Origin of the sequence: Ramlibacter sp. MMS24-I3-19 (assembly GCF_050320135.1) — a bacterium.
Taxonomy (GTDB): domain Bacteria; phylum Pseudomonadota; class Gammaproteobacteria; order Burkholderiales; family Burkholderiaceae_C; genus Ramlibacter.
Genome location: NZ_CP190017.1, coordinates 2,114,523 through 2,166,697 on the forward strand (window position 1 = coordinate 2,114,523; position 52,175 = coordinate 2,166,697).

The 52,175-nt window shown below is 69.9% G+C and carries 58 protein-coding genes and 2 pseudogenes (2 of these 60 cut by a window edge); 31 read left to right on the forward strand and 29 right to left on the reverse strand.

Going from position 1 to position 52,175, the window contains the following annotated elements:
• From sdhA to ACPWT1_RS10590, 4 genes are all read right to left on the reverse strand, one after another.
• A protein-coding gene (sdhA, locus tag ACPWT1_RS10575) for a succinate dehydrogenase flavoprotein subunit (protein ID WP_427915319.1) crosses the window boundary here: on the reverse strand, window positions 1-82 show its start. Its footprint begins 1,727 nt before the window's first position; only the first 82 of its 1,809 coding nucleotides appear in the window; its start codon is at window positions 80-82; the stop codon falls past the left edge of the window.
• Between the two features lie 5 nt (window positions 83-87).
• Window positions 88-474: a succinate dehydrogenase, hydrophobic membrane anchor protein gene (gene sdhD / locus ACPWT1_RS10580; protein WP_427915320.1), complete on the reverse strand. Its 387-nt coding sequence runs from the start codon at window positions 472-474 to the stop codon at window positions 88-90.
• A gap of 18 nt (window positions 475-492) precedes the next feature.
• Entirely contained in the window at window positions 493-924 is a 432-nt protein-coding gene (gene sdhC / locus ACPWT1_RS10585; RefSeq protein ID WP_427915321.1) for a succinate dehydrogenase, cytochrome b556 subunit, read from the reverse strand.
• 121 nt (window positions 925-1,045) lie between these two features.
• Window positions 1,046-1,822 carry a GntR family transcriptional regulator gene (locus ACPWT1_RS10590; protein WP_427915322.1) on the reverse strand — a complete coding sequence of 259 codons (777 nt, stop codon included), beginning with the start codon at window positions 1,820-1,822 and terminating at the stop codon, window positions 1,046-1,048.
• A gap of 178 nt (window positions 1,823-2,000) precedes the next feature.
• Here ACPWT1_RS10590 and ACPWT1_RS10595 point away from each other — a divergent pair, with 178 nt between their 5' ends.
• Both ACPWT1_RS10595 and ACPWT1_RS10600 read left to right on the forward strand, forming a co-directional pair.
• Window positions 2,001-2,987: a malate dehydrogenase gene (locus tag ACPWT1_RS10595; RefSeq protein WP_427915323.1), complete on the forward strand. Its 987-nt coding sequence runs from the start codon at window positions 2,001-2,003 to the stop codon at window positions 2,985-2,987.
• 16 nt (window positions 2,988-3,003) lie between these two features.
• Window positions 3,004-3,993, forward strand: a complete 990-nt coding sequence (locus tag ACPWT1_RS10600) for an HpcH/HpaI aldolase/citrate lyase family protein (RefSeq protein ID WP_427915324.1) — start codon at window positions 3,004-3,006, stop codon at window positions 3,991-3,993.
• On the opposite strand, the gene ACPWT1_RS10605 is transcribed toward ACPWT1_RS10600, so the two are convergent.
• Window positions 3,900-4,502 (reverse strand): hypothetical protein, encoded by a 603-nt coding sequence (locus ACPWT1_RS10605; protein WP_427915325.1) that lies wholly within the window; start codon window positions 4,500-4,502, stop codon window positions 3,900-3,902. The genes ACPWT1_RS10600 and ACPWT1_RS10605 overlap by 94 nt on opposite strands.
• A 181-nt stretch (window positions 4,503-4,683) precedes the next feature.
• Here ACPWT1_RS10605 and acnB point away from each other — a divergent pair, with 181 nt between their 5' ends.
• Window positions 4,684-7,269, forward strand: a complete 2,586-nt coding sequence (gene acnB, locus ACPWT1_RS10610) for a bifunctional aconitate hydratase 2/2-methylisocitrate dehydratase (RefSeq protein ID WP_427915326.1) — start codon at window positions 4,684-4,686, stop codon at window positions 7,267-7,269.
• A 62-nt stretch (window positions 7,270-7,331) separates the two neighbouring features.
• On the opposite strand, the gene ACPWT1_RS10615 is transcribed toward acnB, so the two are convergent.
• Together ACPWT1_RS10615 and ACPWT1_RS10620 are read right to left on the reverse strand one after the other, a co-directional pair.
• Window positions 7,332-7,829: a pyridoxamine 5'-phosphate oxidase family protein gene (locus ACPWT1_RS10615; RefSeq protein ID WP_427915327.1), complete on the reverse strand. Its 498-nt coding sequence runs from the start codon at window positions 7,827-7,829 to the stop codon at window positions 7,332-7,334.
• A 112-nt stretch (window positions 7,830-7,941) separates the two neighbouring features.
• The gene (locus ACPWT1_RS10620) at window positions 7,942-8,769 is read right to left on the reverse strand and encodes a helix-turn-helix domain-containing protein (protein ID WP_427915328.1); all 828 of its coding nucleotides are present in this window, start codon (window positions 8,767-8,769) and stop codon (window positions 7,942-7,944) included.
• A 101-nt stretch (window positions 8,770-8,870) separates the two neighbouring features.
• Here ACPWT1_RS10620 and serC point away from each other — a divergent pair, with 101 nt between their 5' ends.
• From serC to ACPWT1_RS10635, 3 genes are all read left to right on the forward strand, one after another.
• Complete coding sequence (gene serC / locus ACPWT1_RS10625) at window positions 8,871-9,953, forward strand: 3-phosphoserine/phosphohydroxythreonine transaminase (RefSeq protein ID WP_427915329.1); 1,083 nt, start codon at window positions 8,871-8,873, stop codon at window positions 9,951-9,953.
• Between the two features lie 84 nt (window positions 9,954-10,037).
• Window positions 10,038-12,908, forward strand: a complete 2,871-nt coding sequence (locus tag ACPWT1_RS10630) for an aconitate hydratase (RefSeq protein WP_427915330.1) — start codon at window positions 10,038-10,040, stop codon at window positions 12,906-12,908.
• Between the two features lie 24 nt (window positions 12,909-12,932).
• The gene (locus ACPWT1_RS10635) at window positions 12,933-14,108 is read left to right on the forward strand and encodes an FAD-dependent monooxygenase (protein ID WP_427915331.1); all 1,176 of its coding nucleotides are present in this window, start codon (window positions 12,933-12,935) and stop codon (window positions 14,106-14,108) included.
• Window positions 14,109-14,161: 53 nt separating this feature from the next.
• Here ACPWT1_RS10635 and ACPWT1_RS10640 read toward each other — a convergent pair whose 3' ends face one another.
• The 5 genes from ACPWT1_RS10640 to ACPWT1_RS10660 all read right to left on the reverse strand — a co-directional run bounded on the left by ACPWT1_RS10640 (window position 14,162) and on the right by ACPWT1_RS10660 (window position 18,076).
• Complete coding sequence (locus ACPWT1_RS10640; RefSeq protein ID WP_427915332.1) at window positions 14,162-14,803, reverse strand: hypothetical protein; 642 nt, start codon at window positions 14,801-14,803, stop codon at window positions 14,162-14,164.
• Window positions 14,804-14,948: 145 nt separating this feature from the next.
• Window positions 14,949-15,797 (reverse strand): tryptophan 2,3-dioxygenase, encoded by an 849-nt coding sequence (kynA, locus tag ACPWT1_RS10645; protein WP_427915333.1) that lies wholly within the window; start codon window positions 15,795-15,797, stop codon window positions 14,949-14,951.
• Window position 15,798: 1 nt separating this feature from the next.
• Window positions 15,799-17,058: a kynureninase gene (kynU, locus tag ACPWT1_RS10650; protein WP_427915334.1), complete on the reverse strand. Its 1,260-nt coding sequence runs from the start codon at window positions 17,056-17,058 to the stop codon at window positions 15,799-15,801.
• Entirely contained in the window at window positions 17,055-17,681 is a 627-nt protein-coding gene (gene kynB, locus ACPWT1_RS10655; RefSeq protein WP_427915335.1) for an arylformamidase, read from the reverse strand. Before kynB ends, kynU begins: the two co-directional genes overlap by 4 nt.
• A gap of 71 nt (window positions 17,682-17,752) precedes the next feature.
• Entirely contained in the window at window positions 17,753-18,076 is a 324-nt protein-coding gene (locus tag ACPWT1_RS10660; protein ID WP_427915336.1) for a YkgJ family cysteine cluster protein, read from the reverse strand.
• 79 nt (window positions 18,077-18,155) lie between these two features.
• On the opposite strand from ACPWT1_RS10660, the gene ACPWT1_RS10665 reads away from it, so the two are divergent.
• Window positions 18,156-18,533 carry a hypothetical protein gene (locus tag ACPWT1_RS10665; RefSeq protein ID WP_427915337.1) on the forward strand — a complete coding sequence of 126 codons (378 nt, stop codon included), beginning with the start codon at window positions 18,156-18,158 and terminating at the stop codon, window positions 18,531-18,533.
• Window positions 18,534-18,564: 31 nt separating this feature from the next.
• Here the strand turns inward: ACPWT1_RS10665 and argF are convergent, their stop codons facing one another.
• On the reverse strand, window positions 18,565-19,515 hold the full coding sequence (gene argF, locus ACPWT1_RS10670; protein ID WP_427915338.1) for an ornithine carbamoyltransferase: 951 nt from the start codon (window positions 19,513-19,515) through the stop codon (window positions 18,565-18,567).
• Between the two features lie 2 nt (window positions 19,516-19,517).
• Window positions 19,518-20,711 (reverse strand): aspartate aminotransferase family protein, encoded by a 1,194-nt coding sequence (locus ACPWT1_RS10675; protein WP_427915339.1) that lies wholly within the window; start codon window positions 20,709-20,711, stop codon window positions 19,518-19,520.
• A 255-nt stretch (window positions 20,712-20,966) separates the two neighbouring features.
• Between ACPWT1_RS10675 and ACPWT1_RS10680 the strand changes: the two genes are divergently transcribed.
• Window positions 20,967-21,287, forward strand: a complete 321-nt coding sequence (locus ACPWT1_RS10680) for a DUF3579 domain-containing protein (RefSeq protein WP_427915340.1) — start codon at window positions 20,967-20,969, stop codon at window positions 21,285-21,287.
• 141 nt (window positions 21,288-21,428) lie between these two features.
• On the opposite strand, the gene rpsT is transcribed toward ACPWT1_RS10680, so the two are convergent.
• Complete coding sequence (rpsT, locus tag ACPWT1_RS10685; RefSeq protein WP_427915341.1) at window positions 21,429-21,737, reverse strand: 30S ribosomal protein S20; 309 nt, start codon at window positions 21,735-21,737, stop codon at window positions 21,429-21,431.
• A 151-nt stretch (window positions 21,738-21,888) separates the two neighbouring features.
• Between rpsT and murJ the strand changes: the two genes are divergently transcribed.
• Window positions 21,889-23,457 carry a murein biosynthesis integral membrane protein MurJ gene (gene murJ, locus ACPWT1_RS10690; RefSeq protein ID WP_427915342.1) on the forward strand — a complete coding sequence of 523 codons (1,569 nt, stop codon included), beginning with the start codon at window positions 21,889-21,891 and terminating at the stop codon, window positions 23,455-23,457.
• A gap of 53 nt (window positions 23,458-23,510) precedes the next feature.
• Window positions 23,511-24,365 carry a SirB1 family protein gene (locus ACPWT1_RS10695; RefSeq protein ID WP_427915343.1) on the forward strand — a complete coding sequence of 285 codons (855 nt, stop codon included), beginning with the start codon at window positions 23,511-23,513 and terminating at the stop codon, window positions 24,363-24,365.
• 9 nt (window positions 24,366-24,374) lie between these two features.
• Here ACPWT1_RS10695 and ACPWT1_RS10700 read toward each other — a convergent pair whose 3' ends face one another.
• The 3 genes from ACPWT1_RS10700 to purM form a co-directional block, all read right to left on the reverse strand.
• The gene (locus ACPWT1_RS10700; protein ID WP_427915344.1) at window positions 24,375-25,226 is read right to left on the reverse strand and encodes a division plane positioning ATPase MipZ; all 852 of its coding nucleotides are present in this window, start codon (window positions 25,224-25,226) and stop codon (window positions 24,375-24,377) included.
• Between the two features lie 161 nt (window positions 25,227-25,387).
• A complete protein-coding gene (locus tag ACPWT1_RS10705) occupies window positions 25,388-26,581 on the reverse strand; it encodes an MFS transporter (RefSeq protein ID WP_427915345.1) in 1,194 nt (397 codons plus the stop codon).
• A gap of 5 nt (window positions 26,582-26,586) precedes the next feature.
• Window positions 26,587-27,618: a phosphoribosylformylglycinamidine cyclo-ligase gene (gene purM, locus ACPWT1_RS10710; RefSeq protein ID WP_427915346.1), complete on the reverse strand. Its 1,032-nt coding sequence runs from the start codon at window positions 27,616-27,618 to the stop codon at window positions 26,587-26,589.
• 96 nt (window positions 27,619-27,714) lie between these two features.
• On the opposite strand from purM, the pseudogene ACPWT1_RS10715 reads away from it, so the two are divergent.
• From ACPWT1_RS10715 to atpE, 6 genes and pseudogenes are all read left to right on the forward strand, one after another.
• Window positions 27,715-28,787 (forward strand): annotated as a pseudogene (locus ACPWT1_RS10715) (AI-2E family transporter).
• Between the two features lies 1 nt (window position 28,788).
• Window positions 28,789-29,463, forward strand: coding sequence for a DnaA regulatory inactivator Hda (gene hda, locus ACPWT1_RS10720; protein ID WP_427915347.1), 675 nt, complete (start codon window positions 28,789-28,791; stop codon window positions 29,461-29,463).
• The gene (locus tag ACPWT1_RS10725; RefSeq protein ID WP_427915348.1) at window positions 29,460-30,146 is read left to right on the forward strand and encodes an HAD family hydrolase; all 687 of its coding nucleotides are present in this window, start codon (window positions 29,460-29,462) and stop codon (window positions 30,144-30,146) included. Before hda ends, ACPWT1_RS10725 begins: the two co-directional genes overlap by 4 nt.
• The gene (pcnB, locus tag ACPWT1_RS10730; RefSeq protein ID WP_427915349.1) at window positions 30,143-31,738 is read left to right on the forward strand and encodes a polynucleotide adenylyltransferase PcnB; all 1,596 of its coding nucleotides are present in this window, start codon (window positions 30,143-30,145) and stop codon (window positions 31,736-31,738) included. The genes ACPWT1_RS10725 and pcnB overlap by 4 nt, the downstream gene beginning before the upstream one ends.
• 7 nt (window positions 31,739-31,745) lie before the next feature.
• Window positions 31,746-32,213 carry a 2-amino-4-hydroxy-6-hydroxymethyldihydropteridine diphosphokinase gene (folK, locus tag ACPWT1_RS10735; protein ID WP_427915350.1) on the forward strand — a complete coding sequence of 156 codons (468 nt, stop codon included), beginning with the start codon at window positions 31,746-31,748 and terminating at the stop codon, window positions 32,211-32,213.
• 38 nt (window positions 32,214-32,251) lie between these two features.
• A complete protein-coding gene (atpE, locus tag ACPWT1_RS10740; protein WP_427915351.1) occupies window positions 32,252-32,494 on the forward strand; it encodes a F0F1 ATP synthase subunit C in 243 nt (80 codons plus the stop codon).
• Window positions 32,495-32,500: 6 nt separating this feature from the next.
• Here atpE and ACPWT1_RS10745 read toward each other — a convergent pair whose 3' ends face one another.
• Together ACPWT1_RS10745 and ACPWT1_RS10750 are read right to left on the reverse strand one after the other, a co-directional pair.
• Window positions 32,501-33,775, reverse strand: coding sequence for a c-type cytochrome (locus ACPWT1_RS10745; RefSeq protein ID WP_427915352.1), 1,275 nt, complete (start codon window positions 33,773-33,775; stop codon window positions 32,501-32,503).
• On the reverse strand, window positions 33,772-34,404 hold the full coding sequence (locus ACPWT1_RS10750) for a c-type cytochrome (protein ID WP_427915542.1): 633 nt from the start codon (window positions 34,402-34,404) through the stop codon (window positions 33,772-33,774). Before ACPWT1_RS10750 ends, ACPWT1_RS10745 begins: the two co-directional genes overlap by 4 nt.
• Before the next feature lie 199 nt (window positions 34,405-34,603).
• Between ACPWT1_RS10750 and ACPWT1_RS10755 the strand changes: the two genes are divergently transcribed.
• On the forward strand, window positions 34,604-34,783 hold the full coding sequence (locus ACPWT1_RS10755) for a hypothetical protein (RefSeq protein WP_427915353.1): 180 nt from the start codon (window positions 34,604-34,606) through the stop codon (window positions 34,781-34,783).
• Here ACPWT1_RS10755 and ACPWT1_RS10760 read toward each other — a convergent pair.
• Window positions 34,762-35,076: a 2Fe-2S iron-sulfur cluster-binding protein gene (locus ACPWT1_RS10760; protein ID WP_427915354.1), complete on the reverse strand. Its 315-nt coding sequence runs from the start codon at window positions 35,074-35,076 to the stop codon at window positions 34,762-34,764. The genes ACPWT1_RS10755 and ACPWT1_RS10760 overlap by 22 nt on opposite strands.
• Window positions 35,077-35,110: 34 nt before the next feature.
• Here ACPWT1_RS10760 and ACPWT1_RS10765 point away from each other — a divergent pair, with 34 nt between their 5' ends.
• Together ACPWT1_RS10765 and ACPWT1_RS10770 are read left to right on the forward strand one after the other, a co-directional pair.
• Window positions 35,111-36,025: a DUF808 domain-containing protein gene (locus ACPWT1_RS10765; protein ID WP_427915355.1), complete on the forward strand. Its 915-nt coding sequence runs from the start codon at window positions 35,111-35,113 to the stop codon at window positions 36,023-36,025.
• Between the two features lie 72 nt (window positions 36,026-36,097).
• Window positions 36,098-36,664 carry a hypothetical protein gene (locus ACPWT1_RS10770; protein WP_427915356.1) on the forward strand — a complete coding sequence of 189 codons (567 nt, stop codon included), beginning with the start codon at window positions 36,098-36,100 and terminating at the stop codon, window positions 36,662-36,664.
• A gap of 74 nt (window positions 36,665-36,738) precedes the next feature.
• On the opposite strand, the gene ACPWT1_RS10775 is transcribed toward ACPWT1_RS10770, so the two are convergent.
• A complete protein-coding gene (locus tag ACPWT1_RS10775; protein ID WP_427915357.1) occupies window positions 36,739-37,314 on the reverse strand; it encodes a hypothetical protein in 576 nt (191 codons plus the stop codon).
• Window positions 37,315-37,484: 170 nt separating this feature from the next.
• Between ACPWT1_RS10775 and ACPWT1_RS10780 the strand changes: the two genes are divergently transcribed.
• The 3 genes from ACPWT1_RS10780 (at window position 37,485) to chrA (ending at window position 40,328) form a co-directional block, all read left to right on the forward strand.
• Window positions 37,485-38,285 (forward strand): hypothetical protein, encoded by an 801-nt coding sequence (locus ACPWT1_RS10780; protein ID WP_427915358.1) that lies wholly within the window; start codon window positions 37,485-37,487, stop codon window positions 38,283-38,285.
• Window positions 38,286-38,435: 150 nt separating this feature from the next.
• Window positions 38,436-39,065 (forward strand): L,D-transpeptidase, encoded by a 630-nt coding sequence (locus ACPWT1_RS10785; RefSeq protein ID WP_427915359.1) that lies wholly within the window; start codon window positions 38,436-38,438, stop codon window positions 39,063-39,065.
• A gap of 33 nt (window positions 39,066-39,098) precedes the next feature.
• Entirely contained in the window at window positions 39,099-40,328 is a 1,230-nt protein-coding gene (chrA, locus tag ACPWT1_RS10790) for a chromate efflux transporter (RefSeq protein ID WP_427915360.1), read from the forward strand.
• Between the two features lie 18 nt (window positions 40,329-40,346).
• Here the strand turns inward: chrA and ACPWT1_RS10795 are convergent, their stop codons facing one another.
• The 3 genes from ACPWT1_RS10795 to ACPWT1_RS10805 form a co-directional block, all read right to left on the reverse strand.
• Complete coding sequence (locus tag ACPWT1_RS10795) at window positions 40,347-40,790, reverse strand: DUF4864 domain-containing protein (protein WP_427915361.1); 444 nt, start codon at window positions 40,788-40,790, stop codon at window positions 40,347-40,349.
• Between the two features lie 359 nt (window positions 40,791-41,149).
• Window positions 41,150-42,127, reverse strand: coding sequence for a PA2778 family cysteine peptidase (locus ACPWT1_RS10800; RefSeq protein WP_427915362.1), 978 nt, complete (start codon window positions 42,125-42,127; stop codon window positions 41,150-41,152).
• Between the two features lie 18 nt (window positions 42,128-42,145).
• A complete protein-coding gene (locus ACPWT1_RS10805; RefSeq protein WP_427915363.1) occupies window positions 42,146-42,496 on the reverse strand; it encodes a PA2779 family protein in 351 nt (116 codons plus the stop codon).
• Window positions 42,497-42,695: 199 nt separating this feature from the next.
• On the opposite strand from ACPWT1_RS10805, the gene ACPWT1_RS10810 reads away from it, so the two are divergent.
• Window positions 42,696-42,869, forward strand: a complete 174-nt coding sequence (locus ACPWT1_RS10810; protein ID WP_427915364.1) for a hypothetical protein — start codon at window positions 42,696-42,698, stop codon at window positions 42,867-42,869.
• A gap of 7 nt (window positions 42,870-42,876) precedes the next feature.
• Here the strand turns inward: ACPWT1_RS10810 and ACPWT1_RS10815 are convergent, their stop codons facing one another.
• Both ACPWT1_RS10815 and ACPWT1_RS10820 read right to left on the reverse strand, forming a co-directional pair.
• Complete coding sequence (locus ACPWT1_RS10815; RefSeq protein ID WP_427915365.1) at window positions 42,877-43,689, reverse strand: TIGR00266 family protein; 813 nt, start codon at window positions 43,687-43,689, stop codon at window positions 42,877-42,879.
• A gap of 73 nt (window positions 43,690-43,762) precedes the next feature.
• Window positions 43,763-44,143, reverse strand: a complete 381-nt coding sequence (locus ACPWT1_RS10820) for an HPF/RaiA family ribosome-associated protein (RefSeq protein ID WP_427915366.1) — start codon at window positions 44,141-44,143, stop codon at window positions 43,763-43,765.
• Window positions 44,144-44,251: 108 nt separating this feature from the next.
• Here ACPWT1_RS10820 and ACPWT1_RS10825 point away from each other — a divergent pair, with 108 nt between their 5' ends.
• From ACPWT1_RS10825 to ACPWT1_RS10840, 4 genes and pseudogenes are all read left to right on the forward strand, one after another.
• A complete protein-coding gene (locus ACPWT1_RS10825) occupies window positions 44,252-44,923 on the forward strand; it encodes an alpha/beta hydrolase (protein WP_427915543.1) in 672 nt (223 codons plus the stop codon).
• Between the two features lie 105 nt (window positions 44,924-45,028).
• A pseudogene (gene gshA, locus ACPWT1_RS10830) lies at window positions 45,029-46,581 on the forward strand (glutamate--cysteine ligase).
• Between the two features lie 116 nt (window positions 46,582-46,697).
• Window positions 46,698-47,195 carry an RcnB family protein gene (locus ACPWT1_RS10835; protein WP_427915367.1) on the forward strand — a complete coding sequence of 166 codons (498 nt, stop codon included), beginning with the start codon at window positions 46,698-46,700 and terminating at the stop codon, window positions 47,193-47,195.
• Between the two features lie 156 nt (window positions 47,196-47,351).
• Window positions 47,352-48,257, forward strand: a complete 906-nt coding sequence (locus ACPWT1_RS10840) for an SDR family NAD(P)-dependent oxidoreductase (protein ID WP_427915368.1) — start codon at window positions 47,352-47,354, stop codon at window positions 48,255-48,257.
• Between the two features lie 6 nt (window positions 48,258-48,263).
• On the opposite strand, the gene ACPWT1_RS10845 is transcribed toward ACPWT1_RS10840, so the two are convergent.
• Window positions 48,264-48,587 (reverse strand): hypothetical protein, encoded by a 324-nt coding sequence (locus tag ACPWT1_RS10845; RefSeq protein WP_427915369.1) that lies wholly within the window; start codon window positions 48,585-48,587, stop codon window positions 48,264-48,266.
• Between the two features lie 122 nt (window positions 48,588-48,709).
• Entirely contained in the window at window positions 48,710-49,189 is a 480-nt protein-coding gene (locus ACPWT1_RS10850) for a hypothetical protein (RefSeq protein WP_427915370.1), read from the reverse strand.
• Between the two features lie 276 nt (window positions 49,190-49,465).
• Here ACPWT1_RS10850 and ACPWT1_RS10855 point away from each other — a divergent pair, with 276 nt between their 5' ends.
• From ACPWT1_RS10855 to ACPWT1_RS10870, 4 genes are all read left to right on the forward strand, one after another.
• Window positions 49,466-49,663, forward strand: a complete 198-nt coding sequence (locus ACPWT1_RS10855; protein WP_427915371.1) for a hypothetical protein — start codon at window positions 49,466-49,468, stop codon at window positions 49,661-49,663.
• Window positions 49,664-49,807: 144 nt separating this feature from the next.
• Window positions 49,808-50,539, forward strand: a complete 732-nt coding sequence (locus tag ACPWT1_RS10860; protein WP_427915372.1) for a tyrosine-protein phosphatase — start codon at window positions 49,808-49,810, stop codon at window positions 50,537-50,539.
• A gap of 217 nt (window positions 50,540-50,756) precedes the next feature.
• The gene (locus ACPWT1_RS10865; RefSeq protein WP_427915373.1) at window positions 50,757-51,644 is read left to right on the forward strand and encodes an alpha/beta hydrolase; all 888 of its coding nucleotides are present in this window, start codon (window positions 50,757-50,759) and stop codon (window positions 51,642-51,644) included.
• A 69-nt stretch (window positions 51,645-51,713) separates the two neighbouring features.
• Window positions 51,714-52,175, forward strand: the 5' portion of a protein-coding gene (locus ACPWT1_RS10870) for a hypothetical protein (RefSeq protein ID WP_427915374.1). 18 nt of this gene lie beyond the right edge of the window; 462 of the gene's 480 nt are visible here — the first part of the coding sequence; its start codon is at window positions 51,714-51,716; the stop codon falls past the right edge of the window.

A 52,175-nucleotide genomic window follows, 5' to 3' on the forward strand; every position in this document is an offset into this window, starting at 1 on the left:
ACGCACGCATGCCGGAGCCGCCCGCGCCGACGATGACGACGTCGAAGCGGCGGCGGGTGATGTTCTTGCTGCTGTATGCCATTGAGTTCAAACCCTCCAGAGCACCTGGATCGCCCACCCGGCACAGCCGGTGAGCCAGACGATGACGAACACCTGCAGCACGAGGCGCAGGAAGACCGGCTTGACGTAGTCCATCAGCACGTCGCGCATGCCCACCCACACGTGCCACAGCAGTCCAGCGATGACGGAGAACGTCAGCACCTTCATCCACTGGGCGGCGAAGATGCCGGCCCACTTGTCGTAGCCGATCGGGCCGCGCGTGAACAGCACCTGCACCAGCACGACCAGGGTGAACAGCGCCATCAGCACGGCGGTGACGCGCTGGCTGAGCCAGTCGCGCATGCCGTAGTGCGCGCCGACGACGGTGCGGTGGGACCCGTAGTTGACCGGGCCCTGTCTCTTGGGAACGCTCATCTTCTTGCCTTCAGGGAATCAGTACAGGCCGAACAGCTTGGCGCCGAGCAGCACGGTCAGCACGACGGCCGCGACCAGCGTGATGCGCGCCGAGTTGTTGCCGAACTGCTTGTTGGTGGCCGTGTGGCTCACGTCCATCCACAGGTGGCGCACGCCGGCGATGAAGTGGTGCAGGAAGGCCCAGATCAAGGCCAGCGCCACCAGCTTCACGAACCACCCCGGAACAAAACCAAGGCCGCTGTTGAAAGCGGCCCTGAAGCGTGCAAACGACAGTTCGGAGGAGACGGAGGTGTCGAACAGCCAGATGATGAACGGCATCAGCACGAACATCAGCACGCCGCTCACGCGGTGGAGGATCGAGACCCAGCCCGGCGCCGGCAGGCGGTAGGTGGGAAGGTCCCTGAAGGCATTGATGTTGCGGAATTCCGGCCGCTTCTGGGCTACAGGCATGACGGGGCTTTCTGGAAGGTCGCGATGCGCCCGTTGCGGGCGCGGACAGCCTGCGATTCTATTTCAGTGCAACAACCTGACACGTGGGTTGCAAGGTACCCGACAGCCGCGACCACCCATCTCAGCTGAGCTCGTTGCGGTAGTGGCGGCTGTCGGTGCGGTACAGGCCGCGCCGCAATTCCATCGGCACGCCGTTGTAGGTGTAGGCCACGCGCTCGACGCTGAGCAGCGGGCTGCCTGCAGGCACCTCCAGCAGCGCGGCCTGCTGCGCATCGGCGGCCACTGCGCGGATCTTCTCCTCGGCGCGCACCATGCGCACGCCGAACTCGACCTCGAACATCGCGTAGGTCGGGCCAGGGTAGTCCGCCATCTGCTCGGCGGTCAGGCCCTTGAACGCCGTGCCCGGCAGCCAGAGATCCTCGAGGATGGTCGGCGTGCCCTCGAACGAGAGCACGCGACGCACCTGGATGGCCGCATCGCCGGAGCGCAGGCCGAGCAGCCGCGCAATGTCGCCGGTCGCGCGCGAGCGCCGGCAGTCGAGGATGCGCCGTTGCGCAGGCCCCTCCGCGACATTGGCGCCGCTGTCGGGCACAAGCTTCAGGAACCGGTACTGCACGTGCTGCTCGGCATGCGTGGCCACGAACGTGCCCTTGCCTTGCCGCCGGACGAGCAGGTTGTCGGCCGCGAGTTCGTCGATCGCCTTGCGCACCGTGCCCTGGCTGACACGGAACCGCGCAGCCAGCTCCATCTCGCTGGGGATCGTCTCGCCCGGCTTCCACTCGCCGGCCTGGAGGCTCTGCAGGAGCAGGCCCTTGATCTGCCGGTACAACGGGCTGAACGCCGGCGTGCCCTGGGCGGCGTGGTCGGTGCTGTCGTCCGGCAGGGAGGAGGTGGCCATGGGTGCGCGGTGTTGCTCGATGATATCTCTTATATAAGACATAAGACAAATTGACCGGCTCGCGAGGCGCGGGTACACTCGCGGGCTGTCCGCGTGGGCCTCGCCCTGCCGTGCCACCGCTGCCGGCCCGATCCCAGGCTTCGCGCCCGATTCGCAACCTTCCTTCGGAGAACTTCCCATGTCCAAGAAGCCCGTCCGCGTCGCCGTCACCGGTGCCGCCGGCCAGATCGGTTATGCCCTGCTGTTCCGTATCGCCTCGGGCGAGATGCTGGGCAAGGACCAGCCGGTGATCCTGCAGCTGCTGGAGATCCCCGACGAGAAGGCGCAGAAGGCGCTCAAGGGCGTGATGATGGAGCTCGAGGACTGCGCGTTCCCGCTGCTGGCCGGCATGGAAGCCCACGCCGACCCGATGACCGCCTTCAAGGACACCGACTACGCGCTGCTGGTCGGTGCCCGTCCGCGTGGCCCCGGCATGGAGCGCGCCGACCTGCTGGCCGCCAACGCGCAGATCTTCACCGCGCAGGGCAAGGCCCTCGACAAGGTGGCCAGCCGCAACGTCAAGGTGCTGGTGGTCGGCAACCCCGCCAACACCAACGCCTACATCGCGATGAAGAGCGCGCCCAGCCTGCCGCGCGAGAACTTCACCGCCATGCTCCGCCTGGACCACAACCGCGCCCTGTCGCAGGTCGCGGCCAAGACCGGCACGAAGGTCGGCGACATCGAGAAGCTCACCGTGTGGGGCAACCACTCGCCCACCATGTATGCCGACTACCGCTTCGCCACCGTCGGCGGCAAGAACGTCAAGGACCTGATCAACGACCAGGTCTGGAACGCCGACACGTTCCTGCCCACGGTGGGCAAGCGCGGCGCCGCGATCATCGAGGCGCGCGGCCTGTCGTCCGCCGCTTCCGCCGCCAACGCCGCCATCGACCACATGCGCGACTGGGCGCTGGGCACCAACGGCAAGTGGGTCACCATGGGCGTGCCCTCGAACGGCGACTACGGCATCCCGAAGGACGTGATGTTCGGCTTCCCGGTCACCACGGCCAACGGCAAGTACGAGATCGTCAAGGGCCTGCCGATCGATGCCTTCAGCCAGGAGCGCATCAACAAGACCCTGAAGGAACTGCAGGACGAGCAGGCCGGCGTGGCCCACCTGCTCTGATCCGGCGCATCCCGTAGTGAAGCCGCACCCGCGCGACATCCTCCTTGGCGCCCAGGCGCGCACCGGTGGCATCCCGGTGTGCGACCACTACAGCGGCGTGGAGGCGCGGATGCGCAAGAGCCTGCAGTTACAGGCCGAGATGGCGCAGGAGTACGGCGCCTGCGTGTTCGACGTCACGCTCGATTGCGAGGATGGCGCGCCGGTCGGCGGCGAAGCGGAGCATGCCGCGCTGGTCACCGAGCTCGCGCTTGGTGCCGCGCCCGGCGCCCGTGTCGCTGTCCGCGTGCACGCCGTCGACCATCCCGCGTTCGCCCAGGACGTGCAGGTGATCGTCGGCCGCGCCGGCGCACGTCTCGCGCACGTGATGCTGCCCAAGGTCGAGACGGTGCAGGACGTCGACATCGCGGCGCGAGCGCTCGATGCCGCCGGCGCGCCGCAGTTGCCGCTGCATGCGCTGATCGAATCGCCCGCTGCGGTGCATCGCGCGTTCGACATCGCCGCGCATCCGCGCATCCAGTCGCTCAGTTTCGGCCTGATGGATTTCGTGTCGGCCCACGACGGCGCGATCCCCGAGGCCGGCATGGGCGTGCAGGGCCAGTTCACGCACCCGCTGGTGGTGCGCGCCAAGCTGGCCATCTCGTCCGCCTGCCATGCCCATGGCAAGGTGCCGTCGCACTGCGTGGTCACCGAATTCAAGGACCGCGCCGCGATGGCAGCCGCTGCGCACCGCGCCGCCGCGGACTTCGGCTACACGCGGATGTGGAGCATCCATCCCGACCAGATCCGGCCGATCCTGGAGGCGATGTCGCCCAGCGCCGGCGAGATCGGCGAGGCGGTGCGCATCCTTCTCGCCGCGCAGGCCGCGGACTGGGCCCCCATCAGCGTGGACGGCAAGCTGCACGACCGTGCAAGTTACCGCTTCCACTGGCAGGTGCTGGAGCGGGCGCACCGCACCGGCAGGACACTGCCGCCCGAGGCCGCCGAATGGTTCGGCGCCACCCCATGACACCAGGAGATTCCATGCAAGTGCGCTTCGTCGTTTCCGCCTGCCTCGCCGCCCTCGTCGCTGCCAGCCCGGCGGCTTTCGCGCAGGCGGAAAAGCCGGCCGCGAAGAAGGCGGCCGCCAAGCCCAAGCTGAAGCGCTCGGCGCAGAAGGCGGTCGAGGAGGTCACGCCCGTCGACGACGACCCGAAGGTCCAGCTCACCGACGCCGACCTGGAGACCGCCAAGCAGGTCTACGTCGGCAACATCTCGTGCGAGCTCGGCGCCTCCGTCAAGGTGACGCCAGCGCGCCGCACCGGACTGTTCGTGGTGACGACCAAGGGCTACAAGTTCCTGATGCACCCGGTCGAGAGCCGCACGGGCGCGATCCGGCTCGAAGACGGTCGCCGTGGCGCGATGTGGCTGCAGCTGGGCAACAAGTCGATGCTCATGAGCCAGAAGCTCGGCCAGCGCCTGGCCGACGAATGCCAGAGCCCGCAGCAGGTCACCTTCGCCGAGGAACTGAAGAAGCATCCACGCCCCAGCATCCTCGAGGCGCCCAACACCACGATGCAGGAAGCCACCGCGCCCGGCAGTGCCGCCTCCGCAGCCGCAGCGACGGCAACGCCCGCCAAGGGACCGCAGCGCCCGGGGCGGCCGCGACCGGCGCCACCGACAACTGACCAACACCAACACGAACCGCACGGAGAACCCCATGTTGCAAGAGTATGTGAAGCACGTCGCCGAGCGCGCGTCGCTCGGCATCCCGCCGCTGCCGCTGACCGCGCAGCAGACCGCCGCCCTGATCGAGCTGCTCAAGACGCCCTCGACCGCGGAAGCCGACTTCCTGCTGGACCTGATCACCAACCGCGTGCCCGCCGGCGTCGACGAGGCCGCCAAGGTCAAGGCCAGCTACCTCGCCGCCGTGGCCCATGGCACCGAGAAGTGCATGATCATCAGCCGTGCCAAGGCCACGGAGCTGCTGGGCACCATGCTGGGCGGCTACAACATCAGTCCGCTGGTCGACCTGCTCGATGACGCCGAAGTCGGCGCCGCGGCGGCCGACGCGCTGAAGAAGACGCTGCTGATGTTCGACCAGTTCCACGACGTCAAGGAAAAGGCTGACAAGGGCAACGCTAACGCGAAGGCCGTGCTGCAAAGCTGGGCCGACGCCGAGTGGTTCACCAGCCGCCCCGAGGTTCCGAAAAGCATGACGCTCACGGTCTTCAAGGTCACCGGCGAGACCAACACCGACGACCTGTCGCCCGCGCCCGATGCGTGGAGCCGTCCCGACATTCCGCTGCACGCGTTGGCCATGCTGAAGAACCCGCGCCCCGGCATCGTGCCGGAGGAAGAAGGCAAGCGCGGTCCGATCAAGCTGCTGCAGGAACTCAAGGCCAAGGGCCACCTGGTCGCCTACGTCGGTGACGTGGTGGGCACGGGCTCGTCGCGCAAGTCGGCCACCAACAGCGTGCTGTGGTGGACCGGCGAGGACATCCCGTTCGTGCCGAACAAGAAGTTCGGCGGCGTCTGCCTGGGCGGCAAGATCGCCCCGATCTTCTACAACACGATGGAAGACGCCGGCGCGCTGCCGATCGAGCTGGACGTGTCGAAGATGGCGATGGGCGACACCATCGAGCTGCGTCCCTACGAGGGCAAGGCGCTGAAGAACGGCGAGGTGATCGCGACCTTCCAGGTCAAGAGCGAAGTGCTGTTCGACGAGGTGCGCGCCGGCGGCCGCATTCCGCTGATCGTGGGTCGCGGCCTCACGGCGAAAGCCCGCGAGGCGCTGGGCCTGCCGGCCTCGACGCTGTTCCGCCTGCCCAAGGCGCCGAAGGACACCGGCAAGGGCTTCACGCTCGCGCAGAAGATGGTCGGCCGCGCGTGCGGCCTGCCGGAAGGCCAGGGCATCCGCCCGGGCACATACTGCGAGCCGCGCATGACCTCGGTGGGGTCGCAGGACACCACCGGCCCGATGACGCGCGACGAGTTGAAGGACCTGGCCTGCCTGGGCTTCTCCGCCGACCTCGTCATGCAGTCGTTCTGCCACACGGCCGCCTACCCGAAGCCGGTGGACGTGAAGATGCACCACGAGCTGCCCGAGTTCATCTCCACCCGCGGTGGCGTGTCGCTGCGTCCTGGTGACGGCGTGATCCACTCGTGGCTCAACCGCCTGCTGCTGCCCGACACCGTCGGCACCGGCGGCGACTCGCACACCCGCTTCCCGATCGGCATCAGCTTCCCGGCAGGCTCCGGCCTGGTGGCGTTCGCCGCCGCCACCGGCGTCATGCCGCTGGACATGCCCGAGTCGGTGCTGGTGCGCTTCAAGGGCAAGATGCAGCCCGGTGTCACGCTGCGCGACCTGGTGAACGCGATCCCGCTGTACGCCATCAAGCAGGGCCTGCTGACGGTGGCCAAGGCCGGCAAGAAGAACATCTTCTCCGGCCGCATCCTCGAGATCGAGGGCCTGCCGGACCTGAAGGTGGAGCAGGCGTTCGAGCTGTCCGATGCGTCGGCCGAGCGCTCCGCCGCCGCCTGCACGGTGCACCTGAACAAGGAGCCGATCATCGAGTACATCAAGAGCAACATCACGCTCATGCGCTGGATGATCGCCAACGGCTATGCCGACGCCCGCACGCTGGGCCGCCGCATCGCGGCGCAGGAAGCCTGGCTGAAGAACCCGCAGCTGCTGGCGCGCGATGCCGACGCCGAGTACGCGGCCGTCATCGAGATCGACCTGGCCGACGTGCACGAGCCGATCGTGGCCTGCCCGAACGATCCGGACGACGTGAAGACGCTCTCCGAGGTCGCCGGCGCCAAGATCGACGAGGTGTTCATCGGCTCGTGCATGACCAACATCGGCCACTTCCGCGCGGCTTCGAAGCTGCTGGAAGGCAAGCGCGACATCCCGGTGAAGCTGTGGGTGGCCCCGCCGACGAAGATGGACCAGAAGCAGCTGACCGAGGAAGGCCACTACGGCGTGCTCGGCACCGCGGGCGCGCGCATGGAGATGCCCGGCTGCTCGCTGTGCATGGGCAACCAGGCGCAGGTGCGCGAGGGCGCGACGGTGATGTCCACCAGCACGCGCAACTTCCCCAACCGCCTGGGCAAGAACACCAACGTGTATCTCGGCTCCGCGGAACTGGCGGCGATCTGCTCGCGCCTGGGCAAGATCCCGTCGAAGGAGGAGTACATGGCCGACATCGGCGTGATCAACGCCAATGGCGACCAGATCTACCAGTACATGAACTTCGACAAGATCGAGGACTTCAGCAAGGTCGCCGACACCGTGCCGGCCTGAGCCTGCGCGACACGGAAAAAGCGGCCCCGCGGGGCCGCTTTTTCATTGGAGGGAGCTCGCGCTCACACCGTCACTTCGCGGTGCTCGCCCATGGTGGGGCGCTGGCCGCTCACGGCCGCCGCGGCCATCTTGAACAGCTGCGTCGGCTTGCTCTCCTTGACGTCCCAGTACTCGGCGCTGGTGATCTGGATTTCCACCAGTTCCAGGTCGGGGTCGGTCGCACCGCCGGGGAACCAGGCCTTGGCCATCGGGTTGAACAGGCGCTTCTTGGCGTCCATGTCCTCGCTGATGCGCGCCACGCCCGAGATGGAAACGTAGTGGTCCTTGTGCGGATCGGAGTACGAGACGTTCACGTTGCCATCCGCGCGCAGGCGCTGGCCGACTTCGGTCGTGCGGCTGACGAAGAAGTACAGAACGCCCTTCTCGCCGAGCTCCTTGTTCTGCGTCGTCAGCGGGTGCGCATGCAGCCCACCTTCCGGGTGGCGGTGGGTCAGCATCCCGAAGCGGATGTCCTTGATCATGTCCCACAGGTGCTGGTGGGGCGTCTTGTCCTTGCTCATGGCGGTCCTTTGCTCGATGGTCTGGTGCTCATCGTGGAAGGTCGCCGGGCTGCGCGGGGTCGGAAGGGTCCATCGATGCCTGTGCGCGGCCACTGACAGCCCCGAGGGACGCTCAGCCTGGCAGGGCGGCCAGCCGCTGCAGTGCCTGCGCCGTGGCGGCATCGGCGGGGAAGAAGCTCTCCAGCGTGAGTTCCTGGACCGTGACGTCCACGGCCGTGCCGAACACCGTCGTCGTGCTGATGAAGCTCAGCACCGTGCCGTCGGCCATGCGCAGCTGCAGCGGCACTGCGATGCCGAGATGTTCGCCGGGCAACCGCATGGCCTCGTGCTGCGGCGGCATCGGGATGGCGCGCAATTCCTCCAGCAGCGCCACCAGCACCGGATCGGCTGTCGCGCGCACCTGCTGCTCCAGGCGTTCGAACAGGTGCTCGCGCCATTGGCCGAGATTGGCGATCCGCGGGGCCAGGCCGCGCGGATCCAGGCTGAGGCGCAGCACGTTCAAGGGCGGCGCCAGCAGCGCGGGATCGATGCCCGCGAGAAGGTGCGGCAGCATCCGGTTGGCGGCCAGCAGGGTCCAGTGCCGGTCGACGGCCAGTGCCGGTGCCGGCTCGTGAGCCCGCAGGATCAGCTCGACCGCCTCGCGTGCAGGCACCAGCGCCGGATCGTCCAGCGGCCGCTCGCGGTACATCGGCGCGTAGCCCGCCGCGACCAGCATCGCATTGCGTTCCCGCAGGGGCACCTGCAGCCGGTCGGCAAGGCGCAGCACCATCTCGCGGCTGGGCAGCGCACGTCCGGTTTCGACGAAGCTGAGATGGCGCGTCGAGATCGCGGCCTCGTCGGCCAGGCCCTGCTGGCTCAGGCGCCGGTGCTGGCGCCAGTGGCGCAGGTGGGTGCCGAAGTGCGCCGGCACGGAGCGCTGCGGGGAGGCGGTGGTGGACATGCGCGAATGCTAGGGCAGGGGCTGCGGCGGTTCCATGACGCGGCAGGTCATGGAGCACCATCCGGTATGCTGTCCAGTCCCCATCCGAGAGCCGTTTTCCCATGACCCGCGTGTTCAATTTCAGTGCCGGCCCCGCCGTGCTGCCCGAAGCCGTCCTGCGGCGCGCCGCCGACGAGATGCTCGACTGGCAGGGCAGCGGGATGTCGGTGATGGAGATGAGCCACCGCGGCCCGGAGTTCATGGGCATTCATGCCCGGACCGAGGACCTGCTGCGCGAGCTGCTGGACATCCCGTCCAGCTACAAGGTGTTGTTCATGCAGGGCGGCGCAATTGGCGAGAACGCCATCGTGCCGATGAACCTGATCGGCCGCAGCGGCCGCGCCGACTACGTCGACACGGGCGACTGGTCCAAGCGCTCGCTCACCGAGGCCCGCAAGTACGGCACCGTGCAGATCGCGGCCAGCGCCGAGGCGAGCAAGTTCACCGCCGTGCCGAAGCAGTCCACGTGGAAGCTCGATCCCGGCGCGGCCTACGTGCATATCTGCTCCAACGAGACCATCGGCGGGGTCGAGTACCACTGGACCCCGGACACGGGCGCCGTACCGCTGGTGGCCGACATGTCATCCAACATCCTGTCGCGCCCGATCGACGTGCGCCGCTACGGCCTGATCTATGCCGGCGCGCAGAAGAACATGGGCCCGTCGGGCCTGACCGTGGTGATCGTGCGCGACGACCTGCTGGGCCACGCGCTGCCGATCACGCCCACGGCCTTCAACTACAAGGTGCAGGCCGAGAACGACTCGATGTACAACACGCCGCCCACCTACGCGATCTACATCGCGGGACTGGTGTGCCAGCACATCAAGGCGCAGGGCGGCCTGGCGGCCGTGGAGCAGCACAACCGCGCGAAGGCGAAGCTGCTGTACGACTTCCTCGACGGCAGCAGCTTCTTCCGCAACGAGATCGCGCGCGAGGACCGCTCGCTGATGAACGTGCCGTTCAAGCTGCGCGATGAATCGCTCAACGACACGTTCCTGCAGGGCGCGCAGGCCCGCGGCATGGTGCAGCTCAAGGGCCACCGCTCCGTCGGGGGCATGCGCGCGTCGATCTACAACGCCATGCCGATCGCAGGCGTGCAGGCCCTGGTCGCGTACCTGCAGGACTTCGAGCGCGAGCACGGCTGACCGCACCACCGGGCCAGCCCCTGCGCGGCGTCGGTCTTGCTGGGGCGGCACAATGTTTGCCGCCTCACCGACAAGGAGAACAAGATGACGCACGCCTTCGAACGCACCCGCAAGACCATCCGCAGCGGCGGCCGGCAGGGCGGCAGCTACTACTCGCTGCCCGCGCTCGCCGAAGAGTTCCCCAATGTCCGCCGCCTGCCGGTGTCCATGCGCATCGTGCTGGAGTCGGTGCTGCGCAACTGCGACGGGCTGAAGGTGACGCCCGAGCACGTGCGCCAGGTCGCCAACTGGAAGCCGAACGCGCCGCGCACGGAGGAGATCCCGTTCGTGGTGGCGCGCGTGGTGCTGCAGGACTTCACCGGCGTGCCGCTGCTGGCCGACCTGGCTGCGATGCGCAGCGCCGCCGCGCGACTGGGCCGACGCCCTGGTGCGATCGAACCGCTGGTGCCCGTGGACCTGGTGGTGGACCACTCGGTGATGGTCGACCACTACGGCACGAAGGACGCGCTCGACCTGAACATGAAGCTGGAGTTCCAGCGCAATCGCGAGCGCTACGAGTTCATGAAGTGGGGCATGCAGGCCTTCAAGACCTTCGGCGTGGTGCCCCCCGGCTTCGGCATCGTGCACCAGGTGAACCTGGAGTACCTGGCGCGCGGCGTGCACAGCACACCCGATGGCGTGCTCTATCCGGACACGCTGGTGGGCACCGACAGCCACACCACGATGATCAACGGCGTCGGCGTGGTGGCGTGGGGCGTGGGCGGTATCGAGGCCGAGGCGGCGATGCTGGGGCAACCCGTGTACATGCTGACGCCGGACGTGGTGGGTTTCGAGCTCACCGGCCAATTGCGTGAAGGCTGCACCGCCACCGACCTGGTGCTCACCATCACCGAGATCCTGCGCAGGCACAAGGTGGTGGGCAAGTTCGTCGAGTTCTTCGGCGAGGGCACGCGCACGCTGGCCGTGCCGGACCGCGCCACCATCGGCAACATGGCGCCCGAGTACGGCGCCACCATGGGCTTCTTCCCGGTCGACGAGAAGACGATCGACTACTTCCGCGGCACGGGTCGCGAGAAGGAGGAGATCGACAAGCTCGAGGCCTACTTCCGCGCCCAGGGCCTGTTCGGCATTCCGCTGGCCGGCGAACTGGACTACTCGCAGGTGGTGAAGCTGGATCTCGGCGACGTGACGCCCAGCCTGTCGGGGCCCAAGCGCCCGCAGGACCGCATCGACATCGGCAAGGTCGCGCAGCAGTTCCGCTCGCTGTATTCCAAGCCGCCGACGGAGAACGGGTTCAACAAGCCGGCCGAGACGCTGACCACGCGGCACCTGCTGCACGCGGGCGGCGAGACGCCCGATCCCAAGGTGCCGGCCAGCCCGCCCGTGCAGCCCGCGGCGCTCGTCTCGGAAACCGAGATGGAATACAACAAGCCGACGCTCGCATCCGCGCAGTCGGAGGCCGCCGCCGCGCCCATGGCACCGCAGCACGTGACGATCGGCAACGGCGATGTCCTGATCGCTGCCATCACCAGCTGCACCAACACGTCGAACCCCGGCGTGATCCTGGCGGCCGGCCTGCTGGCCAAGAAGGCGGTGCAGGCGGGGCTGCGCGTGCAGCCGCACATCAAGACGTCGCTGGCTCCCGGCTCCCGCATCGTCACCGAGTACCTCACGAAGACGGGCCTGCTGCCGTACCTGGAGCAGCTCGGGTTCACCGTGGCTGGCTACGGCTGCACCACCTGCATCGGCAACTCCGGCGACCTCGCGCCCGAGATCAACGAGGCGATCACCAAGAGCGATCTCGTGTGCGCGGCGGTGCTCTCGGGCAACCGCAACTTCGAGGCGCGCATCCATCCGAACATCAAGGCGAACTTCCTGGCCAGCCCTCCGCTGGTCGTGGCGTACGCCATCGCCGGCACCGTGCTGCGCGACCTGATGACCGAGCCGGTGGGCAAGGGCAAGGGCGGCAAGGACGTGTGGCTGGGCGACATCTGGCCGACCAGCGACGAGATCCACAAGCTGATGAAGAACGCGATGGACGGCAAGGCCTATCGCGAGAACTACGCCAAGGTGAAGAGCGATCCAGGCGAGTTGTGGAAGGGCATCCATGGCGTGGCCGGCGAGACCTACGCCTGGCCGTCCAGCACCTACATCGCGGAGCCGCCCCTCTTCAGTGGCTTCGACCCGCAGCCGCCGGCCAACGATCCGAAGCAGGACGTGTCGGTGCGCGGCGCCCGCGTGATGGCGCTGTTCGGCGACTCGATCACCACCGACCACATCTCGCCGGCCGGCTCGATCAAGGAGAGTTCGCCCGCCGGCCAGTGGCTGCTGCAGCATGGCGTGAAGAAGCCGGACTTCAACAGCTATGGCGCGCGCCGCGGCAACCACGACGTGATGATGCGCGGCACCTTCGCCAACGTGCGCATCAAGAACCTGATGCTGCCGCCGCTGGCCGACGGCTCGCGCGAGGAGGGCGGCCTCACGCTGTACCGCGACGCGCAGGGCAACACCGAGAAGATGTTCATCTTCGACGCCGCGATGAAGTACATGGCGGAAGACCGTCCGACCGTGATCTTCGCCGGCGAGGAATACGGCACCGGCTCGTCGCGCGACTGGGCCGCCAAGGGCACGCAGCTGCTCGGCATCAAGGCGGTGGTCGCGCGCAGCTTCGAGCGCATCCACCGCAGCAACCTGGTGGGCATGGGCGTGCTGCCGCTGCAGTTCAAGGGCGACGAGAGCTGGCAGTCGCTGGGGCTCGATGGCTCCGAGCTGGTGGACATGGTGCCCGATCCCGAGCTGCGTCCGCAGAGCGACGCCACGGTCGTCATCCGCAAGGCCGACGGATCCCGCCACGAGATCACCGTCACCCTGCGCATCGACACCGCCATCGAGGTGCAGTACTACCGGCATGGCGGCATCCTTCCCTATGTGCTGCGGCAGCTGCTGGCCGCCTGAGCGCGGGATGCCGCGCCCAGGGCGGTGACGCGCGAACTGCTGATCGCCGGCGGGGGCATCGCGGGCCTGGCGGCCGCCACGGCGGCGCGGCGGGCGGGCTGGGAGGCGCGCCTGTTCGAGCAGGCCGCCGCCTTCTCGGAAGTCGGCGCCGGCCTGCAGCTCGGTCCCAATGCCACGCGCGTGCTGCGTGACTGGGGACTGCTCGACGATCCGGCGTTGCGCGCTTTCGCGCCGTCACGGCTGCGCGTGCGCGACGCCGCCAGCGGGCGCGAGCTGGGTTCCCTCGCGCTGGGGACGCACGCGGAGGCGCGGTACGGCGCGCCGTACCTCACGGCCCATCGGGCCGACCTGCATGCCGCGCTGCTGCGCGCGGCCATGGACGCCGGCGTGCGCCTGCATCCGGGCGAGCGCATCGCCGGCGCGCAGGTCGATGGCGAGGCCGTGCTGGCGCGCACGGGCTCGGGCCTGCAGGTCGAGGCCGATGCGCTGGCCATCGCGGACGGCGTCTGGAGCGAGCTAAGGCAGCAACTGCTGCATGACGGTCCCGCGCCGTCGACCGGCCATGTCGCATTGCGCGCACTGGTGCCGCTCGACGATGTCCCGGCAGGCTTGCGTTCGGACGACGTGCAGGCGTGGCTGGGGCCGCGCATGCACCTCGTGCGTTATCCGGTGCGCGGTGGAGAGGCGCTGAACGTGGTGGCGTTCGTCGAGGGCAGCGCGAAGGGGCGCGACTGGGACCAGGACGCGTCCGTCGATCGGCTGCAGTCGGTGGCAGGCCGCTTGTGCAGCGACTTGCGCGCGCTGCTGGATTGCGTACCGCAGTGGCGCTCGTGGCCGGTGCACGATCGCGAGCCGGTGCGGGGTGCGCACGAGATGGCGCTCGGTCGCGCGGCTTTGCTGGGGGACGCGGCGCATCCGATGCGCCCCTACCTCGCGCAAGGGGCCGGAATGGCCATCGAGGATGCGGCCGAACTGCAGCGCGTGCTGGCGGCCTGCGACGGCCGCGTGATCGACGTGCCGACGGCGCTGCGGCGCTACGCGCTCAATCGCTGGGAGCGGTGCGCGCGCGTGCAGCAACGCTCACGGCGCAATGGAGCGATCTTCCACGCGACGGGTGTGGTTCGCCTCGGACGCGATCTCGCGATGCAGGCGGGAGGCGAGGCGTTGCTCGACCTCCCCTGGCTCTACCAGGGACCCTAGGGAAGGACGTCTGGGCTTCACCGGCCCGCGGCGGCCAGCGGGCCGGTGGTCTCTCAGAACCGGTAGGTCGCGCCCACGGTCAGCCGGGGCAGGACGGACAGCTTGGACACGTCGTCGCGCACGGTGGCCGTCTGCGCATCGATGTCCGCCTGCGTGATGCCTTGCTTGCCGACCAGGCTGGTGCTGGTGCTGGTGCGGAATTTGCCGAACATCACGCCGGCGTCAGCGTAGAAGCCCCAGCCGGCCTGCTTCGCATCCGGCCTGGAGCCATAGCCCAGGCCGAGATAAGGCGTGACGCGGGGCTGCTTGATCTCCATGTTGAAGAACTCACCCGCCAGGCTGACCGTCTTGCCGTTCACGGTGGCCGCGCCCCCGACGGAATTCAGGTTGAACTTGGTGTCGTTGAAGTTCACGCCGCCGGTGATGCGGAAGCCGGTGCTGCTCGGGAAGTAGTCGACCAGGGCGCTGACCGACTGGGTCTTGAGCTTGCCCTCGAAATTCACGCCATTGTGCTCGCCGCTCCTGGACATGTTCAGGCCGCCCGTGTAGTCGGCCCGGACGCCCACGTCCGACGTGATTCCGTGTGAATAGCCCAGCGTCAGGCCGGGAAAGCCCGCACCGCCGTAGATTTCCCCCGCATGGGCAGACATCGCGAGTGCGCCGAAGGCGGCGAGGGCAAGAAACCTCTTGTGCAAAACAAAACTCCTGAGTTGATGGTGCTGCGGCTCTGCAGCAGGGCTGGGAGTTTATGTCGGCGGGCACAATCCCCTGCCCGTGAAAGTGGACGGTCGCAGCCGCTTATCGCGGTTTTCAGGAACTCCGGCGCATCCCGGTCCGCTCTCAGAGGTCGGTGCGCAGGTGCCAGATCTCGGGGAACAGCACCACGTCGAGCATCTTGCGCAGGTAGGACACGCCGCCGGTGCCGCCGGTGCCACGCTTGAAGCCGATCACGCGCTCGACGGTCGTCACGTGGCGGAAGCGCCAGAGCCGGAACGCGTCTTCGAGGTCGGTGAGTTCCTCGCCCAGCTGGTACAGGTCCCAGTGCCGGTCTGGATCGCGGTACACGGTGAGCCACGCCTGCTCCACTTCGGCGCTCTCCACATACGGCTGCGTCCAGTCACGCTGCGTGTGGCTGGCCGGTACCGCGAGGCCGCGGCGTGCCAGCAGCCGCAGCGACTCGTCGTAGAGCGAGGGCGCTTCGAACGCCGCGCGCACCTGGGCCAGCAGGTCGGCGCGGTGCTCGTGCGGCTTGAGCATCGCGGCGTTCTTGTTGCCCAGCGCGAACTCGATGCAGCGGTACTGCGCGCTCTGGAAGCCACTGGACTTGGCGAGGTACGGCCGGATCGCGCTGTACTCGGGCGGCGTCATCGTCGCCAGCACGTCCCACGCGTGCACCAGCTGTTCCATGATGCGAGAGACGCGCGCCAGCATCTTGAACGCGCTGCCCAGCTGGTCGCGCGCGACGCAGGCGATCGCCGCATGCAGCTCATGCAGCATCAGCTTCATCCACAGTTCGCTGGTCTGGTGCTGGACGATGAACAGCATCTCGTTGTGGTCGGGCGAGAGCGGATGCTGCGCGCCCAGGATCGCGTCCAGGTGCAGGTAGTCGCCATAGGTCATGGCGCCGCCGCTGAAGTCGAGGGTGGCCTTCTCGGCGTGGACGATGTCTTCCGGGCGTCTGTCGTTCATCTCAGGTGACCGCATTGCGCTGGTTGAATTCGGGGCGGCGCCATTCTTCGGACGCGAGCACCTGACGCAGTTGTTCGACCGCGTTCCACACGTCCTCGAAGCTGGTGTACAGGGGCGTGAAGCCGAAGCGCAGGATGTCCGGCGCGCGGAAATCGCCGATGACGCCGCGCGCGATGAGCGCCTGCACGATCGCATACGCGCCTTCAGCACGTGCCAGGCACACCTGCGAGCCCCGACGCGCGTGCTCGCGGGGCGTGACGACGGAAAGGCTCGCGTCGCCACAGCGCTGTTCGACCAGCGCGATGAACACGTCGGTGAGCGCGAGCGACTTGGCCCGCAAGGCCTGCATGCCGCCGTGGGGCAGTGCGGCATCCAGCGTGTCTAGTCCGCACTCCAGCGCCAGCATGCTCAGCACCGGCTGTGTGCCGCACAGGTAGCGCGCGACGCCGGGGGCCGGCCGGTACTCGGGCGTGAAGTCGAACGGCGCCGCATGGCCCCACCAGCCGGCCAGCGGCTGCCAGAAGCGGTCTGCATGCCGTGGATGCACCCAGGCGAAAGCGGGGCAGCCGGGGCCACCATTGAGGTACTTGTAGCCACAGCCCACGGCGAAGTCCGCTTCTGCCGCGCGCAGGTCCACCGGCACGGCGCCCGCGCTGTGGGCGAGGTCCCAGATGGCCAATGCGCCGGCCGCATGCGCGTTGCTTGTGACGGCTGCCATGTCGTGCATCGCACCGGTTCGGTAGTTCACGTGCGTGAGCATCAGCACCGCCACGCCTTCCGCCAACGCGTGCGGAATCTTGCCGGCCTCGACCAGCTTCAGCGTGTAGCCGCGTTCCGCGCAGAGCGCCTGCGCGATATACAGGTCGGTCGGGAAGTTGCTGCGCTCGCTGACGACGAGGCGGTGCTTCGGGGCGTCCTGGGCGGCGATGGAGAGCGCTGCGCTCAGCACCTTGTACAGGTTGACGGACGTGGTGTCGGTCGCGACCACTTCGCCTTGCCCGGCGCCGATCCAGCGCGCGATGCGGTTGCCCAGCCGTTGCGGCAGGTCGAACCATCCCGCGTCGTTCCACGAGCGGATCAGGCCCCGGCCCCATTCGTCCTCGATCGCCTTCGCCACGCGCGCGGCGGTGGCGCGGGGCAGGGGGCCGAGCGAATTGCCATCCAGGTAGGTGACGCCTGCGGGCAGCACGAACAAGTCGCGCAACGGACGCAACGCGTCCGCGGTGTCGAGCGCGCGGCAGTCGAGATGGGTGGTGGTCATAGGCTTCGCAGCACGGCACGCACGGGCGAGGCATCGGCCGTGGCCAGCTTCAGCGGCAGCGCGATCAGTTCGTAGTCGCCCTCGGGAACCTCGTCGAGCACCAGGTTCTCCAGCACGCGCAGGCCACGGCGGCGGATCACCTGGTGGCTGTCGAGCGTCTTGCTGTCCGCCGGATCGATGCTGGCGGTGTCGATGCCCACCAGCTGCACGCCGAGGTCGGCGAGCCGCTCGATGGTGCCGGGCGCGAAGGCCGCGAGCTCGCCATCCCAGCGATCGACCGGCATGCGCGCATAGGTGCGCACCAGCACGCGCGGAGGAAGGCCATCAACGCGGTGCGCGATGTCGTCGAAGGTCACCAGCGGCCGCTTGCCGATGGCGTGGATCACGCGGCAAGGACCCAGGTACGGCTCCAGCGACACCGCGCCGATCGGTGCACCGGCGGGGTCGTAGTGCAGCGGCGCGTCGGCGTGCGCGCCCACGTGCGGCGACAGCGTGAGGGTGCTCACGTTGACCGGGCAGCCTGGAGCGATCTGTGCTGCCCACTGCTGCTGGTAGGGCGTGTCGCCGGGGAAGACCGGCGAGCCGGGCTGCACCGGCGGCGAGATGTCCCAGAGGCGTTGCATGCGGAAAGTGTGGACCCGCTGCAAGGGCCGTGGTGTCGGTTGCGGCCAACAGCCGCCAAATTCTTCAGGCCTCAAGCATCGGCGGCGAGCGGGGGCAGGCCGTGCCGCGCGCGTGCCTTCTCGCAGCCGTAGCTGCCTGGCTCGAGTTCGCGGCAGGGATTGGGGCGCCACTCGTAGATGGCGCACGCCGCGCGCTCGCCCACCTTCCCGGTGAGGGCCGCGCAGCGGATCGGCACGTGGTCGGTGCCGCGCATGCGGCAGGTGCTGCCGTTGACCTCGACGGCGAGGCCGGCGGGGACGTTGCCGCCCATGTCGTCCAGTTCGTAGATGGCGAAATCGACGCGGTAGCTGGCGCAGCAGGCGCCACATGCAAGGCAGGGATGGGGATCGGACATGCTGTCAACGGCGGTGCCGCGGCTGGCGTTGCGCAGGAGCTGTATGGGTATACAGCACAACTTCTGAAAGGCAACGACGATGGAACTGCAAACCGCGCGCGCCATTATCGACACCCTGGCGCAGGGCATTCACCCCGTTACCGGCGAAGCCATGCCGGCGGACAGCCCGTACCTTGCGCCACCGGTGATCCGGGCGCTCTTCACCGTCTCGCACGCGCTGGAGGGCGGCACGGCCACACCGCGCCGGCGCGATCGCACCGACCTGCCGGCCAACACGGGCAAGCCCTGGACCGCGGAGGACGACGAGGCCCTGCGCGCCGGCTTCGGCGCGGGCACGCCCACCAAGGACCTGGCGGCGGCCTTGGGCCGCACGCGCTGGGCGGTGGAGTCGCGGCTCGTCAAGCTGGGGGAGATGACGCTGGGTGGAAGCGCCGCGGCGATGCCGCGCTCGCATTGACGCCCGGGCCGCGAAGGCGCGGCGCAGTGGACTAGCCGGTGACCTTGCCGAGCAGCAGGTACTCCATCAATGCCTTCTGCACGTGCATGCGGTTCTCGGCCTCGTCCCACACCACCGATTGCGGGCCGTCGATCACTTCGGCGGTGACCTCCTCGCCGCGGTGCGCGGGCAGGCAGTGCATGAACAGCGCGTCGGGCCTGGCGACGCGCATCATGTCCTCGTCCACGCACCAGTCGGCGAAGGCCTTGCGGCGCTCCTCGTTCTCGGCCTCGTAGCCCATGCTGGTCCACACGTCGGTGGTCACCAGGTCGGCACCGCGGCACGCTTCCATCGGGTCCTTGAACACCTGGTAGCTGTCGCGGCTGCGCACGCCGGCCACGTCCTGGTCCACCTCGTAGCCGGTGGGCGTGCTCAGGTGCACGCGAAAACCCAGCAGGTCGGCGGCCTGCAGCCAGGTGTTGGCCATGTTGTTGCCGTCACCGACCCACGCCACCACCTTGCCGGCCATGGCCGCGGGATCAGGCAGCCCGTCGCTGCCGGTGCCGCGGTGTTCCAGGTAGGTGAAGATGTCCGCGAGGATCTGGCATGGGTGGAACTCGTTGGTGAGACCGTTGATCACGGGCACCCGCGAGTGCTCGGCGAAGCGCTCGATCTTGTCCTGGCCGAAGGTGCGGATCATCACCAGGTCCACCATGCGGCTGATCACGCGCGCGCTGTCCTCGATCGGCTCGGCGCGCCCGAGCTGGCTGTCGCCGGTGGTGAGGTGAACGACGCTGCCGCCCAGCTGGTACATGCCGGCCTCGAAGCTCACGCGGGTGCGCGTGGACGCCTTCTCGAAGATCATGGCCAGCGTGCGGTCGGCCAGCGGGTGGTACTTCTCGTACGCCTTGAACTTGCGCTTGATCGCCGCCGCGCGCCGGAACAGCCACGCGTATTCGTCGGCGCGCAAGTCGGTGAACTGCAGGTAATGCCGGATCGTCATGGTCACTCCGCCAGGAAAGCCTTCACCAGTGGCGCGAGAAGGCCCACCGCCTCGTCGGCCTCGGCCTTCGTGAAGATCAGCGGCGGCAGCATGCGCACGACGGAATCGGCCGTGACGCTGATCAGCAGGCCCGCTTCGGCGGCGCGGTTCACCAGCACGCTGCACGGCTTGGCGAGCTCCATGCCGATCATCAGGCCCTGGCCGCGGATCTCCTTCACGCCCGGCAGCGCGCCCAGTTCGCGCGCGAGTGCCGCGCGCAGGTAGGCGCCGACGGTGGCCGCGTTCTCCAGCAGGCCGTCCTCTTCCATGATGCGGATCGTCTCGACGCCGGCGCGCATCGCGAGCGGATTGCCGCCGAAGGTGGTGCCGTGGTTGCCTGGCTGGAAGATGTTGGCGGCCTTCGGCCCCGCGACCACCGCGCCCACAGGCACGCCGGAGCCCAGGCCCTTGGCGATCGGCATCACGTCGGGGCGGATGCCCGCCCACTGGTGCGCGAACCACTTGCCGGTGCGGCCCATGCCGCACTGCACCTCGTCGATCATCAGCAGCCAGTCGCGCTGGTCGCACAGTTGTCGCACCTGCTGCAGGTACTCGGCGCGCATCGGGTTGATGCCGCCTTCGCCCTGGATTGTCTCGAAGAACACCGCGACGACGTTCCTGTTGCCTTCAGTGGCGGCACGCAGCGCGGCAATGTCGTTCATCGGCACGCGGATGAAGCCGGGCACCATCGGGCCGAAGCCCTTCTGCACCTTCTCGTTGCCCGTGGCCGAGAGCGTGGCGATGCTGCGGCCGTGGAAGGCCTTCTCGTACACCACGATCTGCGGCTCCTCGATGCCCTTGTCGTGGCCGAACTTGCGCGCCAGCTTGATGGCGACCTCGTTGGCCTCCAGGCCCGTGCTGCAGAAGAAGACGTTGGTGAGGCCCGACAGCTCGGCCAGCTTCGCCGCCAGCTTCTCCTGGTTGGGCACGTGGTAGTAGTTGCTGGTGTGGATGATCTTCGCGATCTGGTCCTGCAGCGCCGGCACCAGCTTGGGATGGTTGTGGCCCAGCGTGTTGACGGCAATGCCCGCCAGCGCATCGAGGTACACCTTGCCGTTGACGTCCCACACGCGCGCCCCCTGGCCATGCGACAACGCGATCGGCACGCGGCCGTAGGTGTTCATCGTGTGGGGCGAGGCGGCCTCGATCAGTGCCATGGCGAGCAACTCCTGTCGTGCGGGCCCGTGGAGCCCGGCGGCAAAAAAAATCGGCTCAACGCGTGAGCCATCGAGGTCCGATTCTAGGCACGCCGTGCACGTGCCTTGCTTGCCGATTCCGCATCGCTGCGATGCGCGGCGAGGCTGCCGTCCGCCTTGCCGAACCAGGTTGCAAGTCTTATATAAGATAGAATACTTGTGCGTTGCAGCATAGGGCGATCCCCGGCCGCAATGCCACCTCCAAGCCACCGACCGATGGTCTCCAGCAACGCCACCGAAGTCTTGATCCAGGGCATCACCCGCGACGGCCGCACGTTCCGGCCGAGCGACTGGGCGGAGCGGCTGGCTGGCGTCATGAGCAGCTTCCGGCCCGGAGGCGCGCAGCGCGGCAGCCACCTCAGCTATTCGCCGTGGTGCGTGCCCCGCAATCTCGACGGCGTGAAGTGCGTGGTCGTGCATGCCGACCTGCGCAAGGCCGAGCCGATGGCCTGGGACTTCGTCCTGAACTTCGCGCGCGACAACGACCTGCAGGTTTCGGAGGTCTGCATGCTGCCGGACGACGGCAAGGCCGGGTAGCCGGGCAGCGGCGCGCACGGCATCGCGATCCGGTCTCCCAATGAAAAAAGCCGTCTTGCGACGGCTTTTCCACTTTGCTGGCAGCGCACCCGGTTCAAACGGCGGGCTTCGACCGAAGCCCGGGCGGGTGACCTGGGAAGGTCAGGCGGCGGCTTGCGCCGTGCCAAGGCCCTTGACCTTGGCGGAGAGGCGGCTCTTGTCGCGAGCAGCCTTGTTCTTGTGGAAGATGCCCTTGTCGGCGACGGAGTCGACGATGGCCTGGGCCTTGGCGAAGAGTTCGGTGGCCTTGGCCTTGTCGCCGGAGGCGACGGCCTTCTCCACGTTCTTCACCGCGGTGCGGTACTTGGAGCGCAGGGACGTGTTGGCCGAGTTGAGCTTGACGTCCTGGCGTGCGCGTTTACGGCCCGACGCGAGGCGCGGGTTCTTTTTCTTGGGTTTGGCAGATGCCATGGTGAGGGATCCTTGTGTCTGAGGATGATGCCAGCAAAGCCGTCCATTGTAGCCGTTCGCGGAGTCGCTCCCACGGCCGGGCTGCGGCGCACGCAGGACGTCGCGGGTCTCGACGGGCACGCACATTAAACTCGGCGGCCCGCGAGCCTTCATGAGCCTCTTCAAAGCCGCCTCGACCGTCTCCCTGCTGACCCTGGCCTCCCGCATCACGGGCCTCCTGCGCGACCTGCTGACGGCCGCACTGTTCGGCGCCACGGCCCTCACCGACGCCTTCTACGTCGCCTTCCGCATCCCGAACCTGTTCCGGCGGGTGTTCGGCGAAGGCGCGTTCAGCCAGGCCTTCGTTCCCGTGCTGGCCGCCACGCGGCAGAAGGGCGGCGAAGCAGCAGCCAAGACCGTGGTCGACCACGTGAGCACGGTGCTCGCGTGGACGCTGCTCGTGCTGTGCCTGGCGGGCGTGGTCGGTGCGCCGCTGCTGGTGTGGGCCTTGGCGAGCGGGCTGAAAAAGACGCCGCACGCGTACGACGCCGCCGTGGTCATGACGCGTGTCATGTTCCCCTACATCGGCTTCATGTCCCTGGTCGCCCTGGTCGGCGGCGTGCTCAACACATGGAAGAAGTTCGCGGTGCCCGCGTTCGCGCCGGTGCTGCTGAACGTGTCGCTGATCGTGGCAATGCTGGGCCTCGTGCCGGTGTTCCGCCGCTGGGGCATCGAGCCGATCTACTCGCAGTGCGTGGGCGTGATGGTGGGCGGGCTGCTGCAGCTGGCGATCCAGTGGCCGGCGCTGCGGGGCATCGGCATGTGGCCGCGCATCGGCGCCAGCCGCGACGCGTTCCGCGAGGCCATGAAGGACGAAGGCACGCGGCAGGTGCTGCGCCTGATGCTGCCGGCGCTGCTGGGCGTCAGCGTCGCCCAGATCTCGCTGCTGATCAACACGCAGATCGCCTCGTACCTCGCGCCGGGCAGCGTGAGCTGGCTCAACGCGGCCGATCGCCTGATGGAGTTCCCGACCGCGCTGCTCGGCGTCGCGCTGGGCGTGGTGCTGATGCCCCAACTGGCGGCCGCGCGCGCGGGCCTGGACACCGAGCGCTACTCGACCATGCTCGACTGGGGCCTGCGGCTGGTCGTGCTGCTGGCCGTGCCCAGCTCGGCCGCGCTGCTGGTGTTCCCCGAGCCGCTGGTGGCCACGCTGTTCCACTACGGCGCGTTCCGCGACAACGATGTGGTCCAGGTGGCCCTCGCGTTGGGCGGCTACGGCACGGGGCTGCTCGGCCTGGTGGCGATCAAGGTGCTGGCGCCGGGCTATTACGCGAGCCATGACATGAAGACGCCGATGCGCATCGCCATCGTCGCCCTGGTCGCCACGCAGCTGCTCAACGTCGTGCTCGTGCCGCGGCTGCAGCACGCCGGCCTGGCGCTGTCGATCGGCCTGGGCGCGCTGCTCAACGCCGGCTGGCTGCTGGTCGGCCTGTGGCGGCGCGGCAGCTGGCGACCGGCGGCGGGCTGGACCCTGTTCCTGCTGCAGGTGGTGGCCGCGACGGCGCTGCTCGCCTCGTTCCTCGCGTGGGCGTCGACGCAGTTCGACTGGCTCGCGCTGCGCGCCCATGCGCCCATGCGTGCTGGACTGCTCGCCGCGGTGCTGGCCGTGGCGGCGCTGATCTACTTCGGCGCGCTTCGCATCGGCGGATTGCGCCTGAGGCAATTTGTCACGCGCTGGTAGCGGCGCCCCGAAGCCGCCTTGACGCTGCCGGGCCGCGCCATTACAACGAGCCCATGGCACTGCACTTCGACGTTCCAACTTCCCTGGAGTACTTCCGGTCGCTGGTGCAGGACGACGACCACTTCCCACTGCTCGAAGCCGCGGCCAGCATCGCGCAGGACGAGTACCCCGATCTCGACGTGCAGCAGGTGCTGGGCGACGTCGACCAGCTGCTGGCGCGCCTGAAGCGCCGCCTGCCCGCCGACGCGCCGCCGCTGCAGCGCCTGCGGGCCCTCAACCAGTTCTTCTTCCGCGATCTCTCGTTCGGCGGCAACGTCAACGACTACTGCGATCCGGACAACAGCTACCTCAACGTGGTGCTGCGCACCCGCCGCGGCATCCAGATCTCGCTGGCCGTGCTGTGGATCGAGCTGGCGCAGGGGCTGGGCCTGCATGCGCGCGGCGTGTGCTTCCCGGGCCACTTCATGGTGAAGGTCAACCTGCCCAAGGGGCAGGTCGTGATCGATCCCTTCACGGGGCAGTCGCTCTCGCGCGAGGAACTGTCCGAGCGCCTCGAGCCGTACAAGCGGCGCAGCGGGCTGGTCGACGAGTTCGAGGTGCCGCTGGGCCTGTACCTGCAGGCCGCGCCGCCGCGGGACATCATCGCCCGCATGCTGCGCAACCTGAAGGAGATCCACCGCGCGCAGGAGGACTGGCAGCGGCTCATCGCCGTGCAGGACCGGCTGCTGGTGCTGTTGCCCGATGCCTGGGCCGAGTACCGGGACCGCGGCCTCGCGCATGCGGAGCAGGGCCATTCGGCGCTGGCGGTGCTCGACCTCGAGACCTATCTCATCCACGCCCAGGATTCGCTGGACATCGACGCCATCGCGGACCGCGTGGCCGACCTGCGCCGCGCGCGCAACAGCTAGGACGCCGGTTCAGGCGTGCCGCAGGAACTGCGGCACCACGGACGTGCCGGGCTCGCGCACTTCATCGACCGCGGCAGGCGCGGACTTCTTCGGACCCAGGGTGCGCCATGAGTCCAGCACGGAAGGCCTCGTCGCCGGCGCGAGTGCTTCGGGGCGCGGCCCTTTGCGCACCGCCGCGGCCAGCGTCGGCGCGAGGCGTTGCGGTTCCCTTGCCGGCGCGGGCTCTGCTGGCGCCACCACCGGCTGCAGCCAGGCGAGGATGCCTTGCCACTGCGCCATGTCCGCGGCCACCTGGCTCGCGGGCAGATCGAACAACGTGAGTCCGCGCTCGAGGCATTTCACGTAGAGCTGGGTTTCGCGCAAGGCCGCGACCATGGGCACGTTGTGCACGCTGGCCCACTCCTGCAGGATGTCCGCCGCCCGGGTGCGACCGTCCACGCGCATCGCGACGGTCGCCAGCCGACAGCGGCCCTCGGCCACCTTGGGCAGCGTCCGCAATTCCTCCAGGCAGGCGGCCGCGGAATCGCGGTCGAACACCGAATGGCACACCGGCATCAGGATCGCGTCGGCGGCGATCACCAGGCGCGCCAGCTCGAAGCCGCGCAGGCCGCCGGGCGTGTCGAGCACCGCGTGCGTGATGCCGGCCGGCACGCGCAGCATGTTGGTCTGGTCGATGGCCCAGGGCGCGATGGCGGGCAGTTGCGGATCGCGCCGGCGCAGCCAGCTGCGCGTGCTCTGCTGCCGGTCGACGTCGCCCAGCATCACGGCATGGCCCTGGCGGGCGCACCACACCGCCAGGTGGGCGGCCAGTGTGCTCTTGCCGCTGCCACCCTTGCGATTGACGACGGCGATGACGGGCATGGCGTGCGTGCGGACGGGGAAGGGGCCCAGTCTCCGCCGAACCCGACCGTGCCGTCCAGCGTGGCGGCGGTTTTTCGCTAGAGCTTTTGTAGCTGCGCAACGACTCGCGGCGCGCGAAACGGGTCGGGGCGTGTTGTTTTGCTCGGTCGCCGGACGGCCGGTCACTCCGTGGGTGCAGGCGGCCGGCGCCACAGGAGCGCCGCGAGCGCGGCGACGGCGAAGATTGCGCCGGCAATGAAGGTGGTCGCGCCGCCGCGGGTGTCCCACAGCCATCCGGCCAGGGCACTGGCCAGCAGCAGCGCCACCCCGCTCGCGAGATTGAACATGCCGAAAGCGGTGCCGCGCAGGGCCGCGGGCGCGGCGTCGGCCACCATCGTGGCGAGCAGGCCCTGGGTCATCGCCATGTGCAGGCCCCACAGCAGGATGCCGGCCCAGAGCAGGGGGCCGCGATCGGCCCCAGCCAGCAGCAGGTCGGCGAGCACGAGGAGGGCCAGCCCGCCTGCGAGCAGCCGCGTGCGGTCCATGCGATCGGCCAGCCGGCCGAAGGGATAGGCGCCCGCCGCATACACCACGTTCATCGCGATCATCACCAGCGGCGCCCACGCGACGGGCAGTCCGCCCTGCTGTGCGCGCAGCACCAGGAACGCCTCGGAGAAGCGGGCGAGCGTGAAGATCGCGCCCACCGCCACCACCCACCAGTACGCGGGCGGCATCAGCCGCAGGTTCTTGCGCGAGATCGGGTTGATGCGCCGCCCGTGCACCGGCGCTTCGGGTTCCCGCACCCCGACGACCAGCAGCGCCACGCAGAGCACCGCGGGAATCACAGCGACCCAGAACACGGCGCGGAAATCGCCGGACCACAGCAGCATCAGTGCGACGGCCAGCAGCGGTCCCAGGAACGATCCCACGGTGTCCAGCGACTGTCGCAGGCCGAACGCCGCGCCGCGCATTGCCGGCGGCGCCAGGTCGGCGACCAGCGCATCGCGCGGCGCGCCGCGGATCCCCTTGCCCACCCGGTCGATCAGCCGTGCCCCGAGCACCAGCCCCGAGGTGGTGGCCAGGGCGAACAGCGGCTTGGACGCGGCGCCGAGCCCGTAGCCCAGCACCGCGAGTGGCTTGCGGCGCCCCCACCAGTCGGACATCACGCCGGAGAACACCTTCACGATGAGGGCCGTGGCTTCCGCCGCGCCCTCGACGAGGCCGACGACCAGCATGCTCGAACCGAGCGTGGTGACCATGAAGACGGGCAGCAGGCTGTGGATCAACTCCGAGGAGATGTCCATCAGGAGGCTGACGAACCCGAGCGCCCAGATGGCGCCTGGCAGGCGCGACGCGCCAGAGGGCGTCGCGGACATGCCGCTCAGGCGACGGTGACGACGGGGCCGGGGCCGCGGGCCGCGATGGTGCCGATCTCGTGCACCGTCTCGCCCTGCGCGCGCAGCGTGGTCGCGGTGGCCTGCGCGTGCTCGGCAGCGACGACGATGACCATGCCGATGCCGTTGTTGAAGGTGCGGTTCATCTCGTGGTCGGAGATGCCGGCGGTGCGCTGCAGCCAGGCGAACAGCTCGCTGCGTGGCCAGCTGCCCGCGCGCAGCTGCGCCGCCATGCCCTCGGGCAGCACGCGCGGGATGTTCTCCAGCAGGCCGCCGCCGGTGATGTGGGCCAGGGCCTTGATCGGGTGCTGCGCCAGTGCGGCGAGCACCGGCTTGACGTACAGCCGCGTGGGCGCCATCACCGCTTCGCGGAACGGCTGGCCATCCAGCGTGGCGGGCAGCGACGCACCGGCGCGCTCGATGCACTTGCGCACCAGCGAGAAGCCGTTGGAGTGCACGCCGCTGGATGCGAGGCCCAGCACCGCGTCGCCGGGCTTGACGTCGGCGCCCGTGAGGATCTTCGACTTCTCGACCGCGCCGACAGCGAAGCCCGCGAGGTCGTACTCGCCCGGCGGGTACATGCCCGGCATCTCCGCCGTTTCGCCGCCGATCAGGGCGCAGCCGGAGAGTTCACAGCCGCGCGCGATGCCGCCCACCACGCGGGCGGCGGTGTCCACGTCGAGCTTGCCGCAGGCGAAGTAGTCGAGGAAGAACAGCGGCTCGGCACCCTGCACCAGCACGTCGTTGACGCTCATGGCCACGAGGTCGATGCCGACGGTGTCGTGCATTCCCCATTCGAAGGCCAGCTTGAGCTTGGTGCCGACCCCGTCGGTACCGCTCACCAGAACCGGCTCCCTGTACCGCTTGGGCACCTCGAACAGCGCGCCGAAGCCGCCGATGCCGGCCAGCACGCCTTCGCGCATGGTTTTCTTCGCCAGCGGCTTGATGCGCTCGACCAGCGCGTCGCCCGCGTCGATGTCGACGCCGGCGTCCTTGTACGAGAGGGGAGACTGGCTCATGGGAGGCGGGGAGAGGGGGCACTGCAGAGCGCCCGATAGAATTTGGGGATTCTACCGGCGGCACCCGCCCGCACTCGCGCCGCACGGCACTCCTGCATGCTCTTCACACCGACCCAGAAACGAGCCGCCGCCTGGACGTTGATCGCGCTGCTCGCCCTGGTGCTGCTGCGTGCACTGGGGCCGGTGCTGACGCCCTTCGTGGTGGGCGCCGTGCTGGCCTATGCGCTCACCCCGTTGGTGGACCGCATCGACATGGCGGTCGCGGCCGCGTCCCGCGCGTGCTGGCCGTGGTCGTGGTCGAACTGCTGCTCGTCGTGGTGCTGACCGGCCTGGTCCTCCTCGTGTTGCCGATCCTCGTGAAGGAACTGCCGCTGATGCGCGAGCAGCTGCCCACCATGTTCGACCGGCTCGATGCGACCCTGCGCCCGTGGCTGGCCCAGTTCGGCATCCATGTCGCCTTCGACGTCGAGAGCCTCAAGGGCCAGATCCTGCGCTACCTGCAGGGCAACTACGAGGACTTCGCGGCGCGCCTGATGTCCTCGCTGAAGGTCGGCGGCAGCGTGGCCATCGCGCTGCTGTTCAACGCGGTGCTGATCCCGGTGGCGCTGTTCTACCTCCTGCTCGACTGGGACCGCTTCGTGCATCGCGTGCTCGAGCTGGTGCCGCCGCGCGCACGTCCCGCCGTGGACTCGTTCACCCACGAAGCCGACCAGGTGCTGGGGCAGTACCTGCGCGGGCAATTGCTGGTGATGCTCACGATGGCCATGTTCTATTCGGTGGGACTGACGCTGTTCGGCCTCGACCTCGCGCTGCCGATCGGCGTCTTCACCGGGCTCGCCATGTTCGTGCCCTATCTCGGCTTCGGCATCGGGCTCGCGCTCGCGCTGCTGGTCGGCCTGCTGCAGTTCGAGCCGGCCAAGGCGCTGGCCATGGTGGCTTCGGTCTATGGCACCGGGCAGCTGGTCGAGGGCTTCTACTTCACGCCGCGCCTCGTGGGCGAGCGCATCGGCCTGCATCCGCTGGCGGTGATCTTCGCGCTGCTCGCGTTCGCGCAGCTGTTCGGGTTCGTGGGCGTGCTGGTCGCACTGCCCGCCAGTGCCGTGCTGCTGGTGGCGATCCGCCGCATGCGCAGCGGCTACATGGCCAGCCGGCTGTACCAGGGCGGATGACATGAAACAGCTTGCCTTGCCCATCGCCATGGCCCGGCCCCCCACGCTGGAGGGCTTCTGCGCCGGCCCGAACGCGCCGGCCGTGGAGCATCTCAAGCTCTGGACCGGCAGCCCCACGCGCTCGCCCGTGCCGACCTACCTTTGGGGGCCGCCGGCCAGCGGCAAGACCCACCTGCTGCTCGCGGTGCGCGAGGCACTGCGCGAGCAGGGCGCGGCGGTGGGCTGGCTCGATCCGTCGATCGCCGAGCCGGAACCATTCGACGATCGCTGGGCGGTGGTGCTGATGGACGACGCGCACCTGTACAACGCCGTGCAGCAGCACGCGGCATTCAGCTGGTTCGCCTGCGCGCAGCCGCTGCAGCGCGGCGTGCTGGCCGCGGGTGCGCTGCCGCCGGCGGACCTGAAGGTGCGCGAGGACCTGCGCACCCGCCTGGGCTGGGGCCACGTGTTCCAGCTGCACGTGCTGTCCGAGCCCGAGCGCCGCGCGGTGCTGCGCCAGTCCGCGGACGCCCGCGGCGTGTTCCTGGGCGACGAGGTGATGGACTTCATGCTGTCGCGGTTCTCGCGCGACCTGGGCAGCCTGATGCAGCTGCTGGAGCAGCTCGACGCCTACGCGCTGCAGACCAAGCGCGCCATCACCATCCCGCTGATCAAGTCCATGCTCGAAAGCGAATGAGTTCCCGGCCGCGCATCGCGCTCTTCGACCTCGACAACACGCTGCTGCCGATCGACTCGGACTACAGCTGGGGTGAATTCACGCAGACCATCGGCTGGACCGATCCTGTCGTCTTCAAGCAGCGCAACGACGCCTTCTACGAACACTACAAGGCCGGCACGCTGGACGTGCACGACTACGTGCGCTTCGCCACCGAGGCGATCCGGCTGCGCGGGCGCGGCGAGGCGCTGCAGGCGCGCGAACGCTTCATGCGCGAGGTGATCGCGCCGGCGATCCTGGAACCTGCGAAGGCGCTGCTGGATGCGCACCGCCAAGCGGGCGACCGGCTGGTGATCGTCACCGCCACCAACGAGTTCGTCACGCGTCCGATCGCGCAGGCCTTCGGCGTGCAGGAACTCGTCGCCGTGCAGCTGGCCACCGATGCCGACGGCTGGATCACCGGCGAGATCGACGGCGTGCCCTCGATGCGCGAGGGCAAGGTCGTGCGCGTGGCGGACTGGCTGCGCTCGCAAGGGCTCGACTGGGGCGACGTCGACACGACTTTCTACTCGGATTCCACGAACGACCTGCCGCTGCTGCAGCTCGTGGACCACCCGGTAGCCACCAACCCGGATGCACGGCTGCGCGTGATCGCGCAACAGCACGGCTGGCGCATACTGGACCTGTTCCCTTCCCATCCATGATCAAGAAACTCATCGACCGCCTGCTCGGCGGCGGCGGCAAGCCCCGCTTCGGCAAGCGCCAGGAGATCGGCCCGCAGGAGCACCACATCGACCCCGGCCTGGTGGACGAGCGTGCCCGCAACGTGGTGCACACGCTCAAGGAAGCGGGGTACGAGGCCTACATCGTCGGCGGCGCGGTGCGCGACCTGCTGCTGGGCCTGCGCCCCAAGGATTTCGACGTCGCCACCAACGCCACGCCCGAGCAGGTCAAGAGCCTGTTCCGGCGCGCCTTCATCATCGGCCGGCGCTTCCGCATCGTGCACGTCGTGTACGGCCGTGGGCGCGAGCACGAGGTGATCGAGGTCTCGACCTTCCGCGCCTACATGGACAACGCCGCGGCGGAGGCGGTGGCCGGCAACGAGAAGACCAGCAAGAGCGAGCTGGCCGGCATGAAGCACGCCGTCGACGCCAGCGGGCGCGTGCTGCGCGACAACGTGTGGGGCCCGCAGGAAGAGGACGCCACGCGCCGCGACTTCACCATCAACGCCATGTACTACGACCCCGAGACGCAGACGGTGGTCGACTACCACGGCGGCATCAAGGACGCGGGCCGCAAGCTGCTGCGCATGATCGGCGACCCGTCCACGCGCTACCGCGAGGATCCCGTGCGCATCATCCGGGCCGTGCGCTTCGCGGCCAAGCTCAGTCCGCTCGGATTCGGCTTCGAGCCGAAGACCGGCGCGGCCCTCAAGCCCAGTCTCTCGCTGCTGTCCGACGTGCCGCAGTCGCGCCTCTTCGACGAGATGCTCAAGCTGCTGCAGACCGGGCACTCGGTGGCCACGATCGAGCAGCTGCGCGCGCTGGGCCTGGCCAAGGGCATCTACCCGCTGCTGGACCTGGTGGTCGAGCGCGCCGACCAGCCGCTGGTGCGCGCGGCGCTGCAGGACACCGACCGCCGCGTGTCCGAGGACAAGCCGGTGGCACCGAGCTTCCTGCTCGCCTGCGTGCTGTGGTCCGACGTGCGTGATGGTTGGGCGGCGCGGCTGGCCCGCAAGGAGCATCCGTTCCCGGCGCTGCAGGACGCGATCGACGACGTGTTCAATTCGCGCATCGGCGACGTCTCCGGCCGCGGCAAGCTCGGCGCCGACATGCGCGAGATCTGGATGATGCAGCCGCGCTTCGAGAAGCGCACCGGCAACACGGTGTTCAGCCTGGTGGAGCAGCCTCGCTTCCGCGCCGGCTTCGACTTCATGCGCCTGCGCGCCGACGCCGGCGAGATCGACGTCGTGCTGGCCGACTGGTGGCAGGAGTTCAGCCTGGCCAGCGACGACCTGCGCGAGGACCTGGTGGCGCAGGTGCGCGAGGAACAGCACAAGGGCGCACGCCGCGTGCGCGTGGTGCGTCCCCAGGACAAGGCCTCGCCGGCCGAGCGTCCGGCCAGCGCGGGCGTGCCCGCCGACGAGACCGAAGCCGCCGCACCTGCGGGCGAGGGCACGGGCGATGCGCCGAAGAAGCGCCGCCGTCGCCGCCGCAAGCCGGCCGGCACCGGCGCAGGGTCCAGCAGCGCCGGCGCGGACACCGGCGACGCCGCACCGCCCCCTGCCGCCGAGTGAGGTCGCCATGCGCGATGCCGTGACGGCCTACGTCGGCATCGGCGCCAACCTGGGCGATGCGCGCGCCGCCGTGCTCGCGGCCATCGATGCGCTGGGCCAGCTGCCGCACACGACGGTGGCAGCGCGTTCCTCGCTCTATCGCACCGCGCCCGTGGATGCGACCGGTCCCGACTTCGTCAACGCCGTCGCGGCTATCGACACGCGGCTGACGGCGCCCGACCTGCTCGCGGCCCTGCAGCAGCTGGAGCTGGAAGCCGGGCGCGAGCGCCCGTGGCGCAATGCGCCACGCACGCTGGACCTGGACCTGCTGCTGTATGGCCAGGCCCGCATCGAGAGCGCCGCGCTGGTCGTTCCGCACCCGAGGATGCGCGAGCGCGCGTTCGTGCTGGTGCCGCTGGCGGAGATCGCGCCCGCGCTGGTGCCTCGCGAGGCGCTGGCGGCCGTTACCTCGCAGGTCATGGCGCGCCTTCCGTGAATCGAGGGACCATGGAGCCCTCGAACAAGGAGGCTCACATGACCGACACCGGACTCATCGCACTGGCCTGCGGGCTGATCATCGGACTGGGCGCCATCGGCGCCTGCCTGGGCATCGGCACCATGGGAGGCCGCTTCATCGAGGGCGCGGTGCGGCAACCCGAGATGATGGAACCGCTGCAGGTGAAGATGTTCCTGCTCGCCGGCCTGATCGATGCCAACTTCCTGATCGGCGTCGGCGTGGCGATGATGTTCGTCTTCGCCAACCCCTTCAAGGGCTAGAGCCCACTAGCGGAAGCCGCCTCCGCGCTGCCGGGCGACGTCGAGTTCCGACACGGGCGCCGCCTTGTTGCCCCACTGCGTGCGGATGTGGGTGAGCACCGCGGCCACGTCGGCATCGTCCAGCAGCGTCACGTACGGCGGCATGCCGTAGGGCCGCGGGTTGCCTGCGGTGGCGGGCGGGAAGCCGCCACCCAGCACGACCTGCACGAGGTTGGCCGTGAAGGGCAGCGTGACGGCGCGGTTACCGGCCAGCGGCGGATAGGCGTTGGGCACGCCTTCGCCCCGCTCGCCATGGCACTTGGCGCAGTTGTCGCCGTAGACGCGGGCTCCGCGGGCCGCAAAGCGTTCGGACACGGGCACTGCCTCCACGGGCTCGGGTGGGGCGACAGGATGCAGCGCGGGCAGCGTCTGCAGGAAAGTCGCCATCGCGAGCGCGTCCTCCGGCGACAGGTGCTGCGTGCTGGACTGCACGACCTCCGCCATTGGGCCGAGAACCGTCGCACCCGCGGCGACCCCGGTGCGCAGCAGGCGCGCCGTGTCCTGCAGCGGCCAGTGCCCGACGCCCGCTTCGGAATTCGACGCGAGCGACGGCGCGTACCAGTTCTGCATCGGAATCAGTCCCCCCGACAGGTCCATCATGTCGCTGCTGGCGCCCAGTGCATTGCGGGTGGAGTGGCACGCCGCGCAGTGGCCCAGCCCGCGAACAAGGTAGGCGCCGCGGTTCCAGTCGGCCGTCTGCCCGGCCTCGGGCTCGTACACGCCGGCGCGGAAATACAGCGCGCGCCACACCGCCAGCGCCGCCTGCGTGCTGTACGGCCAGCGCAGCTGGCTCGGCGTGTTCGCGCGCGGCACCGCGGGCACGGTCCGCAGGTAGGCGAACATGGCGTCGGCATCCTCGCGCGTGACTTCGGTGTAGTTCGGGTACGGGAAGGCGGGGGTGAGCAGGCGCCCGTCGCGCGAGCGCCCGTGGTGCAGGGCGCGCCAGAAGTCGGCGGCCGTCCACTGGCCGATCCCATGGGTCGCATCGGGCGTGAGGTTGCTCGCATACACGGTGCCGAACGGCGTGTCGATGGCACGCCCGCCGGCCCAATCCGCACCGCCCCGGTCCGTGTGGCAGGCCATGCAGTTGCCGATGCGCACGAGATAGGCGCCGCGCTCGGGCGTGGCGCCGCCTGCGAGCGACCGCCCGCCGCCGCTGTCGTCGCCGGCGAAGTTGACGATCAGAACCCACGCCAGCACCGCCAGCAGCAAGGCGGCAACGACCACCAGCACGCGCTTCATGGCTGCTGCCTTCCGGCCGGCATGGCCGCGCTGCCGCAGGCGATCGGTGTCGGTTCGGGCAGGCGGTCCACGGCGCGCGTGCGCGCCGGCAATGGCTGCGCCGCGAGCCAGGTGGACACCGCGTTCAGGTCCTCGGGCGTGAGGGTGCGCGCGACCTGCGCCATGCAATCGGGCGCGTGCGCGCGGCGCTGGCCGGTGCGCCACGCGCCCAGTTGCGCATTGATGTAGTCGCGCGGCAGGCCGAGCAGGCCCGGCGTGTTCGGCTGCACGCCGGTGAGCGCCGCGCCATGGCAGGCGACGCATGCGGGCAGCTTGCTCGCGGGCTCGCCGTGCGTCGCGAGCTGCCGCCCGCGCTTGAGCAATTCCGGGGCCGCCTGCGGCGCGCGCGGAACGTCATAGGGCAGCTCGAGCCCCGAGAAGTGCTGCGCGATCTCCAGCAGGTAGGGCTCCGAGAGCGGGTCGATCAGGCGCGTCATCGCCGCGTAGTGCCGGCGCCCGTCGCGGAAGTTGAGCAGCTGGTTGTACAGGTAGCCGGCCGGCTTGCCCGCGATGCGCGGGTAGTAGCCGTCGGGCCCTGCGCGGCCCTGTGCGCCGTGGCACGCAGTGCATGCCAGCGTGCGTTGCGCCATGCTGTCCTCGAACGCCGCCGCAGAGTGGGCAGCAGGAACAGCCAGGAGGGCCAGGGCGAGGAGGGCGATGCGCGTCACGGGCGCGAATCATGCCTCAGGCGCAGTGCTCGGCCGGAGGCGTCGCGCCAGCGTCCTACAGCGGTGCGCCTGCCCGCTTTCTAGAGTGGTTGCCTGCCCGTGGACAAGCCCTGCACAAGCCATGAACAAGCCAGCATCCGCACCCGACGTGGTGCCGCCGCACGAGCTGCCGGAACCGGAGCCCAACGAGGACCTGGAAGGCAGCAACGCGACCATCCACCATCCGGACCCGAACGCCGAGCAGCATCCGGCGCGCACCGACCACAAGCCGCGCAGCCCCTACGTGACCGGCAACACCTGAGTGGGCCCCTCCGCCAGCACGAGGTCGCTGCGCGGGTAGGCCACGCACGGCAGGAACCATCCCGCCTGTCGCTCGTCCGGCAGGACGCCGGGCCACTCGATGCGGTAGGCCACCTCTCCCGACTGCAATCGCCGCAGGCACGTGCGGCAAGTGCCATTGCGGCACGAGCTCGCCCAGGGCAGTCCCGCGGCTTCGGCCGACTGCAGCAGCGGGCGATCGGCGCGCGCCGCGAAAGCCACGCCGCCGCCCCGCACCTGCCACACTGCACTCCCGTCGGCGCCTGCATCCCGCATGGCGCCCGATCATAGGCAGCTGCACCGGATCCCCATGGCCTCGAGCTTCTTCGCCCTGCTGGACGACATCGCCACGCTGCTGGACGACGTCTCCGTGCTCACCAAGGTGGCGGCGAAGAAGACGGCGGGCGTCCTGGGCGACGACCTCGCGCTCAACGCGCAGCAGGTGGGCGGCGTGCGCGCCGATCGCGAACTGCCCGTCGTCTGGGCGGTGGCCAAGGGCTCGCTCGTGAACAAGGCGATCCTGGTCCCGGCCGCGCTGGCCATCAGCGCCATCGCGCCGTGGGCGGTCATGCCGCTGCTCGTGCTCGGCGGCCTGTACCTCTGTCTCGAGGGCGCGGAGAAGCTGGCCCACCGCGTCCTGCATGGCCGCGAGGAGGACGACGCGCACCGCCAGGCCCTGGAGCGCTCACTGGCGGATCCCGCCACCGACGTGCTCGCGCTGGAGCGCGACAAGGTGCGCGGCGCCGTGCGCACCGACTTCATCCTGTCCGCGGAAATCATCGTCATCGCACTCGGCACCGTCGCCGGCGAGCCGTTCATGACCCGTGTCGCCGTGCTCGCCGGCATCGGCGTGCTGATGACCGCGGGCGTCTATGGGCTGGTCGCGCTGATCGTGAAGCTCGATGACTTCGGCGCGTGGCTGCACCGGGGCACGGGAGCCGCCGCCCGCGCACTCGGCGCCGGCATCCTGCGCGCCGCGCCGTGGTTGATGCGGGGCTTGTCGGTGGCCGGCACGGCGGCCATGTTCCTCGTCGGCGGCAGCATCCTCGCGCATGGCGTGCCGCCGGTCGAGCACGCCATCGACGCGGTGGCAGGCGACCTGCGGGGACCCTGGACGAGCGTGGTGCTCGCGTTGCTGCACGCCGTCGCTGGCGTGATCGCAGGCCTGGTGGTGCTGGCCGGCGTCGAAGGTGCGCGGCGCCTGCGATCGCCGCAGCGCGCCTGAGGCGAGGACCTACACCGCGCCGTGGCCCGTGCTGGCGTCGGACCGACGCGGGACTGCTAGCGTGCTGCCTCCATGTCCGAATGGATCGACCTCCTCCAGTGGCCCGCCATGGCCGCCAGCCTGCTGGCCGCGTGGCTGGTGGCTTCCAATCACAAACGCCGGCGCAACGCGGGTTTCTGGGTCTTCCTGGCCAGCAACGTGCTCTGGACCGCCTGGGGCTGGCATGACGGCGCCTGGGCACTGATTGCCTTGCAGGTGGCCCTGGCGGCCCTGAACATCCGGGGCGTCTACAAGACCGAGCCCCCGCTTCGGACGACTCCGGCAGCGGCCGGCAAGCTCAGGCGTAGGCGCGGTCCTACCCAACCATGCGGCGTCCGGCGGATGCGCGCAGCGCCTCAGCCGTGGATCATCGGTTCCATGCCGTTGGCGGGGTGGTCCCGCCGGAAGGAAACGACGATGCCCAGCCTGCTCCCGTCCCGGTGGTCCACCATTGCGCGCATTCCCTCCAGCGTCGACGTCGCATCGACGTCGGACGACGACCTCGCGATCGGCTGGGAGGCAGCCTGTCCGGCACTCCAACTTGAAGGCTGGGAACCGGTTCCATCGACCCCGTCGAAATTGGACCCATCCTTGAATTAACTAGCAAATCGTGACAGCGGCGGTCCTACATGCCGTGCCGTCCTCCACTCACTTTGGCGCTGTAGGGGCACACCCTAATCTTCGGTCCAGCCGGCGGCAGTGCCGGCCTCGGTCCCACCCCTTTCCCTCGCGGGCAGTTCCATCAAGGAGTTCAAGATGAGCGCAACCAAGACCACCCTCACGACCCTCGCGGCCGCCGCCGCCCTGGCTTTCGGCGGCCTCGCCATGGCCCAGAGTTCGGGCACGGGCAGCTCCGGCACCTCCGCCGGCGCCGGCACCAGCTCCGGCTCCACCAGCGGCAGCAACACGGGCACCAGCAGCAGCACGCCCAGCACCGCCGGCAGCAGCTCGAGCACCCCCAGCTCCAGCAGCAGCACCGCGGGCAGCACGCCGTCCACCAGCTCCACCGACAAATCGTCGTCGTCCACGATGGGCGCTTCGCCGTCGACCAGCTCGTCCAGCTCGCCGAGCAGCAGCTCGTCGTCGATGGGCGCGTCGGGCACGGGTTCGTCGAGCGGTTCTTCCTCCACCTCGCCGTCCTCCAGCACCACGGGCAGCAGCAGCACCGACACGAGCTCGTCGACCACGTCGTCGCCCAGCTCCTCGTCGAGCAGCGGCTCGATGGGTGCTTCGTCGGGCAGCAACGACACGAGCACCGGCACCCGTGCCGGCCGTGCCGACCGCAACTAAGCAGCGGTTCGCTCCGTCGACAAGGGGCGGGCCCGCAAGGGCTCGCCCCTTTCCTTTCCAACGCCGACGTTTCCTTCGCGCCTGCCACGCCATGCCTGCCACCCAGCCGTCCCCCGCCGAGATCGCCCCCATGCCGCTCCCCCGCGCCGGATTCCGGCTTGCGTTGCCGCTGTTGCTGGCCGCGCTGGCCCTGGGCGGCTGCGGATGGCGCAACAACCAGCCTGCGACCCAGGCCAAGGCGCAGCCTGCCGTGGTGGCCGGGAGCCCGTCCCCGGCGAAGAAGGTGGCGCTGGTGCCGCGCCAGCCGCCCACGGGGCTGCCCCACTTCGCGGATTTCGGCAGGCAGCACCCCTCGCATGACGCCAGGCATGTCGCCGACTGGGCGCTCGACTCCGGCGACAACGAAGGCAAGGCCTACGTCCTCGTCGACAAGAAGGACGCGAAGGTCTACGTGTTCAATCCACGCGGCCATCTGGTCGCCGCCGCGCCCGCGCTGGTCGGCGCCGCGGTGGGCGACGACCCAGTCCCTGGCATCGGCGACAAGCCGCTGTCGCAGGTGCTGCCCGAGGAGAAGACCACGCCGGCTGGCCGCTACGTGGCCGAACCCGGCGTGAACGCCAATGGCGAGGACGTCGTCTGGGTGTCCTGGGATCTCGCGGTGTCCATGCACCGCGTGCGTCCGCTGGTGAAGGCCGAGCGCCGGCTGCAGCGGCTCGCGTCCGCGACCCCGAAGGACAACCGCATCTCGTTCGGCTGCATCAACCTGCCCGTCGCGTTCTACGAGAAGGTGCTGCGGCCGACGGTCAAGCGCGATGGCGCCATCGTCTACGTGCTGCCCGAGACGCGCACGCCGCAGGAGCAGTTCGGCTCCTATGAAGTTCGCGACCGCGCGCAGCAGCTCGCCGGCCTCGCGCGCACCAGCGTGAAATAAACCACGCGGCCTTTCTCAAACCCATCCATGGGTGCGCATGACGGGTCCTTCGCGGACCCGTCTCGTTAGCATGCGCGCCTGACAAACGCCGGACGGGATCGCCCGCGGCCACGAACAAGCCCGCATGGGCGCGTGAAGGATGGGACTCGGATGCAGTGGAAGCACAAGGCCGCGGCGCTTGCCGCGGCATGGCTGGTGGCGTGCGGCAGCGCGCTGGCCGCACCCTCTCGGGCAACGGGCCCGCAGCAGCCCACCGCGGACGCCCGCGAGATGGCGCAGTGGGTGCAGCGCACGCACGACGCGGGCGGACGTCCCTATGTGATCGTCGACAAGAAGGCGGCGATGCTCTTCGTGCACGCCGCCAGCGGCAAGCTGCTGGCCACGACGCCGGTGCTGCTCGGCGCGGCGCAGGGCGACGACAGCGCACCTGGCGTCGGCGACCGCGCGCAGAGCGGCACGTTGCGGTTCGAGGAGCGCACGACGCCGGCCGGCCGCTTCGTCACGCAGCCGGGCACCAACATCGAGGGCGAGCGCGTCGTGTGGATCGACTACGACGCGGCGCTGGCCCTGCATCGCCTGCGTCCCGGACGGGCGCACAACATCCGCGCGGCCCGCCTGGCGCATTCGCAGCCGCAGGAGCGCCGGGTCTCGCTCGGCTGCGTCGTGGTGCCGGTGAAGTTCTACCTCGGCGTCGTCGAGCCCCTGCTCGGCAGCCGCCCCGGCGTGGTGTACGTGCTGCCCGAGACGCACCCGCTGCACGAGCGGATGCAGGACCTCTAGGACTGCGGTGGCGGCCCGGTACAGTCGCACGCCGTGCCGCATCCCGACCACCTCTCACACGACACGGCCGCAAGCCCCGCGGCCCGCAACCCGGCGCTCGAAGTCTTCCGCGCCTTCCTGAAACTCGGGCTCACCTCCTTCGGCGGGCCGGTGGCGCACCTCGGCTACTTCCGCGACGAGTTCGTGGCGAGGCGCCGCTGGCTCGATGACAGGAGCTTCTCGGACCTGGTCGCGCTGTGCCAGTTCCTCCCCGGCCCGGCCAGCAGCCAGGTCGGCATCGCGCTCGGCCTCGGGCGGGCCGGGTGGCGCGGCGCGCTGGCGGCGTGGGCCGGCTTCACGCTGCCGTCCGCCGTCGCGCTCATCGCGTTCGCCTACGGCGTGGCACGGTGGTCCGGCGTCGCGACTTCCGGTGCAGTCCATGGCCTGAAGCTCGCTGCCGTCGCCGTGGTGGCGCAAGCCGTCTGGGGCATGTCACGGTCGCTGTGCACCGACCGTCCGCGCGCGGGCCTCGCTGTCGTCGCCGCACTGCTGGTGCTCGCCGTTCCGGGGGCCGCGGGCCAGATTGCCGCCATTGCGATCGGCGCTGTCGTGGGGCTCCGGGCCTTGCACCTGGGCGCGCTGCCGGCGGCGCCGCATCGGAATTACGGGATCTCCAGAGTCGTTGGCGCCGTGCTGCTGGCGACCCTGGCGGCGCTGCTGGTGCTCCTGCCCGTCACGGCAGCGGCCAGTGGCTCGATGCTCCTCTCGGCGGTGTCCGTGTTCGTCAAGGCGGGCGCGCTGGTGTTCGGGGGCGGTCACGTGGTGCTGCCACTGCTGCAGGCCGGCGTGGTGCCACCGGGCTGGATCGGCAACGACGCCTTCCTCGCCGGCTACGGCGCAGCGCAGGCGGTGCCGGGTCCGCTGTTCACGATCGCGGCCTATCTCGGCGCGGCGATGCCGGCGCCGCTCGGGGGCTGGGCGGGCGGTCTCGCACTGCTGGTGGCGATCTTCGTGCCGGCGTTCCTGCTCGTGGTGGGAGCGCTGCCGTTCTGGGAGTCGCTGCGCCGGCGCGAGGCCGTGCAGCGCGCCATGGCAGGCATCAATGCGGCGGTCGTGGGCGTGCTGGGTGCCGCGCTGTACGACCCGGTGTGGACGAGCGCCGTCCACTCGAGGACGGACTTCGCCTTGGCGCTGGCAGCGTTCGGTGCGCTGGTGCTGGGGCGCGTGTCGCCCGTCGTCGTGGTTGCCTGCGCGGCGCTGGCGGGATGGATGCTGGGGGCTTAGCGACCCCGAGCGACGGCCTCAGGTCTCGCGCCAGTGGTTCTCGGCCACCACGCAGCCGCTGATGCGCCACGTGTGGTCCGGCTGCTGTTCGAGGGCGAACAGCGCGAGCCACGACTTGGCCCGTTCGTCCTTGATCTCGACCAGCTGCAGCACGGCGCCGTCGTCTTCCTCGGGCTTGTGGAAACTCACCGAGGCGGGCCGGTACACCATCGGATAGGCGCCGCGCACCATGGCGAGGAACCGGCCGGAGCTGCCGATCGCCTCGCGCACGGCTGGCGTCGCGGTCTCGAAGGCCTTGTCGGCGTCGTCCACGGCCAGCGCCGAGAGCTGCGCCACAACCACTTCGCGCACCTTGGCCGCTTCGAGTTCGGAAATCGGTCCCGCGATCGCGCGCACGTGCGCGGCGAGTGTGCCCAGCACCAGGGCCAGCAGCGCGGCCAAGCGGACCGAATGCCTGTTCATCGCCAGACTCCCGAAGGATGGATGGTGGATCCAGCGTAGGCAGCGGCAAGGTCGCGACATGTAGGCGGAGCACGCGGCGCATCGTGGGACTTGCCGGAGCGCGCGAAAGCGCACGGCGCGAACGCTTCGCGCTGGTGCATGCGGACGTGGGAATGCCCGCGGGGCCGCTGGACAATGGTCGGCCGGGGTCGCGTCCTTCGAGGAAGCGCGAGAGTCCGATCCCTGTCTCGTGGCGCGGCTCGCCGACGGGCACGAACGCAGTGTGGTGCGCGGCCCCCGCCGTGGCCGCAAGCCGCGAACGCATCCGGCTGTAGGCCGGTGTCCGCGCGCCGCGCGGGACGGGTCGTCGGCCGCCGCCGTTAGCGGGCCGCGGCCGTGCCGCCCCGCATCCGCGCGAGGATCAGCTCGCGCGTGGAGCGCAGGTCGCTCGCGAACGGGTTCTGTGCGTCGGCGACGAAGGTGGCGATGGCATCCAGGGCGTCCTGCTGCCGACCGAGATCGGACAGTACCTGCGCCAGGTTGTTGGCGACGATGGCCGAGTCCGGATGGCGGCGCCGCGCCTCGCGCAGCACGCCGTCAGCGGCTGCGAGGTCGCCCTGCGCATGCAGGTGGTTGGCCAGGCCGACCGCCGCGGCCTGGTCGTCGGGCCAGCGGCGCAGCGCAGTGGCGAAAGCGACCCCCACTGGCTGCGGATCGGCCACGCGTGCCATCGCCAGCACCGCATGCATCCACGCGTCCTCGGTCGCCGTCGCGGGGATGCGGCTTGGCGGGACGGCCACCATCGCCCAGTAGCCGCTCTGGATCCAGGTGCGCTCGAAGGCCGTGAACGACATGGCCTGGCGCTCCTGGGTTCCCGAGCGCAGGTACACGGTGCCGCTCGGGTAGTCGAAGCCGTAGACCACAGCGTAGTGCCACTCGCTGGTGAGGGGCCCCACGTCCTGCAGCACCACGACCGGGTTCCCGGCCGCGACCTCGCGCAGCAGGTCGGCATAGCGGGGCGCGAGGACGTACGACACGCGGCCGTGGCGCCGCGCTGCGGCCAGCATCTCGACCTGCAGGCTCCCGTGGCGCGCCGGCAGGTAGACCTCGGGCACCAGCGACTCGGGCGTGATGTCGAGGCCCGTCTGCGCCAGCACGGTCGCCAGCGCGGCAGGACCGCACTGGTAGTCGTCCTGGGGGAAGAACGGCACGCCGGCGAGTTCCACGGATTGCGGAACGCCGGCGGGCCAGTCCGTGCGCAGGGCCATGGTCTGCGGCACGAGCTGCGCGCAGCCGCCCAGCAGCAGCGCCGCTGCCAGCAGGACCCATGCGCGCCAGCGCAGCGTGCCGCGGCTCATGCCCCGTGCGCGAGGCGCCTACTTGCGGAACACGAAGTACCAGACCGCGGCCGCGATGATGATCACGGCGGCGACGCCCCAGCCGTTGCCGCCGGCCGGTGCGGTGCGGATCTCCTGGGCCAGCTGGCCGACTTCCTGGTCGCTCATCGCCGCCACGCGTTCGCGCGCGCGCTGCGGGTCGAGGCCCATGCTCTCGAGCTGCGCGCTGGTGTCGCTGCGTGCCAGCACCTCGAGCACCAACGTGCGGTCGGCCTGCGCCCCGGAGGGCATGGCCTGCTCGGCGCCGATCATCCCGGCACTGGCGCCCTGGACGGACAGTGCGAATACCGACACGACGAGCGCGCGGCACGTGATCTTCCTGAGGTTCATCGAGCTCTCCTTGAAGGCGGTTGCGCGCCCGCAGGACGCGGGGCCAATCCAATATACGCGCCGGTCCGCGGCTTGTGGGTCATGGCAGACCCGATGCGGGCGCACGCAGCGCGACGGTGGCGGACGACGTGGCGCGTTGCCCCGGGACTACCGAGGCCGCGCCGGGGCCGCCTATCTTGGTGTCTCCAGGAGGTCTCGCATGTACCGCGTCCTTGCCCTCGCAGTCGCCTGCACGCTGCTCACCGCCTGCAGCACCCGTGCGCTGCGGGCGTCCGACGATGACCTCTGGGACGGCTACGCCAGCACCGATGGCGCGGCTTTCCTGGGCTACCACGGCCGCGTCGAGCGGCTGTCGGGCCTCGCGCCCGAGTAGCCAGCGTTCAGTCGTCGTTGTCGCCGCCGAGCACGGTGCCGAGCAGCCCGCCGGCACCGAAGCCGCCCAGCACCGAGCCTTCCTCGCGCGAGCCGCCGCGCTGCGGCGCGGCTGCGAACACGCGCGAAGCCAGCCGCGAGAACGGCAGGCTTTGCAGCCACACCGTGCCCGGCCCGGCCAGGCGCGCGAAGAACACGCCCTCGCCGCCGAAGAGGGCGGTCTTCACCTTGCCGACGTACTGGATGTCGAAGTCGACCGAGGGCGTGTACGCGACCACGCAGCCGGTGTCGACCAGCAGGGCCTGGCCCGGTTGCAGTTCGCGCCGCACGACAGTGCCGCCTGCGTGGACGAACGCGAGGCCGTCGCCGTCGAGCTTCTGCATGATGAAGCCTTCGCCGCCGAAGAAGCCGGCGCCCAGGCGCCGCTGGAACGCGATGCCCAGCGCCACGCCGCGCGCGGCGCACAGGAACGCGTCCTTCTGGCAGATCAGCGTGCCGCCCAGCTGCCGCAAGTCCATCGGCAGGATCTTGCCGGGGTAGGGCGCGGCGAACGCCACGCGCTGCTTGCCGCTGGCGTTGTTCACGTAGACCGTGGTGAAGAGCGACTCGCCCGTGACCAGCCGCTTGCCCGCGCCGAGCAGCCGGCCGAACAGGCCGCCCTGCTGCGTGCCGTCGCCGAACACGGTGTCCATCGCGATGCCGGCGTCCATGAACATCATGCTGCCGGCCTCGCCGATCGCGGCCTCGCCCGGATCCAGTTCGATCTCCACGAACTGCATCTCCGCGCCGCGGATCTCGTAGTCGATCACGTCCATTGCCATCGCGCACCTCCTCGTTGTCGGGAAGCGCGATGGTAGCGACGGGCAGGAAGTCCGGGCCCTTGCCCGGCTGGCGTCACTCGCCCACGTCGAGTTCCGGAATCGCGGCGGGGTCCTTGCGGATGGTGTCGCGGTCGCGGTGCTGGTGGCGGTCCAGCTTGCCCAGGGTGTGGTCCAGCAGGTGGATCAGGCGCTGCGTCGCGCCGCGGAAGGCCTCGTCCTGCGTCGACGCGTGGTGCGTGGCGGCGAGCGGTTCGCGGCCGGTGATGCGGGCCTCCAGCATGCAGCGCTTGTCGTCGGCGCCCTTCTTGCCGCTGTTCACGTCGCGTAGCTGCACCTCCACGCGCGTGATGTCCTGCGTGAAGCGCCCCAGCGCGTCGTTGAGGTAGTCGCTGGCCCAGCGCTCGAGGGTGTCCTTGTTCTCCACGCCGTTGCTGGTGTTCACCTGAACCTGCATGAACCTGTCCTTTCGTTCTCTCTCGGTTCGGACCAGTGTGGCCAGCGGGACATGGAGGGGGTGTAGGACAATGGCGAGCTTTCCGTGAGCACCGCGAAGACGCATTCCATGAGCCTGCTGGACACAATCGACATCGAGACCGCACCCGATCCCACCGCCACCATCCTCGTGCTGCACGGCCTGGGCGCGGATGGCAACGACTTCGTGCCGATCGCGAAGGAGCTGGATGTTCGCGCGGTGGGTCCCGTGCGGTTCGTCTTCCCGCATGCGCCCGTGATGCCGGTGACCATCAACAACGGCTACCGGATGCGCGCGTGGTACGACATCCTCGGCAGCGAGCTGGTGCGGCGCGAGGACGAAGCGGGGCTGCGCAGTTCGATGGCGGCCGTGCGGGCGCTGCTGGCGCGCGAGAAGGAACGCGGGATCGCGCCCGAACGCACGGTGCTGGCGGGCTTCTCGCAAGGCTGCGCGATGGCGCTGCTCACGGGGCTGCGGCACGAGGAGCGCCTGGCCGGCATCGCCGGCCTGTCCGGCTACCTGCCTCTTGCGGCCACGACCGCGGCCGAGCGCAGCGCGGCGAACGCGCGCACACCGCTGTTCCTGGCCCATGGCACCTTCGACAACGTGGTGCCGCTCGCGCGCGGCGAGCAGTCGCGCGAGTTCCTCTCGCAGCTGGGCTACGAGGTCAGCTGGCACAGTTATCCGATGGCGCACTCGGTCTGCATGGAAGAGATCCAGGACCTCAACGGCTGGCTGCTGAAGGTCCTGGCAAAGGCCTGAGTTCCAGCGGGCTCGGACTGTCCCGGCCCCAGCAGGTTCGGCGCAAAGGTGTTACCTTCCGCGTCCCTGCCGCACGACGGCAGTTCCGCAGCCACGACCTCGACCATGTCCCGACTCCACGATGCCCTGACCAGCCTGCAGGCCGAGCGCCTGCGCGGTATCCGGCGCGGCATCGAGAAGGAGAGCCTGCGTGCCACGCCGGCCGGCGCACTCGCGCTGACCCCGCATCCGCAGGCGCTGGGCTCCGCGCTGACCCATCCGCACATCACCACCGACTACAGCGAGTCGCAGCTGGAGCTGATCACCGGTGTGCATGCCACGCCCGAGACCTGCCTAGAAGAACTGCTGCGCATCCACCAGGCGACGGTGCGCGCGCTGGGCGACGAGATGCTGTGGGTGTCCAGCATGCCGTGCGTGCTGCCTGCCGACGAGAACATCCCGATCGGCCGCTACGGGTCGTCCAACGTCGGGCGCGCCAAGAGCGTCTACCGCATGGGCCTGGCACACCGCTACGGCCGGCGCATGCAGACCATCTCGGGCATCCACTACAACTGGTCCATGCCCGGCGTGGACAGCGACGGCTACTTCGCGCTGATCCGAAACTTCCGCCGCCACGCGTTCCTGCTGCTGTACCTGTTCGGTGCGTCGCCCGCCCTGTGTTCGTCGTTCGTTGCCGGCCGCGACCATCGGCTCGCCAGGCTGGCCGACGGCACCATGTACATGCCGCACGCCACCTCGTTGCGCATGGGGCGGCTGGGCTACCAGAGCGAGGCCCAGGCCAGCCTGGCCGTCAGCTACAACGGGCTGGACGGCTACGCGGCCTCGCTGCAGGACGCGCTGACGCGGCCCTATCCGGCCTACGAGGCGATCGGCATCACCAACCCCGGCGGCGACTACAACCAGCTGGCCACCAGCCTGCTGCAGATCGAGAACGAGTTCTACGGAACGATCCGCCCCAAGCGCGTGATCGCAGCCGGCGAGCGGCCGCTGCATGCGCTGCGCGAGCGCGGCGTCGAGTACATCGAAGTGCGCCTGATGGACCTCGACCCGTTCGTGCCGGTCGGCATCAAGCCGCAGACGCTGCGCTTCCTCGACGTGTTCCTGCTGCACTGCCTGCTGGCCGACAGCCCGCCCGACACGCCGCAGGAGATCGCCGAGATCGGCCGCAACCAGCACCGCACCGCCGCCTTCGGCCGCGAGCCCGGGCTGGTGCTCGAGCGCGGTCGCCGCGAGATCGGCCTGCGGACCTGGGCGCCGACCTGCTCGCCGAGCTGGAGCCGGTGGCCGCCAGCCTCGATGCCGTGCACGGCACCAGCGACCATGCCGATGCCGTGCGGTCGGCCGCGGCCATGCTGCAGGATCCGGCCCTGCTGCCGTCCGCTCGCGTCCTGGACGTCATGCAGCAGGAGCACGGCAACTCGTTCATCGCGTTCACCAGCGCCCAGTCGCAGCACGCCAAGGCCAAGCTGCTCGCGCTGCCGTTCTCGGCCGCGCAGCAGGCGCGCTTCGATGCCCTGGCGCAGCAGTCGGTGCAGGCGCAGCAGGACATCGAGTCGCGCGACAGCATGCCGTTCGAGATCTACCGCCAGCAGTACGTCTCGCCCGAGCGCCTCGGTCTCGGAAAAGCTGCAGTCGCGCCCGCGCTCGCCGCCGTCTGACCGCCCGGCGCAACCGCTTGTCGCTGGTCACAACTCGCGTGCATCCGTTCGCGCGGACGCCGTAGCGCTGAGCCTAAAGTCGTCCTCATCGAATTCACGAGGACGGAGCCACAGCCATGAAGCAAGCATCCATCACCCTGGCGGGCCGCGCGGTCGCCGCCGCGCTGGCGCTCACGCTGGCCAGCGGCCCGGTGCTGGCCGACAAGGGCGGCCATGGGCACGAGAAGCACGGCAGGCACCACGACCACGACGACGACGACCATGACCGTGACCATGGCCACGGCCGTCGCGAGGCCCGCGTGGGCGGCTATTTCGACGCGCGCGACCGCCAGGCCGTGCAGGTCTACTACGTGGAGCAGGGCCGCGCCGGCCACTGCCCGCCCGGCCTGGCCAAAAAGCACAACGGTTGCATGCCTCCCGGGCAGGCCCGCGGCTACTACGTCGGCCAGCCGCTGCCGGCGCAGGTCGTGTACTACCCGGTGCCGCAGCCGGTGCTGATGCAACTGCCGCCCCCGCCGCCGCAGCACAAGTACGTGCGCGTGGCCGGCGACATCCTGCTGATCGCGGTGGGCACCTCGATGGTGGTCGACGCCATCGGCGACATCCAGCGCTGATCCCCTCCCGTCGCGGACCTCGGTCGCGTCGCAGCCAAGCCCGGCCAGGTCCTGCCTCGCCGGGCTTGTCGCTTGGGCGTCGAAGCAGGCCTCCCTGCGGCCCAACGCTCCGTGATGCTGGGCTAGCATCGGCGCCCTGTTCGAGGAGACATTCGCATGGCATTGGATTTCAGCGGCCGCGTGGCCATCGTCACCGGCGCGGGCGGCGGCCTGGGCCGCGAACATGCGCTGGCACTGGCGGCGCGCGGCGCGAAGGTGCTGGTCAACGACCTGGGCGGCGCGGTCGACGGCTCCGGCGGCTCCGCAGGTGCAGCGCAGAAGGTGGTCGACGAGATCCGGGCCGCCGGCGGCGAGGCCCTGGCCAACGCGGCGTCCGTCACCGACTTCGAGGCCGTGCAGGCCATGGTGCAACAGGCGGTGGACGCCTGGGGCCGCGTCGACGTGGTCGTCAACAACGCAGGCATCCTGCGTGACAAGACCTTCGCCAAGATGGACGTCGCGGATTTCCGCCTGGTGCTGGACGTCCACCTCATGGGCGCCGTGCACGTGACCAAGGCCGCGTGGCCGCACATGATGGCGGCGAAGTACGGCCGGGTGGTGATGACCACCTCGTCCAGCGGCCTGTACGGCAACTTTGGCCAGAGCAACTACGGCGCAGCCAAGATGGCGCTGGTGGGCCTGATGCAGACCCTGGCGCTCGAGGGTGAGAAGCACGGCATCCGCGTCAACTGCCTCGCACCCACGGCCACCACGCGCATGACCGAGCACCTGTTTCCCGCCGACATGCTGGCCGCCTTCGCGCCGGCGTCGGTGGTGCCCGCGATGCTGGTGCTGGCCTCGCAGGACGCGCCCACGCGCACGGTGCTGTGCGCTGGCGGTGGTTCGTTTGAAGCCGCGCACGTCACGCTCACGCGCGGCGTGTTCGTCGGCACCGGTCCCGACGCCGATTCGCGGCTGGCCGCGCAACTGGCGCAGGTGCTCGAGCGTGCGGGCGAGCAGGTGCCCGGCAGCGGCGCGGCGCAGGGCGCCAACGAGTGGCAGCTGGCGCAGGGCGCGCGCTGAGCGCGGTCAGAGCGGACCGGGCAGGGCCTTGAAGCCGATCCAGGCCGCGCCGATCACCGCATTGACCGGAACCGCCAGCGCGCTCGGGACATAGAACAGCATCGACAGTGCCGGCGCGTCCAGGCCGAGTTCGAGGATGCCGCCCAGTGCGTAGAACGCGAGGCCCCAGCACAGCCACCGCCACATGTACGTGGGCAGCCAGCGCGCCTGCTCGCGGTTGTAGCGCCAGGCCGCGGCGCGTTCGAACAGCGTGCCGCGCGTGACATCGCGGAACAGCCAGCCGAAAAAGAAGTACCGGTACAGAAGGGAGTGGAAGGTGGCGTCTTGCACGTCGGGGCCTTCGGTCAGAACACGTTCCTGCAGTGTTCGGTGCCGACCGACCCGCTCCTGTAGGAACCGGTCCACTGGTGCCGTACGCAAGGGACCCAAGCCGCCGCCGCGGCGTGGCGTCCTCAGCCCGCGCAGGTGGGGGCGTCGGTGCGGCGGAACACCTGGCCGCGCACCAGTGCGAGCGGGCCGTCGCCGTCGGTCACCTTCAACTGGTCGCCGTGCCGCTCGAGCACCAGGGCGCCCACCTTGGTCGACTGCGTGCGCAGCACGTTGCCTTCGATGCGCCCCTGGATCGTGCGCGCGCGGTCGCGGCGCACCAGCTCGCCCTCGACGTCCTGCTGCCGCTGCGTGAGGCGCAGGCTGAACTCGTGCAGCGGCCCCGAGCCGCACCAGAGCCCGCTGACCTGCGTGCGCACCGGTGCCGCAGGCGCCGATGCAGCGGCGATGGCAGGCGCGGGCGCACTGGCTGCCTCGGCGGCTGCTGCGGCACTGGCCGCGGCCGAGGCCGCTTGCGAAGCCGCCGGCGCCGGGTCCTGGGCAGCCGCCTGCAGCGCCGGCAGCAAGGCGCCGAGCAGAGCCAGGATGGTGGTGATTCGCTTCATGGCCGGCACCATAGCAGGCACCGGCACCGCGTGGGCCGCTGCAGCCCGGTCGGACCAATGGCGATCGTCCTGCTCGTCGCATCGCCGACGGCGCGCTGGATGGAGACGTGGTCTCGCAGCGGACACCGCGCGCTGACAAGCTCGCCAGAGCGGGGCGCGCTGCGCCGTCCTACAGCGGCGGCACGCACGTACCGACAGACGCCTGCCCACCGGCGCCTAGATTCAGGCGCACGGTGCGCGCATGGGGCGCGGGCCGCCACAAGCAAGGAGCAAGCGATGCCATCTTCCAAGTCTCCGTCGGGCAGTTCCAAGAGCAGTGCCAATCCTGGCAGCCGCGGCAGCAAGGGCCAGGCCAACAGCGGCAGCAAGATGAGCCGCAGCGAAGCCGGTCGCAAGGGCGCCGAGGTGAGCAACCAGAACAGCCGCGCCCAGAGCGAGCGCTCGCGCGGCACCAGCGGCAGCAAGAGCCGCTGATCGCCGCGGGCCCGTCCCGCGTCCCACGACCGCTGCCCGCTTGCCGCCAGGCCTGCGGGCAGCGTCGTTTCCGGGCCCGCCATCGTGTCGTCCTGACAGGACCACGGCAGCCTCGACGGCACACGGCGGCGACAATGGGGGGCGATGTCCGTTCCCCCGCTGTCGATCACCAACCCCTCCAACTTCCGCGACCTGGCCGAGAACGTGCGCAGCGTGCCGCTGCGGCCGCATCTCCTGTTTCGCTCCGACCACCTCGGCGCCCTCGACGCGCACGATGCCCGCCAGATCCAGGACCTGGGCATCCGCCGCGTGCTGGATTTCCGCGGGGTGCACGAGCGCACGTCGGCGGCGTGCCGCGTGTCGGGCGTGGAGGTGCATTCGCTCGCGATCGAGCCCACCATCGTGCAGGTGCTGGCCGAGCTCACCGAAGCTGGCCACCGGCTGGGCGAGGCCGACGTGGCGCACCACATGGAGGACACGTACCGGGGCTTCGTGCGCGAGAGCGCGGGCCGTTTCGCGCAGTTCTTCGAGCTGCTGCTGGCGGCCGCCGAGCCCACCGTCTTCCACTGCACGGCCGGCAAGGACCGCACCGGCGTCGCCGCGGCCTTCCTGCTGCACGCGCTGGGCGCGACGCGCGACGAGATCCTGCGCGACTACCTGCTGACCAACGATCGCCTGAAGCCGCCCACGGTGGTCTGGAGGGGGCTGGAGCCGCACGTGGCGCGCGTGCTCTGGGGCGTGCGGCCGCAGTTCCTGCAGGCGGCCTTCGACGCGATCGATGCCGACTGGGGCGGGCTCGACGCATTCCTCGAACGCCGGCTGGGCGTCGGTCCTACGCAGCGCCGGCGCCTTCGCGATCTGTACACGGCGCCGTGACGTTCGTCACGCCCGGCGCGTTCACGACGCGGCAGCGCGGCCGTTTCCTACTTCATCGGTAAGCGGGCACCGACAGGGTCTCGCACGGCCCGCGCGCACCATGGCTGCATGAAACCGGCAGACCAGCCGGTACGGCGAAGGGAGAAGCCATGGGAGCTGCGAGATCCGCCGCGCGTGCACACGCCGGCATCCACGAGCACACCGCGGAGGGGACACCATGCTCAAGCTGCTGCCCGCGCTGATCGCGCTGCCCGCACTGGGCGCCGCCTGCTACGCCGCCGCGATCGCGTACCTGTGGTTCCGCCAGGAACACCTGCTGTTCGAGCCGGAGCTGCTGCCCGGCAACGAACCGATCTGCCCCGACACCGACGTGCGCGAGTTCATGGTCGACGTGCCCGGCGCGCGCCTGTCCGTCGCGCAGCTGAAGCTGCCCAATCCGCGCGGCGTGGTGTTCTACCTGCACGGCAACTCGGGCAACCTGCGCAAGTGGTTCATCAACCTCGACGAATTCCGCGAGCTGAACTACGACGTGGTGATGATGGACTACCGCGGCTACGGCAAGAGCACCGGCCGCATCGGCAGCGAGGAGCAGCTGCGCAGCGACGTGCGCGCGGTGTGGAACGCCGTGGCCACCGACTACGCGGGCAAGCGCCTCGTGATCTCCGGCCAGTCGCTGGGGACCGCGCTGGCCGCGGGCCTGGCCGCCGAACTGTCGCAGGCCGGCTGCACGCCCGACCTCACGATCCTCGTGTCCCCGTACAGCAGCATGCGCGCGCTGGCCGACGAGCATTACCCCTGGGTGCCGAGCAAGGTGCTGCGCTACCACCTCCCCACGATGGACCACGCCTGCAAGGTCGACGGCCCCGTGCTGCTGGTGCACGGCGACCGCGATGAATTGATCGGGTTCCACCACAGCGAGGCGCTGATGCGCGCGTTCCCCAAGTGCCAGCTGCTGCGCGTCGAAGGTGCGGGGCACGGGGACGTGCACCAGTTCCCCTCGTTCCGGCAGGGCGTGGCCGCGGCGCTGGTGGGCCTCGCGGGACTGGCCGCGACCCCGGTCTCCTACGCGGCCTCCGGCCAGGCACCTACAGCGGCGCTCACCTGAGCGGCCGACCATGGCGGCATGAGGCGGGCCCCTTCGCGGGCCCGCACTGCTTTGAACAGGAGTAATGCCATGCCCAACCAGGAACAATCCCCCGACGGCAAGCCGCGCAAGGACCCGAACCGGCCCAGCCCCGATGTCGAACGTGATGCCACGGACGGCCAGTCCGATGCGCGCGGCACCGGCGCGAGCGACGAGCAGGGCGATCGCGCACGCAGCGGCAACGGCACGCCGGAGCGCGGTGCCTACCGCGGCGACGGCCCCGGCAAGGTGGGCCTCACCAGCGATCGCCAGCCGGACCTCGTCGCACCGAGCGGCGTCAACGAACGTGACCACGGCGCGGCCGACGACAAGCCCATGGGCGGCGGCAGCGTGAACCTCGACGACTTCGACGAGGCCCACCCGCGCGGCAACACCGCACGCACCGGCGGCACCTGGGACGCGCAGGGCGGCGACAGCGGCCAGGTGGGCAAGGCGCCCGGCCCGGGCCTCTCCGATCGCAACGGCCCGAGCGACCCCGACGCGAAGGACGTG

What these genes read in the sequence shown, in the direction of transcription:
- sdhD (WP_427915320.1), bottom strand. Translation starts at nt 474, where the DNA reads ATGAGCGTTCCCAAGAGACAGGGCCCGGTCAACTACGGGTCCCACCGC.
- sdhC (WP_427915321.1), bottom strand. Translation starts at nt 924, where the DNA reads ATGCCTGTAGCCCAGAAGCGGCCGGAATTCCGCAACATCAATGCCTTC.
- ACPWT1_RS10590 (WP_427915322.1), bottom strand. Translation starts at nt 1,822, where the DNA reads ATGGCCACCTCCTCCCTGCCGGACGACAGCACCGACCACGCCGCCCAG.
- ACPWT1_RS10595 (WP_427915323.1), top strand. Translation starts at nt 2,001, where the DNA reads ATGTCCAAGAAGCCCGTCCGCGTCGCCGTCACCGGTGCCGCCGGCCAG.
- ACPWT1_RS10605 (WP_427915325.1), bottom strand. Translation starts at nt 4,502, where the DNA reads ATGCTTCTTCAGTTCCTCGGCGAAGGTGACCTGCTGCGGGCTCTGGCA.
- acnB (WP_427915326.1), top strand. Translation starts at nt 4,684, where the DNA reads ATGTTGCAAGAGTATGTGAAGCACGTCGCCGAGCGCGCGTCGCTCGGC.
- ACPWT1_RS10615 (WP_427915327.1), bottom strand. Translation starts at nt 7,829, where the DNA reads ATGAGCAAGGACAAGACGCCCCACCAGCACCTGTGGGACATGATCAAG.
- ACPWT1_RS10620 (WP_427915328.1), bottom strand. Translation starts at nt 8,769, where the DNA reads ATGTCCACCACCGCCTCCCCGCAGCGCTCCGTGCCGGCGCACTTCGGC.
- serC (WP_427915329.1), top strand. Translation starts at nt 8,871, where the DNA reads ATGACCCGCGTGTTCAATTTCAGTGCCGGCCCCGCCGTGCTGCCCGAA.
- ACPWT1_RS10630 (WP_427915330.1), top strand. Translation starts at nt 10,038, where the DNA reads ATGACGCACGCCTTCGAACGCACCCGCAAGACCATCCGCAGCGGCGGC.
- kynA (WP_427915333.1), bottom strand. Translation starts at nt 15,797, where the DNA reads ATGAACGACAGACGCCCGGAAGACATCGTCCACGCCGAGAAGGCCACC.
- kynU (WP_427915334.1), bottom strand. Translation starts at nt 17,058, where the DNA reads ATGACCACCACCCATCTCGACTGCCGCGCGCTCGACACCGCGGACGCG.
- kynB (WP_427915335.1), bottom strand. Translation starts at nt 17,681, where the DNA reads ATGCAACGCCTCTGGGACATCTCGCCGCCGGTGCAGCCCGGCTCGCCG.
- ACPWT1_RS10660 (WP_427915336.1), bottom strand. Translation starts at nt 18,076, where the DNA reads ATGTCCGATCCCCATCCCTGCCTTGCATGTGGCGCCTGCTGCGCCAGC.
- ACPWT1_RS10665 (WP_427915337.1), top strand. Translation starts at nt 18,156, where the DNA reads ATGGAACTGCAAACCGCGCGCGCCATTATCGACACCCTGGCGCAGGGC.
- argF (WP_427915338.1), bottom strand. Translation starts at nt 19,515, where the DNA reads ATGACGATCCGGCATTACCTGCAGTTCACCGACTTGCGCGCCGACGAA.
- ACPWT1_RS10675 (WP_427915339.1), bottom strand. Translation starts at nt 20,711, where the DNA reads ATGGCACTGATCGAGGCCGCCTCGCCCCACACGATGAACACCTACGGC.
- ACPWT1_RS10680 (WP_427915340.1), top strand. Translation starts at nt 20,967, where the DNA reads ATGGTCTCCAGCAACGCCACCGAAGTCTTGATCCAGGGCATCACCCGC.
- rpsT (WP_427915341.1), bottom strand. Translation starts at nt 21,737, where the DNA reads ATGGCATCTGCCAAACCCAAGAAAAAGAACCCGCGCCTCGCGTCGGGC.
- murJ (WP_427915342.1), top strand. Translation starts at nt 21,889, where the DNA reads ATGAGCCTCTTCAAAGCCGCCTCGACCGTCTCCCTGCTGACCCTGGCC.
- ACPWT1_RS10695 (WP_427915343.1), top strand. Translation starts at nt 23,511, where the DNA reads ATGGCACTGCACTTCGACGTTCCAACTTCCCTGGAGTACTTCCGGTCG.
- ACPWT1_RS10700 (WP_427915344.1), bottom strand. Translation starts at nt 25,226, where the DNA reads ATGCCCGTCATCGCCGTCGTCAATCGCAAGGGTGGCAGCGGCAAGAGC.
- ACPWT1_RS10705 (WP_427915345.1), bottom strand. Translation starts at nt 26,581, where the DNA reads ATGTCCGCGACGCCCTCTGGCGCGTCGCGCCTGCCAGGCGCCATCTGG.
- purM (WP_427915346.1), bottom strand. Translation starts at nt 27,618, where the DNA reads ATGAGCCAGTCTCCCCTCTCGTACAAGGACGCCGGCGTCGACATCGAC.
- hda (WP_427915347.1), top strand. Translation starts at nt 28,789, where the DNA reads ATGAAACAGCTTGCCTTGCCCATCGCCATGGCCCGGCCCCCCACGCTG.
- ACPWT1_RS10725 (WP_427915348.1), top strand. Translation starts at nt 29,460, where the DNA reads ATGAGTTCCCGGCCGCGCATCGCGCTCTTCGACCTCGACAACACGCTG.
- pcnB (WP_427915349.1), top strand. Translation starts at nt 30,143, where the DNA reads ATGATCAAGAAACTCATCGACCGCCTGCTCGGCGGCGGCGGCAAGCCC.
- folK (WP_427915350.1), top strand. Translation starts at nt 31,746, where the DNA reads ATGCGCGATGCCGTGACGGCCTACGTCGGCATCGGCGCCAACCTGGGC.
- atpE (WP_427915351.1), top strand. Translation starts at nt 32,252, where the DNA reads ATGACCGACACCGGACTCATCGCACTGGCCTGCGGGCTGATCATCGGA.
- ACPWT1_RS10745 (WP_427915352.1), bottom strand. Translation starts at nt 33,775, where the DNA reads ATGAAGCGCGTGCTGGTGGTCGTTGCCGCCTTGCTGCTGGCGGTGCTG.
- ACPWT1_RS10750 (WP_427915542.1), bottom strand. Translation starts at nt 34,404, where the DNA reads ATGGCGCAACGCACGCTGGCATGCACTGCGTGCCACGGCGCACAGGGC.
- ACPWT1_RS10755 (WP_427915353.1), top strand. Translation starts at nt 34,604, where the DNA reads ATGAACAAGCCAGCATCCGCACCCGACGTGGTGCCGCCGCACGAGCTG.
- ACPWT1_RS10760 (WP_427915354.1), bottom strand. Translation starts at nt 35,076, where the DNA reads ATGCGGGATGCAGGCGCCGACGGGAGTGCAGTGTGGCAGGTGCGGGGC.
- ACPWT1_RS10765 (WP_427915355.1), top strand. Translation starts at nt 35,111, where the DNA reads ATGGCCTCGAGCTTCTTCGCCCTGCTGGACGACATCGCCACGCTGCTG.
- ACPWT1_RS10770 (WP_427915356.1), top strand. Translation starts at nt 36,098, where the DNA reads ATGTCCGAATGGATCGACCTCCTCCAGTGGCCCGCCATGGCCGCCAGC.
- ACPWT1_RS10780 (WP_427915358.1), top strand. Translation starts at nt 37,485, where the DNA reads ATGCCGCTCCCCCGCGCCGGATTCCGGCTTGCGTTGCCGCTGTTGCTG.
- ACPWT1_RS10785 (WP_427915359.1), top strand. Translation starts at nt 38,436, where the DNA reads ATGCAGTGGAAGCACAAGGCCGCGGCGCTTGCCGCGGCATGGCTGGTG.
- ACPWT1_RS10795 (WP_427915361.1), bottom strand. Translation starts at nt 40,790, where the DNA reads ATGAACAGGCATTCGGTCCGCTTGGCCGCGCTGCTGGCCCTGGTGCTG.
- ACPWT1_RS10800 (WP_427915362.1), bottom strand. Translation starts at nt 42,127, where the DNA reads ATGAGCCGCGGCACGCTGCGCTGGCGCGCATGGGTCCTGCTGGCAGCG.
- ACPWT1_RS10805 (WP_427915363.1), bottom strand. Translation starts at nt 42,496, where the DNA reads ATGAACCTCAGGAAGATCACGTGCCGCGCGCTCGTCGTGTCGGTATTC.
- ACPWT1_RS10810 (WP_427915364.1), top strand. Translation starts at nt 42,696, where the DNA reads ATGTACCGCGTCCTTGCCCTCGCAGTCGCCTGCACGCTGCTCACCGCC.
- ACPWT1_RS10815 (WP_427915365.1), bottom strand. Translation starts at nt 43,689, where the DNA reads ATGGCAATGGACGTGATCGACTACGAGATCCGCGGCGCGGAGATGCAG.
- ACPWT1_RS10820 (WP_427915366.1), bottom strand. Translation starts at nt 44,143, where the DNA reads ATGCAGGTTCAGGTGAACACCAGCAACGGCGTGGAGAACAAGGACACC.
- ACPWT1_RS10825 (WP_427915543.1), top strand. Translation starts at nt 44,252, where the DNA reads ATGAGCCTGCTGGACACAATCGACATCGAGACCGCACCCGATCCCACC.
- ACPWT1_RS10835 (WP_427915367.1), top strand. Translation starts at nt 46,698, where the DNA reads ATGAAGCAAGCATCCATCACCCTGGCGGGCCGCGCGGTCGCCGCCGCG.
- ACPWT1_RS10840 (WP_427915368.1), top strand. Translation starts at nt 47,352, where the DNA reads ATGGCATTGGATTTCAGCGGCCGCGTGGCCATCGTCACCGGCGCGGGC.
- ACPWT1_RS10850 (WP_427915370.1), bottom strand. Translation starts at nt 49,189, where the DNA reads ATGAAGCGAATCACCACCATCCTGGCTCTGCTCGGCGCCTTGCTGCCG.
- ACPWT1_RS10855 (WP_427915371.1), top strand. Translation starts at nt 49,466, where the DNA reads ATGCCATCTTCCAAGTCTCCGTCGGGCAGTTCCAAGAGCAGTGCCAAT.
- ACPWT1_RS10860 (WP_427915372.1), top strand. Translation starts at nt 49,808, where the DNA reads ATGTCCGTTCCCCCGCTGTCGATCACCAACCCCTCCAACTTCCGCGAC.
- ACPWT1_RS10865 (WP_427915373.1), top strand. Translation starts at nt 50,757, where the DNA reads ATGCTCAAGCTGCTGCCCGCGCTGATCGCGCTGCCCGCACTGGGCGCC.